This window comes from Dactylosporangium siamense (genome assembly GCF_016862795.1).
Taxonomy (GTDB): Bacteria; Actinomycetota; Actinomycetes; order Mycobacteriales; family Micromonosporaceae; genus Dactylosporangium; species Dactylosporangium siamense.
On record NZ_BONQ01000054.1, the window covers coordinates 1 to 55335 of the forward strand.

At 71.4% G+C, this 55335-nt stretch carries 53 protein-coding genes and 1 pseudogene (1 of these 54 only partly in view); 19 read left to right on the forward strand and 35 right to left on the reverse strand.

From position 1 onward, the window contains the following. Positions 1 to 4111, reverse strand: a pseudogene (locus Dsi01nite_RS18105) (hypothetical protein); the annotation flags it as partial. 580 nt (positions 4112 to 4691) lie between these two features. Between Dsi01nite_RS18105 and Dsi01nite_RS58340 the strand changes: the two are divergent. Further along, on the forward strand, positions 4692 to 4817 hold the full coding sequence (locus Dsi01nite_RS58340) for a hypothetical protein (protein ID WP_275423391.1): 126 nt from the start codon (positions 4692 to 4694) through the stop codon (positions 4815 to 4817). Positions 4818 to 5071: 254 nt separating this feature from the next. Here Dsi01nite_RS58340 and Dsi01nite_RS18110 read toward each other — a convergent pair whose 3' ends face one another. Genes Dsi01nite_RS18110 through Dsi01nite_RS18120 form a run of 3 tightly spaced genes read right to left on the reverse strand, consistent with a single transcriptional unit; the run spans position 5072 to position 9988 of the window. Next, positions 5072 to 6967, reverse strand: coding sequence for an amylo-alpha-1,6-glucosidase (locus Dsi01nite_RS18110; RefSeq protein ID WP_239135972.1), 1896 nt, complete (start codon positions 6965 to 6967; stop codon positions 5072 to 5074). Then, entirely contained in the window at positions 6964 to 9585 is a 2622-nt protein-coding gene (locus Dsi01nite_RS18115; RefSeq protein ID WP_203847352.1) for an MGH1-like glycoside hydrolase domain-containing protein, read from the reverse strand. Before Dsi01nite_RS18115 ends, Dsi01nite_RS18110 begins: the two co-directional genes overlap by 4 nt. A gap of 55 nt (positions 9586 to 9640) precedes the next feature. Beyond that, complete coding sequence (locus Dsi01nite_RS18120; protein WP_203847353.1) at positions 9641 to 9988, reverse strand: VOC family protein; 348 nt, start codon at positions 9986 to 9988, stop codon at positions 9641 to 9643. Between the two features lie 116 nt (positions 9989 to 10104). On the opposite strand from Dsi01nite_RS18120, the gene Dsi01nite_RS18125 reads away from it, so the two are divergent. Both Dsi01nite_RS18125 and Dsi01nite_RS18130 read left to right on the forward strand, forming a co-directional pair. Continuing rightward, a complete protein-coding gene (locus Dsi01nite_RS18125) occupies positions 10105 to 10581 on the forward strand; it encodes a GNAT family N-acetyltransferase (RefSeq protein ID WP_239135973.1) in 477 nt (158 codons plus the stop codon). Between the two features lie 30 nt (positions 10582 to 10611). Continuing rightward, the gene (locus Dsi01nite_RS18130; RefSeq protein WP_203847354.1) at positions 10612 to 11892 is read left to right on the forward strand and encodes an EAL and HDOD domain-containing protein; all 1281 of its coding nucleotides are present in this window, start codon (positions 10612 to 10614) and stop codon (positions 11890 to 11892) included. 6 nt (positions 11893 to 11898) lie between these two features. Here the strand turns inward: Dsi01nite_RS18130 and Dsi01nite_RS18135 are convergent, their stop codons facing one another. Further along, a complete protein-coding gene (locus Dsi01nite_RS18135; RefSeq protein WP_203847355.1) occupies positions 11899 to 13281 on the reverse strand; it encodes an alpha,alpha-trehalose-phosphate synthase (UDP-forming) in 1383 nt (460 codons plus the stop codon). A 64-nt stretch (positions 13282 to 13345) separates the two neighbouring features. Next, positions 13346 to 13981: a class I SAM-dependent DNA methyltransferase gene (locus tag Dsi01nite_RS18140; RefSeq protein ID WP_203847356.1), complete on the reverse strand. Its 636-nt coding sequence runs from the start codon at positions 13979 to 13981 to the stop codon at positions 13346 to 13348. Positions 13982 to 14044: 63 nt separating this feature from the next. Here Dsi01nite_RS18140 and Dsi01nite_RS18145 point away from each other — a divergent pair, with 63 nt between their 5' ends. Then, complete coding sequence (locus tag Dsi01nite_RS18145) at positions 14045 to 14563, forward strand: GNAT family N-acetyltransferase (RefSeq protein WP_203847357.1); 519 nt, start codon at positions 14045 to 14047, stop codon at positions 14561 to 14563. A gap of 61 nt (positions 14564 to 14624) precedes the next feature. Here Dsi01nite_RS18145 and Dsi01nite_RS18150 read toward each other — a convergent pair whose 3' ends face one another. Continuing rightward, positions 14625 to 15350 (reverse strand): DUF4184 family protein, encoded by a 726-nt coding sequence (locus tag Dsi01nite_RS18150; protein WP_203847358.1) that lies wholly within the window; start codon positions 15348 to 15350, stop codon positions 14625 to 14627. Positions 15351 to 15485: 135 nt separating this feature from the next. On the opposite strand from Dsi01nite_RS18150, the gene Dsi01nite_RS18155 reads away from it, so the two are divergent. Further along, on the forward strand, positions 15486 to 16232 hold the full coding sequence (locus Dsi01nite_RS18155) for an SDR family oxidoreductase (protein WP_203847359.1): 747 nt from the start codon (positions 15486 to 15488) through the stop codon (positions 16230 to 16232). Between the two features lie 37 nt (positions 16233 to 16269). Beyond that, a complete protein-coding gene (locus Dsi01nite_RS18160; protein ID WP_203847360.1) occupies positions 16270 to 17007 on the forward strand; it encodes a GNAT family N-acetyltransferase in 738 nt (245 codons plus the stop codon). On the opposite strand, the gene Dsi01nite_RS18165 is transcribed toward Dsi01nite_RS18160, so the two are convergent. Together Dsi01nite_RS18165 and Dsi01nite_RS18170 are read right to left on the reverse strand one after the other, a co-directional pair. Beyond that, a complete protein-coding gene (locus Dsi01nite_RS18165; protein WP_203847361.1) occupies positions 16982 to 17689 on the reverse strand; it encodes a hypothetical protein in 708 nt (235 codons plus the stop codon). The two genes, Dsi01nite_RS18160 and Dsi01nite_RS18165, sit on opposite strands and share 26 nt — an antisense overlap. A gap of 4 nt (positions 17690 to 17693) precedes the next feature. Further along, positions 17694 to 18374 carry a hypothetical protein gene (locus Dsi01nite_RS18170; RefSeq protein ID WP_203847362.1) on the reverse strand — a complete coding sequence of 227 codons (681 nt, stop codon included), beginning with the start codon at positions 18372 to 18374 and terminating at the stop codon, positions 17694 to 17696. A gap of 27 nt (positions 18375 to 18401) precedes the next feature. On the opposite strand from Dsi01nite_RS18170, the gene Dsi01nite_RS18175 reads away from it, so the two are divergent. The 3 genes from Dsi01nite_RS18175 to Dsi01nite_RS18185 all read left to right on the forward strand — a co-directional run bounded on the left by Dsi01nite_RS18175 (position 18402) and on the right by Dsi01nite_RS18185 (position 21639). Next, entirely contained in the window at positions 18402 to 18830 is a 429-nt protein-coding gene (locus tag Dsi01nite_RS18175) for a hypothetical protein (RefSeq protein WP_203847363.1), read from the forward strand. Between the two features lie 47 nt (positions 18831 to 18877). Next, entirely contained in the window at positions 18878 to 21151 is a 2274-nt protein-coding gene (locus Dsi01nite_RS18180) for an ATP-binding cassette domain-containing protein (RefSeq protein WP_203847364.1), read from the forward strand. A 95-nt stretch (positions 21152 to 21246) separates the two neighbouring features. Further along, positions 21247 to 21639, forward strand: coding sequence for a hypothetical protein (locus Dsi01nite_RS18185; protein ID WP_203847365.1), 393 nt, complete (start codon positions 21247 to 21249; stop codon positions 21637 to 21639). A gap of 99 nt (positions 21640 to 21738) precedes the next feature. Here Dsi01nite_RS18185 and Dsi01nite_RS18190 read toward each other — a convergent pair whose 3' ends face one another. Further along, on the reverse strand, positions 21739 to 21966 hold the full coding sequence (locus Dsi01nite_RS18190; protein ID WP_203847366.1) for a hypothetical protein: 228 nt from the start codon (positions 21964 to 21966) through the stop codon (positions 21739 to 21741). A gap of 70 nt (positions 21967 to 22036) precedes the next feature. On the opposite strand from Dsi01nite_RS18190, the gene Dsi01nite_RS18195 reads away from it, so the two are divergent. Next, positions 22037 to 22564, forward strand: a complete 528-nt coding sequence (locus Dsi01nite_RS18195; protein WP_203847367.1) for a hypothetical protein — start codon at positions 22037 to 22039, stop codon at positions 22562 to 22564. Between the two features lies 1 nt (position 22565). Here the strand turns inward: Dsi01nite_RS18195 and Dsi01nite_RS18200 are convergent, their stop codons facing one another. From Dsi01nite_RS18200 to Dsi01nite_RS18220, 5 genes are read right to left on the reverse strand one after another with little or no spacing between them, the layout of a single operon-like run. Continuing rightward, positions 22566 to 23813 carry an ankyrin repeat domain-containing protein gene (locus Dsi01nite_RS18200; protein ID WP_203847368.1) on the reverse strand — a complete coding sequence of 416 codons (1248 nt, stop codon included), beginning with the start codon at positions 23811 to 23813 and terminating at the stop codon, positions 22566 to 22568. A gap of 3 nt (positions 23814 to 23816) precedes the next feature. Further along, a complete protein-coding gene (locus tag Dsi01nite_RS18205) occupies positions 23817 to 24014 on the reverse strand; it encodes a hypothetical protein (RefSeq protein WP_203847369.1) in 198 nt (65 codons plus the stop codon). Next, the gene (locus tag Dsi01nite_RS18210; RefSeq protein ID WP_203847370.1) at positions 24004 to 24456 is read right to left on the reverse strand and encodes a hypothetical protein; all 453 of its coding nucleotides are present in this window, start codon (positions 24454 to 24456) and stop codon (positions 24004 to 24006) included. Before Dsi01nite_RS18210 ends, Dsi01nite_RS18205 begins: the two co-directional genes overlap by 11 nt. Next, on the reverse strand, positions 24453 to 24962 hold the full coding sequence (locus Dsi01nite_RS18215) for a P-loop nucleotide/nucleoside kinase family protein (protein ID WP_203847371.1): 510 nt from the start codon (positions 24960 to 24962) through the stop codon (positions 24453 to 24455). Before Dsi01nite_RS18215 ends, Dsi01nite_RS18210 begins: the two co-directional genes overlap by 4 nt. 18 nt (positions 24963 to 24980) lie before the next feature. Then, positions 24981 to 25928, reverse strand: coding sequence for a hypothetical protein (locus Dsi01nite_RS18220; protein WP_203847372.1), 948 nt, complete (start codon positions 25926 to 25928; stop codon positions 24981 to 24983). 44 nt (positions 25929 to 25972) lie between these two features. On the opposite strand from Dsi01nite_RS18220, the gene Dsi01nite_RS18225 reads away from it, so the two are divergent. Both Dsi01nite_RS18225 and Dsi01nite_RS18230 read left to right on the forward strand, forming a co-directional pair. Further along, a complete protein-coding gene (locus Dsi01nite_RS18225) occupies positions 25973 to 27295 on the forward strand; it encodes a hypothetical protein (protein ID WP_203847373.1) in 1323 nt (440 codons plus the stop codon). Next, positions 27295 to 28254 (forward strand): nitronate monooxygenase, encoded by a 960-nt coding sequence (locus Dsi01nite_RS18230; protein ID WP_203847374.1) that lies wholly within the window; start codon positions 27295 to 27297, stop codon positions 28252 to 28254. The genes Dsi01nite_RS18225 and Dsi01nite_RS18230 overlap by 1 nt, the downstream gene beginning before the upstream one ends. Before the next feature lie 17 nt (positions 28255 to 28271). On the opposite strand, the gene pyrF is transcribed toward Dsi01nite_RS18230, so the two are convergent. Further along, positions 28272 to 29024: an orotidine-5'-phosphate decarboxylase gene (pyrF, locus tag Dsi01nite_RS18235; RefSeq protein ID WP_203847375.1), complete on the reverse strand. Its 753-nt coding sequence runs from the start codon at positions 29022 to 29024 to the stop codon at positions 28272 to 28274. 27 nt (positions 29025 to 29051) lie between these two features. Between pyrF and Dsi01nite_RS18240 the strand changes: the two genes are divergently transcribed. Further along, positions 29052 to 29645 (forward strand): HIT family protein, encoded by a 594-nt coding sequence (locus tag Dsi01nite_RS18240; RefSeq protein ID WP_239135974.1) that lies wholly within the window; start codon positions 29052 to 29054, stop codon positions 29643 to 29645. Between the two features lie 12 nt (positions 29646 to 29657). Here Dsi01nite_RS18240 and Dsi01nite_RS18245 read toward each other — a convergent pair whose 3' ends face one another. Together Dsi01nite_RS18245 and Dsi01nite_RS18250 are read right to left on the reverse strand one after the other, a co-directional pair. Next, on the reverse strand, positions 29658 to 30080 hold the full coding sequence (locus Dsi01nite_RS18245; RefSeq protein WP_203847376.1) for an ASCH domain-containing protein: 423 nt from the start codon (positions 30078 to 30080) through the stop codon (positions 29658 to 29660). Next, positions 30077 to 31078, reverse strand: a complete 1002-nt coding sequence (locus Dsi01nite_RS18250; RefSeq protein WP_203847377.1) for an ArsR/SmtB family transcription factor — start codon at positions 31076 to 31078, stop codon at positions 30077 to 30079. The genes Dsi01nite_RS18245 and Dsi01nite_RS18250 overlap by 4 nt, the downstream gene beginning before the upstream one ends. A gap of 72 nt (positions 31079 to 31150) precedes the next feature. Between Dsi01nite_RS18250 and Dsi01nite_RS18255 the strand changes: the two genes are divergently transcribed. Together Dsi01nite_RS18255 and Dsi01nite_RS18260 are read left to right on the forward strand one after the other, a co-directional pair. Then, positions 31151 to 32140 carry an aldo/keto reductase gene (locus Dsi01nite_RS18255; protein ID WP_203847378.1) on the forward strand — a complete coding sequence of 330 codons (990 nt, stop codon included), beginning with the start codon at positions 31151 to 31153 and terminating at the stop codon, positions 32138 to 32140. Between the two features lie 16 nt (positions 32141 to 32156). After that, positions 32157 to 32795 carry a hypothetical protein gene (locus Dsi01nite_RS18260; RefSeq protein ID WP_203847379.1) on the forward strand — a complete coding sequence of 213 codons (639 nt, stop codon included), beginning with the start codon at positions 32157 to 32159 and terminating at the stop codon, positions 32793 to 32795. Positions 32796 to 32801: 6 nt separating this feature from the next. On the opposite strand, the gene Dsi01nite_RS18265 is transcribed toward Dsi01nite_RS18260, so the two are convergent. After that, a complete protein-coding gene (locus tag Dsi01nite_RS18265) occupies positions 32802 to 34034 on the reverse strand; it encodes a PP2C family protein-serine/threonine phosphatase (RefSeq protein ID WP_239135975.1) in 1233 nt (410 codons plus the stop codon). 66 nt (positions 34035 to 34100) lie between these two features. Beyond that, the gene (locus tag Dsi01nite_RS18270) at positions 34101 to 34406 is read right to left on the reverse strand and encodes an STAS domain-containing protein (protein ID WP_203847380.1); all 306 of its coding nucleotides are present in this window, start codon (positions 34404 to 34406) and stop codon (positions 34101 to 34103) included. Positions 34407 to 34540: 134 nt separating this feature from the next. Here Dsi01nite_RS18270 and Dsi01nite_RS18275 point away from each other — a divergent pair, with 134 nt between their 5' ends. Then, a complete protein-coding gene (locus Dsi01nite_RS18275) occupies positions 34541 to 34954 on the forward strand; it encodes an ATP-binding protein (RefSeq protein ID WP_203847381.1) in 414 nt (137 codons plus the stop codon). Between the two features lie 177 nt (positions 34955 to 35131). Here the strand turns inward: Dsi01nite_RS18275 and Dsi01nite_RS18280 are convergent, their stop codons facing one another. From Dsi01nite_RS18280 to Dsi01nite_RS18305, 6 genes are all read right to left on the reverse strand, one after another. Beyond that, complete coding sequence (locus Dsi01nite_RS18280; RefSeq protein WP_203847382.1) at positions 35132 to 36946, reverse strand: sensor domain-containing diguanylate cyclase; 1815 nt, start codon at positions 36944 to 36946, stop codon at positions 35132 to 35134. A 68-nt stretch (positions 36947 to 37014) separates the two neighbouring features. After that, positions 37015 to 37272, reverse strand: coding sequence for a hypothetical protein (locus tag Dsi01nite_RS18285; protein WP_203847383.1), 258 nt, complete (start codon positions 37270 to 37272; stop codon positions 37015 to 37017). Between the two features lie 169 nt (positions 37273 to 37441). Beyond that, complete coding sequence (locus Dsi01nite_RS18290; protein ID WP_203847384.1) at positions 37442 to 39019, reverse strand: glycoside hydrolase family 43 protein; 1578 nt, start codon at positions 39017 to 39019, stop codon at positions 37442 to 37444. Positions 39020 to 39050: 31 nt separating this feature from the next. Beyond that, positions 39051 to 39941 (reverse strand): carbohydrate ABC transporter permease, encoded by an 891-nt coding sequence (locus Dsi01nite_RS18295; protein ID WP_203847385.1) that lies wholly within the window; start codon positions 39939 to 39941, stop codon positions 39051 to 39053. After that, the gene (locus Dsi01nite_RS18300; protein WP_203847386.1) at positions 39941 to 40831 is read right to left on the reverse strand and encodes a carbohydrate ABC transporter permease; all 891 of its coding nucleotides are present in this window, start codon (positions 40829 to 40831) and stop codon (positions 39941 to 39943) included. Before Dsi01nite_RS18300 ends, Dsi01nite_RS18295 begins: the two co-directional genes overlap by 1 nt. Beyond that, positions 40828 to 42141: an extracellular solute-binding protein gene (locus Dsi01nite_RS18305; RefSeq protein WP_239135976.1), complete on the reverse strand. Its 1314-nt coding sequence runs from the start codon at positions 42139 to 42141 to the stop codon at positions 40828 to 40830. Before Dsi01nite_RS18305 ends, Dsi01nite_RS18300 begins: the two co-directional genes overlap by 4 nt. Positions 42142 to 42296: 155 nt before the next feature. Here Dsi01nite_RS18305 and Dsi01nite_RS18310 point away from each other — a divergent pair, with 155 nt between their 5' ends. Further along, entirely contained in the window at positions 42297 to 43322 is a 1026-nt protein-coding gene (locus Dsi01nite_RS18310; RefSeq protein ID WP_203847387.1) for a LacI family DNA-binding transcriptional regulator, read from the forward strand. A gap of 28 nt (positions 43323 to 43350) precedes the next feature. On the opposite strand, the gene Dsi01nite_RS18315 is transcribed toward Dsi01nite_RS18310, so the two are convergent. The 3 genes from Dsi01nite_RS18315 to Dsi01nite_RS18325 all read right to left on the reverse strand — a co-directional run bounded on the left by Dsi01nite_RS18315 (position 43351) and on the right by Dsi01nite_RS18325 (position 48391). Continuing rightward, positions 43351 to 44808 carry a ricin-type beta-trefoil lectin domain protein gene (locus Dsi01nite_RS18315; protein WP_203847388.1) on the reverse strand — a complete coding sequence of 486 codons (1458 nt, stop codon included), beginning with the start codon at positions 44806 to 44808 and terminating at the stop codon, positions 43351 to 43353. 188 nt (positions 44809 to 44996) lie between these two features. Then, on the reverse strand, positions 44997 to 46727 hold the full coding sequence (locus Dsi01nite_RS18320) for a carbohydrate-binding protein (RefSeq protein WP_203847389.1): 1731 nt from the start codon (positions 46725 to 46727) through the stop codon (positions 44997 to 44999). A gap of 44 nt (positions 46728 to 46771) precedes the next feature. After that, positions 46772 to 48391 (reverse strand): ricin-type beta-trefoil lectin domain protein, encoded by a 1620-nt coding sequence (locus tag Dsi01nite_RS18325; RefSeq protein WP_203847390.1) that lies wholly within the window; start codon positions 48389 to 48391, stop codon positions 46772 to 46774. A gap of 195 nt (positions 48392 to 48586) precedes the next feature. On the opposite strand from Dsi01nite_RS18325, the gene Dsi01nite_RS18330 reads away from it, so the two are divergent. Continuing rightward, a complete protein-coding gene (locus Dsi01nite_RS18330) occupies positions 48587 to 49753 on the forward strand; it encodes a GH12 family glycosyl hydrolase domain-containing protein (RefSeq protein ID WP_425554367.1) in 1167 nt (388 codons plus the stop codon). Positions 49754 to 49922: 169 nt separating this feature from the next. On the opposite strand, the gene Dsi01nite_RS18335 is transcribed toward Dsi01nite_RS18330, so the two are convergent. The 3 genes from Dsi01nite_RS18335 to Dsi01nite_RS18345 all read right to left on the reverse strand — a co-directional run bounded on the left by Dsi01nite_RS18335 (position 49923) and on the right by Dsi01nite_RS18345 (position 52805). Then, positions 49923 to 50774, reverse strand: a complete 852-nt coding sequence (locus Dsi01nite_RS18335; protein WP_505661190.1) for a DUF72 domain-containing protein — start codon at positions 50772 to 50774, stop codon at positions 49923 to 49925. 2 nt (positions 50775 to 50776) lie between these two features. Beyond that, positions 50777 to 51250 (reverse strand): nucleotidyltransferase domain-containing protein, encoded by a 474-nt coding sequence (locus Dsi01nite_RS18340; protein WP_203847392.1) that lies wholly within the window; start codon positions 51248 to 51250, stop codon positions 50777 to 50779. Positions 51251 to 51977: 727 nt separating this feature from the next. Further along, the gene (locus Dsi01nite_RS18345) at positions 51978 to 52805 is read right to left on the reverse strand and encodes a LysR family transcriptional regulator substrate-binding protein (RefSeq protein WP_239135977.1); all 828 of its coding nucleotides are present in this window, start codon (positions 52803 to 52805) and stop codon (positions 51978 to 51980) included. A 94-nt stretch (positions 52806 to 52899) separates the two neighbouring features. On the opposite strand from Dsi01nite_RS18345, the gene Dsi01nite_RS18350 reads away from it, so the two are divergent. Then, positions 52900 to 53406 (forward strand): DUF5997 family protein, encoded by a 507-nt coding sequence (locus Dsi01nite_RS18350; RefSeq protein WP_239135978.1) that lies wholly within the window; start codon positions 52900 to 52902, stop codon positions 53404 to 53406. Positions 53407 to 53458: 52 nt separating this feature from the next. On the opposite strand, the gene Dsi01nite_RS18355 is transcribed toward Dsi01nite_RS18350, so the two are convergent. The 3 genes in view from Dsi01nite_RS18355 to Dsi01nite_RS18365 are tightly spaced (at most 17 nt apart) and all read right to left on the reverse strand, a layout consistent with a single transcriptional unit that may run on beyond the window. After that, positions 53459 to 53971 (reverse strand): DinB family protein, encoded by a 513-nt coding sequence (locus tag Dsi01nite_RS18355; protein WP_239135979.1) that lies wholly within the window; start codon positions 53969 to 53971, stop codon positions 53459 to 53461. 17 nt (positions 53972 to 53988) lie between these two features. After that, the gene (locus tag Dsi01nite_RS18360; protein ID WP_239135980.1) at positions 53989 to 54909 is read right to left on the reverse strand and encodes a YobF C-terminal domain-containing protein; all 921 of its coding nucleotides are present in this window, start codon (positions 54907 to 54909) and stop codon (positions 53989 to 53991) included. 16 nt (positions 54910 to 54925) lie between these two features. Further along, positions 54926 to 55335, reverse strand: partial view of a MerR family transcriptional regulator gene (locus Dsi01nite_RS18365; RefSeq protein ID WP_308442061.1) — the 3' portion only. Its footprint extends 391 nt past the window's final position; only the last 410 of its 801 coding nucleotides appear in the window; its start codon lies off the right edge, out of view; it ends in the stop codon at positions 54926 to 54928.

Here is a 55335-nt window from a genome sequence, read left to right on the forward strand (position 1 = left end):
CCTGCTTGAACCCGGTGGTGCCGACCCCGTCGTACAGGCCGGTCTTACGGCCGAGCTCGTCGTACTTGAGGGTCGTACTCACCCCCGGCCTGGCGTCGGTGACCGTCGCCGGCCGGCCGGCCAGGTCGTAACTGATGCTTGTGGTGCCCTTGTCCGGGTCAGAGGTCGAGACGAGTTGGCCGAGCAGATTGTACTGGCTCGTCCAAGAGTTGCCGGACTGGTCCTGGACCTGCCTGAGGCGGTCGAAAAGGTCGTAGGTGTACGTAGTGGCGTGGTAGCTGCCGGTCGGGGTACCGCCGAGGTACTGGCGCAGTTCGGTGGTCTTGCCCCGGCCGTTGACGTAGGTGGTGGTGGCGGCGCCGCCGTCGGGTGGTGTGACGGTGGTGTAGTTGCCGTCGTAGGCGGTGGTGATCTGCCACTTCAGGGTGTTGACCGAATACAACGCGTCGACGGTCTGCCGACCGAGGCTGTCGTAGGTATAGCGGTGCTGGTTCTTGACACCAGAATCGGTGTCGGCGAAGTTGGCGAGCGCGGCGGTCGCCGCGTTCAGGTTCCAGAACGTGGTGGTTTTGGCGGTGAGGCCGCGTCCGTCGTACTGGGTGTCGGTGACGATCCGTCCGGTGTTGGCCTGCGGGGCCGGGCTCTGGTGCTGCCGGAGCCGCAGGTTGCCGTCGTACAGGTCGTAGCTGGTGATCCCGTTCCCGTTCGGGCCCAGCACCGTCGTGGCAACGGAGTTGATCGACCCCGGACCCGTGGACAGCGTGTAGGTGTATTGAGAGTCCGGGAGGCCGGTGGCAGGGCGGTTCAGCCACACTTGGGTGAGCCGGCCCAGCGGGTCGTAGACCGCGGTGGTGGTCTTGTCGTTGGCGTCCTTCAGCGTCACCGGTACGCCGCGGGCACCGTCCGACGTGATAGTCGCACTATGCCCGAGCGGGTTGGTGGTAACGGTCGTGATGACCGGAGCGTCCGCGGCGGGAGTGTACTGGATGGTGGTCTTGTGGGCGTTGTCGTTCATCGGGTCACGGGTCCACACGACCCGGCCGTAGCTGTCGTAGCCGGTGTTCGCGGTGTTCTGCCAACTCAGGACCGGGTTCGCCGGCACGCTGTAATCGACGCTACTCAGCGCGTCGGTCCTGGTGACGAGGCCCTGGCCGACCGGACCGGTGCCGGTGGTGTTGCCGTCGTAGTACGTGAACGTCCCGCCCTGGTAGTGGCCGAGCCCATAGAGGTTGCAGTACGTCTGCAGGGTCTGCCGCTGGTAGTTGACGTGGTAGCGGCCACTGCTCGGGTCGACGCTGCGGTCGGCGTAGGTGATCTCGGTGCAGCGGTCGTCGGTCGGGTCGGCCTCGTCACCGTAGTCGCGGATCAGGGTGGGCAGGGTGTAGCTGTCGGTCGTGGTGGTGGTCTTGGTCCATCGCCACCCCTCGACTCCCGCCGTGGTGGTGTGGGTGCGGGTGCGGGTCTCGGTCTCGGCAAAGTTGTTCGCGACCAGGGTCCCCATCCCGTACGCGAGGGGACGCGTCGCGACCGCGCCGTAGCCGTAGCTGTGCAACGTCGAGGAGTACGCCAGCCCACCCGGCCGGAACGACGTGTCCTCCCGCAGTTTCCCCCGCAGCATGTAGAAGTCGGTGGTTGTGCCCTGCGAGTCTTCGATGGTGGCTGTCCGGGCCCCGCCAGTAGCGTCGGCGCGGTCACCGTGCAGGCCCCGGTAGTACAACGACGAGGACACCGTCTGCGTGCCGCCGACCGGCCCGGTCGTCGTGGTGACATCGGTGTAGCCACGCCAGTCCGACCACGACCGCCGCGACAGCGGCGACATCTCGGACGGATCATGACCCCACAGCACCTTCGTCGAGGAGTGCGCGAGGCTGTAGGTATAACTGGTCAACACCGGCGGCGCGGTCGAATCAGCCATGTCGGTCTGCTGCACCGCGGTCACCACGTACTTGTGGAACCAGCCGAACCCTGCCGTACCGCCCTCCGGCGCCCAGTACTGCGGGAAACACCGGTAGATGTTGGCGTTCGCGCTGCCCTCGGGGATGTTCGTCGGGCTGCAGTCCGTTCCCGCGTAGTACACCGTCAACAGACCGCCGGTGCCGTTCTCGATGCTGCCGAGCCGGAACCGGCGCAACTTGAGCACACCAGCAGCCAGGTTGTAGTCGACCCGGTTGTCCAACGCGCCACCACCGAACGCCATCGGCGGCTCCGACAACGACACGCCACCCTTGAACCCGGTGTGCTGCAACCCCTCCAGCCACAACGCCGCCGGACTGGTATCGCCAGGGTTCAGGAAATCGTGGTCAAGAGTCCACTGGTCGACGTTTTGATAGGTGGGCGGGACGGTGGTCGCATCCGTCAACACCCTCGTGGTCACCGACGCCAACGCCCACTGCATGAAGTGCGCCGGGCTGGTCTGGTTCGGGCACGAGGCCTGCACGCAGTACTGATCCCACGGCACGTCGATCCCGCAGGACCCCACGTCGTTGCACCGGCCGGCCGGGTTCACCGCGAAGTCGACCACCATCGGCGCCGGCTTGCCCGCCGCGCCCTCCGAACCCTGCCGGGTGCCGTACTCGATCCGCGTCGGGAACACGTTGATGTCGTAGTCCGCGACACCGTTACCGTTGTTGTGCCCGTACTTCGCGGTCGTCTTCTGATAGAAGATCGTCTCACTGTTCCCGCGCGGGTCCACCACATAGTCCAGGTTCCACCGGAACGCCTGCGCACACGACGACGCCGCATACCCACCCTGCGCCGGCGTCTTGTAGCACGGCTCTCCACTGTGGTTGCCGTACACCGGCACGATCCCCGTGGAATTCGTCTGCGCCGCTGTCGCACTGTAGGCGCCGCCGTGACCGAAGAAGTACTGCGTCCCGTCCGGCGACATCACTTGCCAGAACTCACCGTCATTGTCAAAGTTGACCGCACCGGTGTACTTCTTGAAACTCCAACCCTTGTGAATCGCCGACTTGTACTCACCGGTCGTGCTGTCCCGCACCAACTGCCCTGACACGCCGTCTAGCACGATCGAGACCGGCTCGTTGTCGCCGTTCGCCGACGTCCAACACAAGTCACCGGTCGCGTTGCCATCATCGGAACAACCACGGTAGGACCGCTCGATATAGCCGAGCTCGAGGTCCCAGCCGTCGCCGACCCACGACGCCTGCGCATTCGTCGCCACCGTCTTACCGTCAAGGCCGCCCGAGCTGTACTGCAGCGCCAGCTTCGGCGTGGGACCACCCAACGACGGCGGGACCTTCAACGGCACGCTGTAGGTGAAGTCGCCCGACGAGCCGCCGTGCGACCATGACCCGGCCGGCGACAGCGTGGTCTTGGACCAGTCACCGGCCTGCGACGTCGTACCTGCCGTCAACGCCAATACCGCACCGGCAGACCCCGACCTGGCAGACTTCGACCCACCCGCCACCGCTGCCGGGTCACCCGGCACCTGCACCGCGTCGAACGACACCCGCTTCGACACCGGGTTGTTCACCGACTTCAACGGCGTCTGCACCTGACACTGCGGCAAACCCGGTGTGCTCGCCGCGCACGCCGGCAACGACACCAACCGCAACCGACCGCCGAAATCACCGCCATACCCCGTCGCGAAAGCCGCGTAATCCAGGTCTAGGCCCACCGCCGCAGACCCCGCAGCGCCATCCGCCCGGGCCACCGTTAACACCACACCCTTGACGTTCAACGCCGCGGCCGCGTCCTGACCAAGCACCGAAACCCGCACCTGCGACACCGCCCCGGCAGCCGCCTGCGCGGACTGCTCCCCCGCCGTGCGCGGCTCCGACACCGGACCACCCGGCCGCACCACCACCGGCAAACCACCCGGCGCCACCACCGCACCCTGCTGCTTCGCCTGAGCCTGCGCCTGCGCCGTTCCGGCCACCGCCACCACCGCAGACGCAGCCACCGGCCACACCGGTGCAGGCACCTTCCCCAACGCCGCCGAATCAGACTCCACCGCCGGCCGCGCGCGGCCCGGCACACCAGACACCGCCACCGAACGCTCTTGAGGATTCACCGCCCCAGACGGGTTGACAGGCGCGGCATGCGCCGGCAACGCCACCACCACGGGGGCCAACAACGCACCCGTCGACATGGCGGTCAACCACCGCCACACCCGGCCACGCCCCGACCCGTGCATCGAGAATGCGTCCCGACGACCCACCATGCGTGCCTCCCCCACAAACGATCATGCAGGCAGGACGATAGTGATGATCAACGATTGTGGGAAGGAGCGGGAAGATCCATTACACGCCGCTACCGGGCTAGCGGCGACAGCTCCGTGTACGAGCCACTGATACAGGCAGTTTCAGTGATCCATGTCATTACATCGAGTTACACAGCGTCACCACGGAAATCTGGACCGTTTCAAATGGGGTGAGTCGGGCAAACGTGTCATCGTTCATAGGTGGTCGCTTGCCAGTGAATCCGCCGCATCGAGGGCGCAAACAGCGAGGGCGGAGCCAATCGGGTCAACCGAGGCTGTTCCTGCGTGTCCCGGGGAGAAGCTATGAGCGAGGTTCATGTCCGGCCCGGCGGCGGTCGGCGCTACCCGATGATCGACGGCGATCCCGCCGCGAAGGCGGGAGTACGGGACGTCGGCGGGACTTTGAGGTCTTCGAGGTGATCGCCCCACCGCCTCGCCAGCGCCACCGCACGTCTCGCCGTGGACCGGCATGCTCTACCTGATCGAGGGCCGCGTCACCGCGCTGGTGGACGGTACGCCGTGCGACGTCGAGCCCAAGGCTCTCGGCGAGTCCGCCGATTCCTGGCGATCACCACCGGCAATGGCGCAAGGCTGAGACAATCACGGCACCCGGTCGGGTACGGCCCGACGGTCGAACACTCCGCCAACTCGGCGGCAGCCGGATCCGTAGTGGGCGAACTGGATGAAGCCAATGGGCCTTGACTGCGGAACCAGATGCCGGGAACCAGAGCAGATCCGCTACCCAGAGCCGGGTAGAGGTCCTTGTTCGCGGTCCGGCCAGACTCCAACGCAGGCCGATGGAATCAGGGCTGCGGCTGGGGCTCAACCACCGAGCCCCGGGGCGGCAGGTCAGAGCACGGCGGCTCGGGCGCGGAGCAGTTCGGCCACCGACCAGGCCTGGAACGGGCAGCCGGTGGCGGTGTGCGGGGCGTCGCCGTCCGTGGTCTCCGACACCGAGCCCAGGCCCCACTCACCGAGGTGCAGCTCCAGGCCGTCCAGCACGCCGGTGACGTCGGCGCCCACGCGTTGGGCGGCGTCGACGAACGGGCCGATCAGCCAGGGCCAGACGGTGCCCTGGTGGTAGGCGCGGTCGCGGTCGGCGGGGCCGCCCTGGTGGCGGCCGCGGTACGCCGGTGCGTCCGGGGCCAGCGAGCGCGGGCCGAGGGACGTGAGCAGCGCGGTGCGGCACAGCTCGACGGTCCGCGGGTCGGCCGCCGGGACGTGCGGCAGTGCGACGGCCAAAAGCTGGTTCGGGCGCACGGACGGGTCGTCGCCGGTGGGGCCGTCGACGACGTCGTAGAGGCCGGAACCGTCCGGGCGGGGGAAGCGGCGTTCGAAGGACGCGGCGGCGCGAGCGGCGGCGGACGCCCAGTCGTTCGGGCGGCGGATGCGGTCGAAGAGGGCGGCGGTGGTGGCCAGGCCCGAGATCCACAGGGCGTTGATCTCGACGGCCTTGCCCTGGCGTTCGGTGACGGGGTCGCCGCCGATGCGGGCGTCCATCCAGGTGAGGGCGAAGCCGGGCTTGCCCTGGGTGAGGAGGCCGTCGGCGGGGTCGGCGGCGATGCCGTAGCGGGTGCCCCGCTGGTGGTGGGTGAGCACCGCGTTCATGCTGTCGGCGAGCTCGGCGACGGTGTCCAGGTCGCCGGAGGCCGCGCAGTACCGGTCGATCGCGTGCAGGAACCACAGCGCCGCGTCGGCGGTGTTGTACTCCAGCGTGCCGGTGTCGGCGGTGTTGGCGAGCATCCCCTCCGACACGGTGGCGCCGGCGCGCAGCAGGACCCGGCGGGCCTCGTCGAGGCGGCCGGTGGTCAGGAACAGGCCCTCGAAGGACGTCATCAGGTCGCGGGACCACTCCCCGAACCAGGGGTAGCCGGCCGCGGCCGACGGGCCGGTCGGGGTGTCGATGACGAACTGGTCCGCGGCGATCACGAGCTGCCGGCCGACGGCATCGGTCGCTCCGGCGCCCCGGACGAGCGCGCGGGCGCGGGACCGGGCGGCGGCGACAAGGGCGTCCGCGGGAGGCAGCACGCCGCCGTAGGGGGCCGCGGCGGCGGTGACCCCGACGGACGCGCCGGGCGCCAGGGAAGCGGTGAACCAGCCGGCGGCCCACAGGTCCTCGTCCGGGTTCAGGCCGCGGGCCGCCTCGGCGCGGGCATGCACCCCCCGGAACCACTCACCGCCGGGCTGCCAGTTCGGCCCGGTGACCCGGTACGCGCCGTCGAACTCGAAGCCGTCCGCGACCGGGATCATCCGGGGTTCGATGTCGCCGTGGCGTTCGCCGTGGGCGTCGCGCCAGGTGCACAGCGGGGTCAGTTCGAGCGTGATCGGGCCCGGGGCGCGCAGGACGCGGAAGACGACGCCGACCGCGGGGCGGCCGTGTGCCATCGCGATCTCCCGTTCGAGCACCACGTCGCCGAGGTCCCAGCGCCAGCACGGCACGCCGTCCTCGAGGCGGAACTCGGCGAGGTGGACGTGCCCGGCGGGGTCGACGGCGCCGCCGGCCCATTCGTCGGTGGCGAGGCGGAACACCCGGTCGCCGGCCCGCACGACCGGGTCGAGGGCGGCCAGGCCGAGCATCCGGGAGCTGGCGCCGGGCGCCGCGGCGACGAGCAGGCCGTGGTAGCGGCGGGTGCGCAGGCCCGCGACCGTGCCCATCGCGTAGCCGCCGAGCCCGTCCGTCACCAGCCACTCGCGGGTGGACGCGGCATCGAGGTCGCCGCACACCTGGCGGCCGAAGGTGATCACCGCTGGACTCCCGTGGAAGGACGGGCGATGAGCTCGGCCAGCAGCCCGGTCCAGCCGGTCTGGTGCATCGCGCCGAGCCCCGCGCCGTTGTCGGCGTGGAAGTACTCGTAGAAGAGCAGGTTGTCGCGCCAGTTCGGGTCGTGCTGCAGCCGGTCCACCCAGCCGAACGCCGGTCTGCGGCCGTCGGCGCCACGGCGGTACAGCGAGAGCATCCGCTGACGCAGATCCTCGGCGATCTCGCCGGCGGTGCACTGGCGCCCGGAGCCGGTCGGATACTCGATCTTCACGGCGTCGCCGAGGTTGGTGTGGTAGTCCTCCAGGGTGCGCAGCACCAGGTAGTTCAGCGGCATCCACAGCGGGCCGCGCCAGTTGGAGTTGCCGCCGAACATGCCGGTGGTGGACTCCGCCGGCTCGTAGCTGACGCGCGCGGTCCAGCCGGGCAGCTCCACGCTGAACGGGTGCGTGGCGTGCCACCGGGACAGGGCCCGCAGGCCGTACGGGGACAGGAAGCTCTCCTCGTCGAACAGGTGCGGCAGGATGCGGCGGGCCCGCCCGTGCGCGGCCACGCCGACGGCCATGAGGCCGGTGTCGCCGTCGTCGCTGAGCACCTGGTGCGCCGGCATCTCGGCGAAGCTCTTGGACAGCCGCCGGACCCGGTCGAAGTCCTCCCGATGCAGCGCCTTCGTGGCGAACAGCGGGATGACGCCGACCATCGAGCGCACCCGCAGCGGCGTGCTGGAGCCGTCGGGGGCGCGCAGCATGTCGTAGTAGAAGCCGTCCTGCTCGTCCCACAGGTCGTTGGCGCGCATCGCCTCGGAGATGAGGGCGAAGTGCTCCAGGAACTTGACCACGAGGTCGTCCAGCGCCGGGTTGTGCCGGGCGAGCTCCCGGGCCATCTCCAGCAGGTTCAGGCAGTAGAACGCCATCCATGCGGTCGCGTCGGACTGCTCCAGCCGGTACCCCGGCGGCAGGTGCGACCGGTCGATCGGGCCGATGTTGTCCAACCCCAGGAAGCCGCCCTGGAACAGGTTCCTGCCGTCGGCGTCCTCACGGTTGACCCACCAGGTGAAGTTCAGCACCAGCTTCGAGAAGACCCGGGTCAGGAACTGCAGGTCGCGCCGGCCGTCGATCTGATACACCTGCAGCGCGGCCCACGCCTGCACCGGCGGGTTGAGGTCCTCGAACGCCCACTCGTAGGCGGGGATCGCGCCGTTGGGATGCTGGAACCATTCGCGGCACAGCAGGACCAGCTGGTACTTCGCGAAGGCCGGGTCGAGGTGGGCGAGCGCGACGGCGTGGAAGGCGGAGTCCCACGCGGCGAACCACGGGTACTCCCACGGGTCCGGCATGGACATGATGTCGGAGGCGTCCAGGTGCCGCCAGCCGGCGTTGCGGCCGTGCTGCCGGCCGGGCGGGGGCGGCGGCTGCGCCGGGTCGCCCTTGAGCCACTGGGCGACGTCGTAGTTGTAGAACTGCTTGCCCCAGATCATGCCGGCGAAGCCCTGCCGCATGATCATGGCGTCCTCGGCGGAGGTCCCCGGCGGCGTCAGGTCCGCGTAGAAGGCGTCGGCCTCGGCCCGCCGCTGCCGCAGCACCTTCTCGAACTTCGGTCCGAAGGCGGACGGGTCGGCCTTCGGCGCCAGCCGCAGCGACAGCGAGACCGTCTCGCCCGGCTGGGCCGTCACCTCGTACCAGAACGCGGCCTTGGTGCCCTCCCGCTCCGGGTTGACGGTGGGGGCGCCGTGCACCACGTGGTCGTTGATGCCGTCCTTCGGGAACGGCGTCACGGACGGGCTGCCGAACAGCCGCTCGGCGTTGGTCTCGTTCTCGCAGTACAGCTGCCGCGGCGTCGCGCCGTCGGGCCCCGGCGCGGCCTGCAGCACCATCGGGCCGAGGCCCTCGTGCTCGACGCCGATCGTGGCACCGCCGGTGGCGGCGAGACGCGGCCTGGGCCGGTCCTCCGAGTCCCACGACCAGGTGTTGCGGAACCACACGGTCGGCAGCACGTGCAGCGTCGCCGCCTCCGGCCCGGTGTTGGTGAGCCGCACCCGGATCCGCAGGTCGTCCGGGTCCGCCTTCGCGTAGTCGGTCTCGACGATCCAGTACCGGTCCTCGTCGAACGCGCCGGTGTCCAGCAGCTCGAACTCCGGCTCCTCCCGGGACCGGCGCCGGTTCTCGCTCACCAGCTGCTCGTAGGGGAACGCCCGCTGCGGGTAGTGGTACCGCCAGCGCATCCAGGCGTGGCTGGGCACCGCGTCGAGGTACCACCAGTACTCCTTGGCGTCCTCGCCGTGGTTGCCCTCGTTGCCGGTGAGCCCGAAGATGCGTTCCTTGAGGATCGGGTCCTCGCCGTTCCACAGGCCGAGGCCGAAGCAGAGCCGCTGCTCGGCGTCGCAGATGCCGCCGAGGCCGTCCTCGCTCCACCGGTACGCCCGGGAGCGCGCATGCTCGTGCGGGAACGCCTCCCACGCCGTGCCGTCGCCGCTGTAGTCCTCGCGCACGGTGCCCCAGGCCCGCTCGCTGAGGTACGGCCCCCACCGGTACCAGGGACTCGCGTCAAGAAGGCCGTCCTCCGGTCGCCCGAAGGACGCGACCCGCTCCCGCTCCGCATTGCTCATGCCGCCAGCGCACCATCCCGCGGTGTGTCCGGGCGTCACCCCGGCGGCATGACGCTTACTTCTTCCAGAAGAACACGAGGTGGTAGCCGTCCGGGTCGGCCAGTTCGAACTCCACCATGCCGGCCTTCTTCGTCGGCTCGGTCGCCGGTTTCAGGCCCAGCGCCTGCACGCCCGCGTAGAACTCCTGGATGTCCTCGACCTTGATGTACAGGTAGGTGCCGGCGCCCCTGACCGGCGGCTCCTCGCCCTCGTGCGGCCGGAACGTGATCCAGAACCAGTTCACGTAGGCGGTGAGCTGGTTGGCGTCGCGCTTCATCCGAAAGCCCAGCTGCTCGTAGAAGGCCGCCGTCTCGTCCAGGTCCTTGACGTAGCAGACCACTCCCGAGATGCTGCTCATCTTCATCGTCGTGCTCCTCCGTGCCGTCGGAAAATGCGTTCTCACCGGGTCTGACGGAGCCGACGTACAAGATGTGACCGAGGTGCGACATCGAATTTTCGACGATCACCACCGAGCGGCTCGTGCTGACCCCGCTGCGCCCGTCCGACGCCGACGCGATGGCCGACGTGCTCGGCGACGAGGCGCTGCACGGGTTCACCGGTGGCCATCCGCTCGGTGCTCTCGAGCTGCGCCGCCGGTACGAGCGGCTGGTGGCCGGCCCGGACGACCCGGACGAGTCGTGGCTGAACTGGATCGTGCGCCGGGCGGACGACGGGGCACCGATCGGCACGGTCCAGGCGACCGTGACCGGCCGGGCCGCCGAGATCGCCTGGGTCATCGGCGTGCCCTGGCAGGGGCACGGCTACGCCGGTGAGGCGGCGGCGGCGCTGGTGCGGTGGCTGCTCGATCGGGGTCTCGCGGTGGTCACCGCAAACATCCATCCGGACCATCACGCTTCGGCGGGGGTCGCGGCGCGGGCCGGCCTGTCCGTCACGGACGAGGAGGTCGACGGTGAGCGGGTGTGGCGCTCAAAGCCGCATTCCTCCGTTTTCCGGTAATCGGGGGGATTTTCGGGCGATCATGACGAGGTGAGCCAGGAAACGGGTGGGCCTGACGGCGATCACGTGGTCCACGTCGGCCGGCAGCCGATCTACGACCGTGACGGGGCGGTGGTCGCGCACGAGCTGCTGTTCCGGGCCGGAGCGACCGCCTCGACCGCGTCCCGCCGCGACGCGCACGCCACCGCCCGGGTGCTGGTCGCCGCGTTCACGGAGTTCGGGCTGGACGAGGTCGCCGGCGGCCGGGTCTGCTTCATCAACCTGACCCGGGACTTCCTCACCGGCCAGCTGCCGCTGCCCTTCGACTGCAGCCAGGCGGTCCTCGAGGTCCTGGAGACCACCGACGTCGACGAGGACGTCCTGGCCGGCGTGACCGCGCTCGCCGAGCAGGGGTACACGATCGCCCTGGACGACTTCGTGTTCGGCACCAGCCACGAGCGGCTGCTCGACATCGCCACCTACGTGAAGATCGACATGCTGGACGCCGACGAGGCAACCGTCCGCGCCACCGTCCTCAACTGCCGGCTGCACGCCCACCTGCAGCTGATCGCGGAGCGCCTGGAGACCCCCGAGGCGCTCGACTTCGCGATGTCGCTGGGGTTCGAGTTCTTCCAGGGGCACGTGCTGGGCCGCCCGCACGTCAGCTCGACCGTCGCCCTCGCCCCGTCCCGGCTCACCCGGCTGCGCATCATGGCCGCGCTCAGCGTCGATGACGTCGACATCGACGGGCTCGTCGACCTCGTCGGCCAGGACGCGGCCCTGAGCCTGCGGCTGCTGCGCGCCACGAACGCGGCATCCTTCGGCCTCAACCGCACCGTGTCGTCGATCCGCGACGCGGTCGTGGCGCTCGGCCTGACCCGGCTGCGCCAGTGGGTGACGCTGATGCTGGTCGCGGACATCACCGAGGCCGACCCGGAGCAACTCAGCCAGCTGCTGATCCGGGCCCGGTGCTGCCAGCTGCTCGCCGAGGCCGCGGCGCTGCCGGGCGAGCCCGCCTACATCGGCGGGCTGCTGTCGGCCGTCGCCGACCTGTTCGGCGAGCCGACCGACCGGGTCCTCAACGGCGTGCCGCTGGACCAGACCCTCACCGACGCGCTCCTCGCCGGCACCGGCCCGCTCGGCGAGGTCCTCGCCACCGTGCGCGCGTATACGGCGCCGGGCGCGGCACCGGCCGCGGCGAGCGTCACGGAGGATCCGGCGGCCCTCGCGTCGCTGTACCTGACCGCCGTGCGCTGGGCGAACAGCACCCTGAGCGACCTGTCCGCCGAGCTGCGCCACCCCGAACCGGACCCGGCACCCCAGCGGCACTGAGCCGGGTCAGGCCAGGGCGGCGAGGAACTCGCGGGCCCAGTGGTCGACGTCGTGGGCCTGGACGCGGGCGCGCATCCGGCGCATCCGCACGGCGCGGTCGTCCGGTGGGGCGTCCAGCGCGGCGACGATCGCGCGCTTGAGGTCCTCGACGTCGTGCGGGTTCACCACGAAGGCGTCGTCGAGCTCGGCGGCGGCGCCGGTGAACTCGCTGAGCACGAGCGCGCCCTGCTCGTCCCGGCGGGCGGCGACGAACTCCTTGGCCACGAGGTTCATGCCGTCCCGCAGCGGGGTGACGAGCATGACGTCGGTCGCCAGGTACAGCGCGACCAGCTCGGCCGGTGAGCGCGACTGGAACAGGTAGTGCACCGGGACCCGCCCCACGGCGCCGAACTCGCCGTTGATCCGGCCGACCTCGCGCTCGACGCGCTCCCGCAGCTGCTGGTACTGCGCGACGCGCATCCGGCTGGGGGTGGCGACCTGCACGAGCACGACCTCGTCGTTGGAGACCACGCCCTCGGCGAGCAGCTCGCCGAACGCCTCGACGCGCTGCTCGATGCCCTTGGTGTAGTCGAGGCGGTCGACGCCGAGCAGCAGCCGCCGGTCGCCGCCGAGCTCGGCGCGCAGCCGGTCCGCTTCCCGCTGGACGTCGGGGTCGGCGGCGAGGCGGTCCGTCTCGGCCACGTCGATGGAGATCGGGAAGGCCTGGGCGACCACGGTGCGTCCCTCGTAGGCGACCCGGTCGTCGTCCGGTTCGAGGCCGAGCAGCCCGGCGGCGAGCTGCAGGAAGTTCTGTGCCGCGTGGGGGCGCTGGAACCCGACCAGGTCGGCGCCGAGCAGCCCGCGCAGCAGTTCGGCCCGCCGGGGCAGCTGCATGAACAGCTCCACCGGAGGGAACGGGATGTGCAGGAAGAACCCGATGCGCAGGTCCGGCCGCAGCGCCCGCAGCATCGCCGGGACGAGCAGCAGCTGGTAGTCGTGCACCCACACGGTGGCACCGTGGGCCGCGACCTCGGCGGTGGCCTCGGCGAAGCGGCGGTTCACCGAGTCGTACGCCTGCCGCCACGGTCGCCGGTGCACGGGCGGCTCGACGAGATCATGGAACAGCGGCCAGATGGTCGAGTTGGACTGGCCCTCGTAGTAGCGGTCGACGTCCTCGGCGCTCAACGGCACGGGGCGCAGCTCGATCCCGTCGACCTCCTGCGGGCCGGTGTCGTCGTCGGGCGCGCCGGTCCAGCCGACCCAGGCGCCGCCGGAGCTGCGCACGATCGGTTCGAGGGCGCTGACCAGCCCGCCCGGGCTGCGGGTCCAGTGCTGCTCGCCGTCGTCGCCGACCGTGCGGTCCACGGGGAGCCGGTTGGCCACCACGACGAACTCGTAGCCGTCGGCCATCAGGGAATCTCCACACCCCTGGGGTACCTCACCCGGCGCGCGGGAAACCGTATCCGGGGAGGAATCACGCCGCGCGGAGGGCGAACAGCACCGCGCCGGGGGCCGCCTGGTCGGGGTCCAGCAGCAGTTGCGCCTCGATGGTGAACCCGGCGTCGCGCAGCCAGGACGCGACCTGCTCGGGACGGCGGCGGTGGACGTGGACCCGCATCGGGTGCCCGCCGTACCCCTCCGTCTTCAGGCGCGACCCGTGGCCGGCATGGAACCCGACCAGCAGTGGGGCGCGGGGCCGCAGCACCCGCCGGAAGCCGTCGAAGACGGCCGGGATCACGGCGTCGGGGATGTGCACCAGCGACCAGAAGGCGAGCAGCCCGGCGACCGACGCGTCGGGCAGGTCGAGGTCGGTCATCGAGCCCACCTCGAACCGGATGCCCGGGTGGTCCCGCCGGGCGATGTCGACCATCGCCGGCGACAGGTCGATGCCGAACGCGTCGACGCCCAGCTCGTGCAGGTAGGCGGTGACGTGCCCGGGGCCGCAGCCGACGTCGGCGACCCGGCCGACGCCGACCTGGCCGGCGAACAGTTTCAGGGCGGCACGCAGGTAGGGCTCGCCGGTCAGCGCGTCGCGCAGCTGGCCGGCGTAGCTCTCCGCCACCGTGTCGTAGGACGTTCGGGTGTCCGCCAGCCAGTCATCCTCGCTCATGGAACTGCACCGTATCGCAGGCCTTATTGCACATTAGTTGCAATTACAGAATACTGGCATCCCATGGGGCACGAAGATCCAGTCGAGGTCGTCGATGCGGCCGGGTTCCTCGCGGCGGGCGACGAGTTGGCCCGCCTCTACGCGGCGGTGTTCGGCGGGCCGCCGTGGAACGAGCCGCCGGAGCGCGCCGAGGCGTTCCGGGCCACCCTGCCCGGCGAGGCCGCGCGGCCGGGGTTCCGCGCCGCGTTCAGCCGGGACGGCGGCGGCGCCCTGGCCGGATTCGCCTACGGGTTCACGACCGCCGAGCCCTTCCCGAGCGGGCGCAGCTACGACGAGGTCCGGGTCGCGCTCGGCGCGGGCACCGGGGAGTTGTCGGGCACGTTCGAGGTGATGGAGCTGGCGGTCCACCCGGCCGCGCGCGGCGGCGGGCACGGCCGGCGGCTCCTCGCCGCCGTCGTCGGCGACCGGCCCGCGTGGCTGCTCACCGCCGAGCACGCCGAGGGCACGGTCGCGTTCTACGACCGGCTGGGCTGGCGGCGACTGGGCAGCGCGAACGGCATCCTCGTCTACACCGCCCCCTGATCCGCGCGGCCCGGCCCCTCCGACTGCGCAGGCCGGCCGCCTCAGTCCACCGGACGCGGGCTCAGTCCACCGGACGCGGGGCGAGGGAGCCGAACGCCGTCCGTCTGGCGAACCAGGATCTGGCCGCATACGCGAACGACGCGGCGAGCAGACCGGCGGCGACCGCGCACATCAACCGGGTCAGGCTGGTGTGGACCAGACCCGCCGCCGGCAGGAACGGGACCGTCGCGGCGGCCGCGAGGGTGACGGCGACGGCGACCGTCCAGAACAGTCCCAACCGGCGGCGCACCGGCGGCGGTTCACCGTGCCATTGGCGCACCAGTCGCCCCCGGCCGATGACCACGACGACCGCGAGCAGACCGGCCGCGCCGAGGACGTGCATCACGTACTCCGACACGGGCACGACCGCCTCGAGCCGGTCCAGCGCGAGGTGGCTGGCCGCGCCGATCAGCGCCGATGACACGACGACCCGCCACCCGGGCCGGAACCGGCCGATCGCGCCGTAGTCGGCCAGCGCCAGGGGCCGCCAGGTCGGCAGGTGCGCCGCCACCACCGGTGTGACGCGGCGGATCAGCCAGGTCGCGGCGAGGGTGACCGGCAGGCACCACAGGACCAGGCCGAGGACCTGGTGCGACAGCGGCCAGACCGGCAGCCCGGAGCCGTCGAGGGCATACGCGAGGTCCGGCGCCGTCGACCCGATCACGAGCGCGATCTCGTCGAACCAGCGCGGCCGCCACAGCTTCAACGGCAGCACGGCGGCGGGATGGGTCGGAAACGTCAGGGGCACCACCGCGACGGTAACGGCAAACCGTGCGGGCCGGGTGCCCCCGCCGTGGAGATCGTGTGACGGCCCTCATGTCACAGCCGGCCGCCCCGCCACGTCTGGTGTCTGGTCGTACGAACCGAACAACAGGGAGCGGACATGAAGATCGCGTTGGTCACCGGGGCGAACAAGGGCATCGGCCGGGCGGCCGCGGAGCAGCTCGCGGCGCTGGGCATGACGGTGCTGATCGGCGCCAGGGATCCGCACCGCGGCGAGCAGGCCGCCGCCGCGCTCCGGGAGCGGGGCGCGGACGTGCACGCGCTCGTCCTGGACGTCACCGACCGGGCCGGCGTGCAGGCGGCCGCGGCGCGGATCGAGGAGCGTCACGGCCACCTCGACGTGCTCGTCAACAACGCCGGCATCACCGGCTCCGGGCAGGTCTCACCCCAGGACGCCACGGACCAGATCCCGAGCTCCGTCGACCTGGACCTGGTCCGGGCGGTGTTCGAGACCAACGTCCTCGGCGTGATCGCGGTGACGAACGCCATGCTGCCGCTGCTGCGGCGGTCACCGGCGCCACGGATCGTCAACGTCAGCAGCCACGCCGCGTCGCTGACCCTCACCGGCAACCCGGACGGCCCGTTCTCGGCGCTGCTGCCGTCGGCGGCGTACACCCCTTCGAAGGCCGCACTGAGCGCGCTGACCGTGCAGTACGCCAACGAACTGCGCAAGGACGGCATCCTCGTCAACGCCGCGGCGCCCGGCTTCGTCGACACGGACAGCAACAACCACACGGGATTCCTCACCCCCGCGCAGGGCGCCGCGGTCGTGGTGTGCCTGGCGACGCTCGGCGAGGACGGCCCGACCGGCGGCTTCTTCAGCGCGGACGGACCGGTACCGTGGTGACGCCGAGCCCGGCCGACGAGAGGGACGCCGCACCGCCATGACGATCGCACTGGCCGAGGCGCCGCTGCGCCAGGCCCGCAACTCCGCCGCCTTCTGGACCGCCACCGGCGTCGCCCGCGGCCACGAGGTGATCCGCCACCCGGGTTTCCTCGCCGTCGCCGGCGACGAGCGCGCGGGCCTGCGGATCCTGATCCAGGACGACGGGCTCGACGCCGGCGCGGTCGCCGACCTCACCGACCTGGCCGGCCGCGCCAAGGGGCCGGTGGACGTCGAGGACCCGTTCAGCTCGACCGACCTGAGCCACCTGGGGATGCGCACCTGGCAGATGCCGGTCATGCTGCGCGGGCCCGGCCCGGTGGACGCACCGGCGATGACCGTGGCGAAGGTGCGCGACGAGGAGGACCTGCACGCCGCCGAGCAGGCCGTGATCGCCGGGTTCGAGCTGACCCGGTTCGAGCCCTTCCGCGGCGGCGAGCTGTTCCCGCCGGCGCTGATCGAGCAGCCGGGGGTGGACGTGTTCGTGGCGCGGCTCGACGGTGCGGTCGCCGGGGCCTGCGTGACCGTCGTGGCGGACGGGTTCGGCAGCCATTACTGGGTCGGCACCCCGGCGGCGTTCCGCTCCCGTGGGGTCGGGCGGGCGATCATGCTCGGCTCCCTCGCCCCGCTGGTGGACCTGCCGGTCACGCTCACCGCCTCGCGGCTGGGCCGGCCGCTGTACGAGTCCCTCGGCTTCACCGCCGCGGCGCCGGCTACCTGGTGGTCGTCGTCCCGCTGAGCCCGTACCACCACGACTCGCACTCGTCGCCCATGGCTTCGACCTCCTCGTCGGACGGTCGGCGGCCGGGCGGCACCGGCACCGAGAGCGCGTCGGTCCGCAGGGCGATCTCCCGCAGTTCTTGGACAGCGGGGATCGCCCTGAGCTCCTCGACGCCCACCCCGAGGCCAACGAGGATGCCGCTGCCGAGTGTGTACCACAGTGCGATCAGCTCACGGTCGCCGGCACGCTCGGCCGCGGCGGCGACGGCCAGCACCGCGTCGATGAGGGCGACCGGGCGTGGCGCGACGGCGTCCGAACCGGTGAGCCGCCCGGCGTCGACCATGCGCCGCCACAGGTCGGTGCCGGCGTCGCAGTACAGCAGCGGCGGGTCGACGTAGCCGTCCTCCAGCTCGGTGTCGTACCCGTCGAAGTCCTCGGCGTCCTCGTCGAACGTGCGCAGCGCCGTGTACTGCGTCAGCGCGTCGAAATACGCCCGCCGCCGTGGGTAGTCGGGGTGCTGGTCGAGCGGGAACCGGTAGACGAACCGGCGCCGCACCAGCAGCTCGATCCCACGGAAGTGCGTCATCGAACCGTCGTGCTGCCGCTGGAACGCGAACAACGCCGGCAGCAGGTCCCGCAGCCGGTCGTCGTCGTGCGCGTCCAGCAGGCACACCGATTCCCACACCAGATCGTCGAACACGCCCTCAGCCTTGCGTGATCAGCAGCGGCCGGCCTTCGCGGGCCCACTGCACGGCGAGCCGGTTGTCGACCCGGTGATCGTCGCCGTAGAGCCCGGCGACGAAGGTGGCCGGCACCTCGGCGCGGCTCAGCGTGATGGCCGTCCAGCCCCAGCCGGTCTCTTCGACGTCGTCGCCGGTGTGTCCGGCGCCTTCCGGCAGCGTCGCGTAGCGGCGGCACAGCACGTGGCCGGTGTTGTTGACGTTGAGGTCGCCCTCGTCGGAGATGATGATCGGGCAGTTGGTGCGGCCGGCCACGGACAGGGTGCCGTCGGTGGTGGCGAAGTCGATGAGCCGGGTGACCGTGGCATTCTGATACACGAACAGCATCGTCGCGTCCAGGGTGACCACGTCGGCCCGCAGCGCACCGGTCACCATGAGGGCGAAGCTCGCCTCGGCGTCCTCGTCGAGGGCGAGGGTGCCGTCGACGGTGAGGTCGCCGTCGATCACGAACGCGATGAGCCCGTCGTCCAGGTCTGCGTCCGCGGCGCGGAACAGCTGCCCGCCGGTCCAGTCGCCGCCGATGTGGAGGTCGCCCGTGAAGACGTAGGCGGTGTCGAAGCCCGCGTCGAACCGCTCGAACCTGGTCAGCCGCAGCGCCGCGTCGGCATCCTCGAAGGGCACCCTCGCCCATGATCCTGTGCTCACGCCGGGTCACGCTATACGATCGCCGGCATGCCGTATCAGGTCGCGGAGATCGTCGCGAAGCCCACGCTCGTGGTGCGCGTCGGGGACGCCGAGACCGGCGAGCCACGGCGGATGACCGTCTACACCGGCGAGGCCGTCCTGGCCACGCAGGCGACCGGGTTCCGCGCCATCACCGGCCTGCTGCCCCGCGAGCCGTGCGGCCTGTTCGTCCCCGACGTCCGGCCGGTCGAGCCGCACGAGCAACCCGTCGTCGCGCAGGCAGAAGCGTATCTGTGCGGCGTCGTCATCGAGGGCCAGATCCAAAAGCAGATGGGCTACGGCGTCGGTGACGCGGCGGCCGCGTTCGTCGCCGACCCGCGCGGCGGGCCCCTGCGGTGGCTGCAGTTGACCTTCACGGTCACCACCCTTGTCGCCGTCCGGATGGGGTACCGCGTCACGGTGCTGTCGCCCGTCTGAGCTCTTGATCTGCCGAAAGTGTCAGACCCCTCGTTTAGAGTGGCCGGGTGCATGTCGCAGACAGTCATGACCTGGTCAAGGTCCACGGGGCCCGTGAGAACAATCTGAAGGACGTCAGCGTAGACATCCCGAAGCGCCGCCTGACGGTGTTCACGGGGGTGTCTGGATCCGGCAAGAGCTCGCTCGTGTTCGGCACGATCGCGGCGGAGTCGCAGCGGCTCATCAACGAGACCTACAGCGCGTTCGTGCAGGGGTTCATGCCCAGCCAGTCGCGGCCCGACGTCGACCTGCTCGAGGGGTTGACCACGGCGATCATCGTCGACCAGGAGCGGATGGGGGCCAACTCCCGCTCCACCGTCGGCACGGCGACCGACGCCAACGCGATGCTGCGCATCGTGTTCAGCCGGCTGGGCGTGCCGAGCGCGGGGCCGGCGTTCCATTACAGCTTCAACGTGCCCGCGGGCGCGTGCCCGAATTGCGAGGGCATGGGCACCACCAACGACATCGACCTCGACGAGCTGTTCGACCGGGACAAGTCCCTGTCCGAGGGCGCGATCACCATCCCCGGCTACAGCGTCGACGGCTGGCTGGTGCGGATCTTCGCCGCGTCCGGGTTCGTCGACGCGGACAAGCCCATCCGCGACTACTCCGAGCAGGAGCTGCACGACTTCCTCTACAAGGAGCCGGTCAAGGTCAAGGTCGAGAGCATCAACATGACCTATGAGGGGCTCGTCCCCCGGGTCCAGAAGGCGTTCCTGCAGAAGGACAAGGAGGCGCTGCAGCCGCACATCCGCGCGTTCGTCGACCGGGCCGTCACGTTCACGGCCTGCTCCGAGTGCGGCGGCACCCGGCTCAACAAGGCGGCGCTGGACTCCCGCATCGAGGGCGTCAACATCGCCGACGCGTGCGCGATGCAGATCAGCGACCTCGCCGACTGGGTCCGCGGCATCAAGGACAAGGCCGTAGCGCCGCTGCTGAAGACCCTGCAGCAGACCCTGGACTCGTTCGTGGAGATCGGCCTGGGGTATCTGTCGCTGGACCGGCCGTCCGGCACCCTGTCCGGCGGTGAGGCGCAGCGCACCAAGATGATCCGGCATCTCGGGTCGAGCCTCACCGACGTGTCGTACATCTTCGACGAGCCGACCGTCGGGCTGCACCCGCACGACATCCAGCGGATGAACGGGCTGCTCGTGCGCCTGCGCGACAAGGGCAACACGGTCCTGGTCGTCGAGCACAAGCCGGAGACGATCGCGATCGCCGACCACGTCGTGGACCTCGGCCCCGGCGCGGGCGGCGCCGGCGGCACGGTGTGCTTCGAGGGCACCGTCGAAGGGCTGCGCGCGAGCGGGACACTCACCGGGCGCCACCTGGACTACCGGGCATCGTTGAAGTCCGATCCCCGCAAGGCGAAGGGCACGCTGCCGATCCGCAACGCGACGCGGCACAACCTGCAGGACGTCAGCGTCGACGTGCCGCTCGGTGTGCTGGTCGTCGTCACCGGGGTCGCCGGCTCGGGCAAGAGCTCGCTGATCCACGGCTCGGTGCCGAAGGGCGCCGGTGTCGTCTCCGTCGACCAGACGGCGATCCGCGGCTCGCGCCGCAGCAACCCGGCGACCTACACCGGCCTGCTCGACCCGATCCGCACCGCCTTCGCGAAGGCCAACGGCGTGAAGCCGGCCCTGTTCAGCGCCAACTCCGCCGGCGCCTGCCCCAACTGCAACGGCAACGGCGTCATCTACACCGACCTGGCGATGATGGCCGGCGTCGCGACCGTGTGCGAGGAGTGCGAGGGCAAACGGTTCCAGGCGGCCGTGCTCGACTACAAGCTCGGCGGCAAGGACATCAGCCAGGTGCTCGCGATGTCCGTCACCGAGGCCGAGACGTTCTTCGCCGCCGGCCACGCCAAGTCCCCGGGCGCGCACGCCATCCTGCACCGCATGGCCGACGTCGGCCTCGGCTACCTGACCCTCGGCCAGCCGCTCACCACCCTGTCCGGCGGCGAGCGGCAGCGGCTCAAGCTGGCCATCCACATGGCGGAGAAGGGCGGCGTCTACGTCCTGGACGAGCCCACCACGGGCCTGCACCTCGCCGACGTCGAGCAGCTGCTGAAGCTCCTCGACCGGCTCGTCGACTCGGGCAAGTCCGTCATCGTCATCGAGCACCACCTGGCCGTGATGGCCCGCGCCGACTGGATCATCGACCTCGGCCCCGGCGCCGGCCACGACGGCGGCAAGCTGGTCTTCGAGGGCACCCCGGCCGACCTGGTCGCCGTCCGTTCCACCCTCACCGGCGAACACCTCGCGAAGTACGTCGGCGCGTAACCACCCACCCGTCGTGGCGGGCGGCGGACCTGCCCACCGCCCGCCACGGCGTCCCACGCAGCCCGAGTGACCGACGTCGGAAGCCGGTGGTCTTGATGCTCATCGTGCAGGGCACCGCGCCCTACCCGTGGGGTCTCCTGGTCGTGTCCGACGCCGGTTCCACGTTCCAGGAGCTGCCCGAGCAGCTTCCCCCTGGGTGGCAGTTCGTCGCCGCTCGCGACGCGGTGGTGTTCAGCGTCGAGCACAGGCAGATCGCCGACGTGACGGTCCGGGTCTGGCGTGACCAGCTCGGTCACGACGGCGGTCGGGCGCCGATCAGCTCGGTGCAGCTCACGGTGGCGTCGGGCCGGTTGGTCGTCGGTGACGTTGAGCGAAGCCCAGAGATCACGATGTACGTCGAACAGGAACCCGGCATCTGCCTCATCGATGCCTACTTCGACGTTCCGCTCGCGCCGGAGACGGTCGATCTGGTGATACGCCCGGCCTGAGCCGGTGTCGGCGCACCGGATGATGCCCTCGACGGCGGCTGATCAGGTGAGGTCGGACGTTGGGGAGCAGCGCCGCACCGACGCTCCGGACCGCAACGGCTATCGGCGGCGGTTGCGGGGATGGTCCTTCGCCGTGCGTTCGTTGCCGTGCTTGTAGTTGCCGGTCAGGCGGGCCATCAGCTCCTGCGGATCGTCGTTCTCGACGTCGACCAGGAACCGGGCCGCCGCCGCGCCGCGCAGCACGCCCGCGGGGCGGCCGTGGTGCAGCAGCTCGATGTCGCCGCTCTTGCGGACACGGTACGTGAAACCCTCAGGCGATCCAGTCATCACCGCATCGTCCCCGCGACGGGCGGCCCACACGAGCGAGTTTCGGCGGCGGCGATTGCTACCGTGGGCCGTGCCCATCCCGTGGCGGTCCAGCCCCGACGCGTTCGCCCAGATCCTGCGCCGTCGTGGCGTCGACCCCGCGGCCGTGACCGATGTCGAGGCGGCCTGGTGCGCGTTCGGCGAGTTCCTGGACGTCGAGGTCGACGGCGTCGACCCGGACCAGGACGGCGACGGCTTCATCATCCAGTGGGGCCGGCACTCGTGGAATGGCGGGCGGCTGTCCCTGAGCCTGACCCGGCAGCTCATCGTCCACCATGACCCCGACCCCGAAGACGACGAGGACGGCTACGAGGACGACTACGGCCACGACGAGTTCTGGCAGGTCGACCTGACCATGTGCTTCGACGACGAGCCGGACCTGGCCGGCCTCGACGACCTGGAGGCCCGGGACACCGGCTTCACCTTCGACCCGATCGGCCCGGCGAGGACGGCCGCGCTGGCCGGGGCCCGGGCGGACCTGGAACGGCACCCGCAGCTGCGCGCCGTCTGGCGGGCCACTCCGGTCAGCAGCGAGCTGTCGTTCGACAGCGCCTGCTGACTCAGCGGGCGGCGGACGGGTCGAACCGGCCGGCAAGGTCCTTCAGGATCTCCGAGCGGCGCTGCTCCCGCGCGGCGCCCGACGCGTCGGACCGGGCGGCACAGTGCCGGCCGGCGAGGGCGGCCTGGGCGGCGAGCTGCCGTAGCCGCAGCCCGAGCCGGCGCAGTCCGTCGTCCGAACGCGCCGCCTCCGCCGGCACCGCCGCCGCCAGTGCCTGCAGGACCGCGATGTCGTCGTTGTCCAGGGCACGATCCAGGGCGGTCGCGTCGACCGCCGCTCCCCGGTCGAGCAGGTGCCGGGCAAGGTCCGCGTCGACTCCGTGAGCGCCGACCCGGAGGCTGTTGCCCACCGGTACACCACGATCGACGAGCCACCGGACGACTGTGGAAGACCGCTGCCGCAGCGCGACGTCGACCGGGGTCAGCCCGCCGCCGACCTCCTCGGCCGGGTCGCACCCCGACGCCACCAACCGCTCCAGCAGGGCGAGGTCGTCGGCCACGGCCGCCCGCTCCAGCGCCAGCCGGCGCAGCCTGCGCTGCCCGACGAGGGTGCCGCGCTCCAGCGCGCCGCGCCAGTCGAGCACGGCGGAGCGCACCAGCCGGCGCAGCTTCTCCGCCGTCTCCCGGACCCGCGGGTCGCCGGAGTCGTGCAGGTTGTCGACGGCGTAGCGCAGCTCGGCGTCGGCGGTGTTGCCGGCCTCCCACGGGTCGCGCTCCAGCGCCAGCCGACCGAACAGCGCACGGAGGTCCCGGGCGAGCGGCCCGGCCCGGTCGCCGTCCACCAGCTCCCATCCCGCCGGCAACCCTTCCTGCCAGGCCACGACCGCGCCGTGGTCCGGGCCTTCGGCGGTGCGCACGTACACCCGGTCGTAACACTCGAATCCGCCGATCGGCAGGTGGACGAGCCGCCCGGACCAGTCCGGCCGGTGCTCCGCGGCCAACGCGCACTCGTGGTCGATCCAGCCCCACAGGTCGTCGAAGGCGCCGCTGTCCGGGTAGAACAGCTCCGCGAAGGACAGTGCCACGTCGTGCCCGCCGAGGTCCGCGCGCAGGTCGTAGTGCAGCCGACCGCCGAACGTGGTCCGCCACAACGCCACGAGCGCGCCGGGCAGCGGTCCGGCGCACCGCGATGCCACCGCGGCGAGCACCTCGTCGGTGACGGGCGGCTGCGCCCGCAGCACCAGCCGGTCCTCGAACACCGCGATCCCGGCCTCGGCGAGGATCCGCAGGTCGGTCTCATGCATCTGCATCGGTCAGGGCCTCGGGTCGAATGCGGGCACGTACGGCAGGGGGACGGATCCCCACCGCTCGGTGAGGGTGTCGTGCCGGCGGCCCGACAACTCCGCCAGGGCCGGCGTCCCGGAGGAGCGGCGGGCCCGGTCGCCGCCGCCCAGCGGGCCCAGCCGGGCGCCGGGGAGCAGCGCCCGCGCCGCGTCGAGGTCACTCCCCACCGATGGTCCTGGGCAGCGTGAACGGCGGGGCGGTGCGGTCGAAGGCGCCGAGTTCGCCGTCGGGTTCGCCGATGTACGCGTAGCCGTCCTGGACGTAGAAGTGCATCCACGGTTCCCCGGACGGATGCACGTCGGCGACGCCGATCCAGCCCTGTGTCAGCGACCACGGGGCCATCCAACTTGGCACTGAGCGCATCAGGTCGTACATCGCGTCGTCGACCAGGTACATCCGCACGTACAGCTCGGAGTCGTCCAGGGACCGGGCCCAGCCGTCGGGCATGGTGTCGTCCGGGACCGGCAGCAGGCACTGCCAGGCCTCCAGCTCCGGCGGCTCGGGCGGCAGGTCGGTCAGGCCGAGGTGGAAGCGCAGCTCGGCCAGGACCGACGAGGGTGTGTCCGGGCGCAGCCGCAGCCGCAGCGTCCACTCGTAGTGCAGGCTCATCGCCGGGCGTACTCCAGGGCACGCCGGACGTTGTCGGCGACCGGGTCGACCGAGTCCAGGACCAGGCGTTCGTCGTCCCAGCCCTCGAAGCCTTCCCGGCGGGCCTCGACCGACTCCCACGTCGGCTCGGCGGCGCCGGCGAGGTCGACGTCGCGGCGCTCCTCGAGCCGCCGCCGGTGCAGGGCCGGGTCGGAGCAGACGACCTCGACGAACCGCAGCGGCACCTCGTGCCGGGCGGCCAGGTCCCGCCACTGCTGGCGGGCCACCTCGGCGTCGTTGACGGCGTCGACGACGACCGTCTGGCCGAGCCTGAGCATCGCGCCGGCGAGCGCGCCGACGACGACGAACGCGGCCAGCCCGGTCGGCTGGTCCCGGTCGATCCCGGCGGCCCACAGCGCCACCTCGACGGGGTCGACGGGCAGCACCGGCGCCGGCAGCTCCCGGGCCAGCTGCCCGGCGATCGTGCTCTTCCCGGTCCCCTGCAGGCCACACATCGCGATCAGCACCCCGTCAGGTTGCCACAGTCAGTCGAGCGGATCCCAGTGTCCGGCGTACCGCAGCAGCGACGCGGCGAGGTCCGGGTGCGCCGCCGCCCAGACGGTGTCGAACAGGAACCACTGCTGGTGCCCGAACGGCTCGTTGCAGTGCATCGCCAGCTGGGCGAGGTGCTCGTCGACCCGGAGCAGCGAAGCGTCGGGGTTCCGCCCGTCGGTGCACTCGCCGACCTCGATCAACGAAGTGGCCTCCTGGTGCACGGCGGCGTGCGCGGCCGGCATGCCGGCCGGCCATGGGCCGTCGCCGAGGTTGAAGCCCGGCCACTGGTTGCACCGCCGCAGGGCCGGCTCGACGGTGGTGTCGTCCGGGGCGACGAGCGCCCGCAGCACGAGCAGCTCCGGCGGCCAGTCGCCGGCCGGCGCGGCCGCGCGCAGGTGACCTGGCAGCCCCGGGAGGTCGACGCCGGGGAACTCGAGGGGCTCCAGCCGGGCGAGGGTCTCGCCGTCGTAGTGGGTCAGGAACACCGCGTAGGTCGTCACCGCGCCACCGGCGGGCGGTGCGTCGCCGGGCAACGGCCACGACCCGTGCAGCAGGTAGGCGAGCCGGTCGGCGCGGGCCGTTGCCAGGTCGTCGTGGAGGAAGAAGTAGGCCAGTTCGACCTCGTCGTCGTTGGTACGCGCACGCAGGCTCTGTCCGTCGAGCCGGATGTAGTCGGTGTCGCCCTCGACGTAGAGGTGTTCGTGCAGCAGTGTGCGTAGCTCATCGACGGTTCCCGGCCGGGGCAGCTGCTCCTCCTGGGCCGCTTCGAAGATCGAGGCCAGCCCGTACACCGGACCGCCGAGCTCCGCCTCGATCCAGTCCCATGGCGCGTCGTTGTCCCAGCCGCGCCGGAACCAGTCCAGCACGCCGCGATCCGGCAGCCGGCGGATGCGCAGGCTGAACGGCCCCTCGTAGTGCGTGCGGTAGACGAAATACACGTCCGCGACTGTACGGCGGTTCGCGGGTCCAGTACGTTCCGCGCGTGAAGATCATGGAGGATGACGAGCCCCGGCCCGTCGAGTTCGTCGGCGCTGGTGGGCACGGCGTGCCGTTGCCGTTCACGAACTCCTCCCGCAGGCCGCCCGAGCCGCCGGAACACCCGGCGCCCCGGCGACCGAGACGGTGGGGCCGGTGGCTGCTGGCGGCCGGTGTCCCGGTGGTGCTGGCGGCGGCGCTGTCCCTGACTTCCGGGACCGACGCGAAATCCCGGACGGCCGTCGCGGCGTCGCCCACCGCCGAGCCGTCGCGGTCGAGGACGCCCGCGGAGGTCAAACAGGACCTCATCGACGCCGGGCTCGCTGCGCAGAGCCAGGCGCTGCTCGGCGGCGACCTGGCCGCCTACCTCAGTTTCGTGGACGCCCCGCTGCACCCCGAGTTCACCCAACGCTTCCACTCGCTGCGGGCGCTGCGCGTGGCGCGGTGGACGGCGAAGGTCTTGATCATGCCACTGGACCCCGACGACAAGTGGACCGTCAAGGTGACGGTGAGGTACTGCCTCGGCGACGCGGACTGCGTACCCGCCGAGATGGTGCTGCCGAGCACGTGGACGGTCCGGGACGGCAGAGCGGTCGCCACCACGTTCCAGCGCACGGTGTTGCCGTGGGACCTGACGGCCCTGGAAGCCGTCGCGGGCCGGCGGGTGATCGTGGCCGCGCCGGCTGCGCTCGCCGGGCAGTTGCGGCAGACCCTTGAGGCCGCGGACCGGGCCGCCGACCTCGCCGACCGGTACGCCCGGTGGGATCCGCCGCCCAAGCGGTACGTCGTCTACATCGCCGGGCCGGAGCAGTGGCGCACCTGGTGGAACGGCCGGACCGACTACACCGACGGCTACGCGTACGGCCCCTACGGTGTCGCGGTCAAGGCCGATCAGGACGGCCTGACGAACCTGCTCACGCACGAGTTCACGCACGTGGTGAGCATCAGCGACCAGTACGGTGGCGCGCGCGACTGGTGGCTCACGGAAGGTCTCGCGGAGTACGTCGCCGATCGGGACGGCTCCTGGACGCGGGACCGGCTGCCGTTCGTGCGCCGCTACCTGCGGGCCGGCCGGTGGGACGGGGCCGTCACGCTCGCCGGCGTGCCGAACGGCGCGTCCAAGGACGACAGCGTCGCCCGATACGGCCTGGCCCTGCTCACCGTGACCTGCCTGGCCAACCGGTTCGGCGAGGACAAGATGCTGGCGTTCTTCACCTCCGTCGTCCGCGAGGCCCAGGAGCCGGAGCAGGCGGCACCCACGGTGTTCGGCACCGACTGGGCGCCGGTCGCCGGGGCCTGCGCCGCCGAGATCCGTGGCAAGGTCAAGTGATGACGTTGACGACGCGGCTCACGACGCTCGCGGGGGTACGGCATCCGATCATGCTCGCCCCGATGGGAGGATCGGCCGGCGGGGCCCTCGCCGCGGCCGTCTCGCGGGCCGGCGGCCTCGGCATGCTCGGCGCCGCCGACGGCAACCGGGCATGGCTGGACCGGGAGGTGCCGATCGTCGCCGCCGGCACCGACCGGCCGTGGGGCATCGGCTTCCTGACCTGGATGCTCGACGTCGCCGCCGTGCAGCGGGCGCTGGAACACCGGCCGCGGGCGGTCATGCTGTCCTTCGGCGACCCGGCCCCGTTCACGGACCTCGTCCGGCAGGCGGGCGCGCTCCTCATCATCCAGGTCACCGACCTCGAGGAGGCCCGCCACGCGGTGGACCTCGGCGCCGACGTCATCGTGGCGCAGGGCACCGAGGCCGGTGGGCACGGCGCCCGGCGGGGACGCTCGACGCTGCCGTTCGTCCCGGTCGTGGTGGACCTCGCGGCGCCGGTGCCGGTCCTCGCCGCCGGTGGGATCGCCGACGGGCGTGGCGTCGCGGCCGCGCTTGCCCTGGGCGCGGCCGGCGCCGTGATCGGCACCCGGTTCCAGGCCACCAGTGAGGCCCTGGTGGACCCCGCGATCGCGAAGGCGATCGTCGACGGGCGCGGCGAGGACACCGAGCGCAGCCGGCTCCTCGACATCGCCCGCGGGTCCAGCTGGCCGGAGCGGTACACGGCGCGGACGCTCGGGCATCCGTACCTGGACCGGTGGCGCGGCCGGGAGACCGAGCTCGACGCCGGCGCCAGGCAGGAGTATCAGGACGACGTGGCCCGCGGCGCGATCCCACCGCTGCCGGTGTGGGCCGGCGAGGCCGTGGACCTCATCGACGACCTGCCGTCCGCCGAAGACCTCGTGCCCGCCCTGGCGGCACAGGCCGAGCAGGCGCTGCACCGGGCCGGACGAACGACCTGACGCCTGGCCGCCAACCGTCACCGGCCGGGGGTATCTGGTCCCTGGTCCGCTGGGCGTGTTCCGTCGCTGCTGACCCGCAGCTCCTCGGCGATCGCGGCCAGGACGGCCCGCGGGTCGGCGGCGCGGGTCAGGGCGCGGCCGATGACGACGTGTGAGGCCCCGGCGCGGAACGCGTCCACCGGGTGGGCCGGCCGGGCGTGATCGGTGCCGGCCGGGTCCGGCGCCGGCAGGGTCACGCCCGGTGTGACGATGAGCTGGTCGGTGCCGAGCAGGCGGCGCAGGGGTGCGGCGTCGTGGGGTGCGGCGACGACGCCGTGGCAGCCCGCGGACCGGGCGAGCTGGGCCAGCCGGGTGACCTGCTCCTCGGTCGAGGCGACCACCCCCACCTCGGCGAGGTCGGCCGCGGTGAGGCTGGTGACGACGGTCAGCGCGACCACGCGCAGCCGCGGGAAGTCGGCGGCGGCGCCCACCGCGGCCGCGAGGATCCGGGAGCCGGCGGTGGCGTGGACGGTCACCATCGTCGCGCCGCGCCGGCCGGCGGCCCGGACCGCCGCCGCGACCGAGGTCGGGATCTCGAACAGCTTCAGGTCGAGGAAGACGTCCTTGCCGGCCTCGGCGAGCGTGGTCGCCAGCGCCGGGCCGGCGGCGGTCAGCAGCTGCAGCCCGATCTTGTACGACTGGCACGCGTCCCCGAGCCGCTCCACGACCGCCGACGCCTCCTCGGCGGTGTCGAAGTCCAGCGCGACGATGACCCGACGGGTGAGATCCATGGACGTCATCCTGGCATGATCACAGGCATGACCGACCGGTTCCTCACCCACCTGCCCATCGGCGGGCCGTCCGTGCCGTTCGACGGCGACGGCATCCCCGGCTGGGAGACGTTCCCGTTCGACGGCGACCTGGCGGTGAAGTCGCTCGACCCGCCGGTGCTGCCGGAGCCGCCGCGCAACGGCGAGGGCGACCCGGCGTCGTGCGCCGTCTGCCGGGACGAGGTGAGCCGGGTGGTGTGGGCCGACGAGCACTGGACGCTGCGGCACTCCGGCGGGCCCACCGCCATCCCCGTGGTGGTGCTGCTGTGCCCGATCGCCCACCACGACCTGGCCGACCTGCCGCCCGAGCGGGCCGCGGAGATCGGGCCGATGATGCAGCGGGTCGAGCGGGCCATCATGTCCGTCGGCGGGATCGGCCGGGTGCACACGCAGAAGATCGGCGACGGCGCGGAGCACCTGCACCTGTGGTTCATGGGCCGGCCCGCCGGGCTGACCCAGCTGCGCGGCAGCTGCCTGACGCTGTGGGACGACGTGCTGCCCAAGCAGGACGAGACCCAGTGGCGCGCGGTCCTCGGCGAGGTCGCCGCCGCCCTGGCCGTCGACGGCGGCACCGCCTACTAAAGGCAGCGTCTACTAAGGCAGCGTCTCCACGAGCCGGAACCGTTGCAGCACCGCGAGGGTGGTGTCGTCGACGGTGAACTCCGGGTCGCCGAGCCAGCCGCGGTAGTCCGGACTGTTCCAGAACTCCTCGTGCCCGGCCCGCCAGGCGGCGACCGTGTCGTGGCCCTCGCCCTCGTCGCGGGCGTGCTGGACGTCGACGTCGCCGAGCGGGAGCACGTCGACCCGGGTCATTTCAATGACCGCGACCGGGCGCCCCGCGGAGTCGATCACCGCCGCCCGGTAGCCGGCGGCCGGCATCGGCTCGCCGTCGAGCTCGTAGTCCTGGGCCAGGGCGGTGGTGGTGGTCTTCGTCCCGTCCAGCACCGCGGCGACGAGCGCGTCCCGGAGCGGGCCGGGAAAGGCGAACTGAAACTCGGGCAGGTCGGTGGCGGTCATTCGGCCAGCGTAGTGCCCGCGGCGGCGTCCAGGAGGGCCTCGGCGGCGCTCGTGCGCGCGTAGAGCACCCGGCGCCCGGCGCGGTGCGTGCTGACCAGGCCCGCGTCGCGCAGGGCGGTGAGATGCTGCGACACGCCGGAAGCGGACAGGCCGGTCCGCTGGGCGATTTCGGTGGTCGAGGCGGGTGTACCGAGTTCCGCCAGCAGCTGGGCCCGCGCCCGGCCGAGCACCGCGGCCAGAGCGGTGAACCCCGAGACGGGCCGGGCGTCCCACAGGGTGCCGGCTCCCCTGGCCGGGTACGCCAGCTGCGGCGGGTCCGGCGGCGCCGACCTGGTGAACAGGTCCGGCCCGGTGAACACCGACGGGATCAGCAGCAGCCCCGGGCCCGCGGCGTGGCGGGGCAGCGAACCCGGCCGGCGGGCCAGCCGCAGCGCGGTGTCGTCCCACGCGACCGAGGCGTGCAGGTCGTTGAGGACGTGACCGGCGCCGTGCTCCGCGACGAGACGGGCCCGGTGGAACACGTCGGCGTCCAGCACCGCGCGGATGCGCGCCCAGTACGGTGCGAGCGCCAGCTCCCAGTACACCTCGATCTCGGCGGTGAGCAGCGGCAGTTCGGCAACCGGGTCGACGTGCAGGCGCCGCGCCCGGGGGCTGAGGCCGCCCTCCTGCCGGGCGAGGCGTTCGAGGTCGCGGTGGACCTGCGCGGTCGGCGTGGCCCGGATCGCGGCGAGCTCGTCGGCGAGGGTGGGGTTCGCGCCGGCGGGTGCCGGGTTGAGGAAGTCGGGCACGTATCCGGCCGCCGGGATCAGCTCGGCAAGCCGGCCCTCGGCGAGACCGGCCGCGTCGACCCTGGGCCGGACGTCGTCGATCCACGCCTGGTGCACGGGGTGCGCCCGTCCGCGTGCCAGCAGCCGGTAGCTGGGCCCGGCCTCCCACATCGGCGAGACGGCGAACCGGACGCGGGCCAGATCCGCCACCGAGAACGCCAGCTCTTCCATCACCCGACCCTAACGATTCGTTCCTGGCTGAATCATTGTGCCCAGCGGTACCCGTGCCGCCAAGCTGCCGGCATGACTTCGCAGACGATCGACGCGGCGGCCGCGGGCACCTGGACTCTCGGCGATCTGGTGGTCAACCGGATCGGGTTCGGTGCGATGCGCCTGCCGCAGCACGGCGAGGCGTTCGCGCCCGGCGCCGTCCCACGGGACCGCGACGAGGCCGTCCGCGTGCTGCGGCGCGCCGTCGAGCTCGGGGTGAACCACATCGACACCGCCGCGTTCTACTTCTCCGCGCTGCGCTCCGCCAACGAGCTGATCGGCCGGGCGCTCGCCCCGTTCCGCACCGACCTGGTCATCGCCACGAAGGTCGGCCCGGCGCGGGACCGGTCGGGCGCGTGGGAGCCGCACGCGACCCCGGGGCAGTTGCGCGGGCAGGTCGAGCAGAACCTGCGGGAGCTCGGCCGGGACCAGCTCGACCTGGTGAACCTGCGCGTCGTGGGCACCGACCCGGTCGCGGAGCGGTTCGGCGCCCTCGCGGACCTGCGGCAGGCGGGGCTGATCCGGCACCTGGGGCTGTCCAACGTCCACCCGCACCACCTCGACGAGGCGCTCGCCATCGCGCCGGTGGTGTGCGTGCAGAACATGTACGGCGTCGGGGTGCGCCCGGAGCAGGCCGGTTTCGTGCGGCGGTGCGGGTCGCTGGGCGTCGCGTTCGTGCCGTTCTACTCCATCGCCGGCACCGCCCGCGCCGCAGGTATGGCCCGCGCCGCGGACACCACCCGCGCGGACGGGGCGGCCCGCGCCGCAGGCAGCGCCCGCGCTGACGCGACCGCGGGCACCGCGGGGTTGGGTGGTGCCGGCGGGGACGACGCGGTGCGCGCGGTCGCCGCGACGCACGGGGCGAGCCCGGCGCAGATCCGCATCGCATGGACCCTGCACCAGGGCCCGCACGTCCTGGCGATCCCCGGCACCGGCGACCCGGAGCACCTCGCCGCCAACGTCGCCGCGGGCGCACTGCGGTTGACGGCACAGGACCTGGCTCGCCTGGACGCGGCCGGCTGACGGTAGCCTCGCACCCGTGGGTGGTCGTTCGTACATGCTCGCGACCCGGATGCCGATGTCGCGGACCGGTTTCGAGGCGTGGCTCGACGCGCCGCTGCCGGGACTGGACATCATCGAGAACCCGGCCGCGATGTGGACCGGCTGGGTGGACGACGCCGGCGACCCGGACTGGGACCTGGCCGACCTCGCCGGCTATCCGGCCGCGGTGACCGCGATCCGCGAGGCCCGCGGCTCGACCCCGCGGCGGCTCCTGGCGGCCCGCGCCGCCGGCGGCAGCACCGTTGCCCGCCACCACGACGGTGCGCTGGAGCTCTACCTGTACGACTACCACGCCGACACCTACGGCACCCAGACCAGCCTGCTCATGCTCGCCGGCGCCGGTCGCCACGCCGAAGCCGGCGCGGCCACGCCGGTCCTGCACTGGGGCGGCGACGTCTACCCGGACCTGCCGCTCGGCGGCGACCAGCCGCTCGCCGTGCTGCTGGTGGACCGGGCCGGTGCCCGGTTCGTCGACCGCTACCCGGTCGACGCGCTGATCGAGCGGCTGCGCCCGGTCGAGGCCGTGTTCCTGGCCGCCGGTGAGGCGGCCGGCGGCGAAGGCGACTGGGCCGCCGAAGGGCTGGTGGACCCCTTGATCCGCGACGGCGCCGGCTAAAAGGATTTACCCGCGGCGAACGGCCAGGACGGCGACGTCGTCGGTCGGTGCCGTGCCGTCCAGCAGCCCCATCGCCGCGTCACAGGTGGCGTCCGCCGTGCCGGGGTGCAGGGCGCCGACCATCCGCTGCAGGCCCTTCATGATGCTCTGGTCGCGGCGTTCGACGAGACCGTCGGTGTACAGGAACAGGCCTTCGCCCGGCCCGATGGGCAGCTGGGTGACCCGGCGTTCGGCGCCCCGGTAGGCGCCCAGCGGCAGGTCCGGCGCGAGCACGAGCAGCCGGCCCGGCCCGTCCGGCTGGGTCATCACCGGTGGCAGGTGACCGGCGCTGGACAGCGTCACCGTGCTGAGGGTGGGGTCGAGCACCGCGTAGAGGGCGGTGGCCATGGCGTCGGGTTCGAAACGCTGGACCTTGCGGTCGAGGCGGGTCAGGACGTCGGCCGGGTCGTCGGTCTCCATGGCGTACGCCCGCAGCGCGCTGCGGATGCGGCCCATCACCACGGCGGCGTGCAGCCCGCTGCCGGCGACGTCACCGATGACGATGCCGACGTGACCGGACGGCAGGTCGAAGACGTCATACCAGTCGCCGCCGACGCCGACCTGGGCGCCGGGCACGTATCGCACCGCCACGTCCAGGCCCGGGATCGAGGGCGGCCGGGCCGGCAGGAGGCTGCGTTGCAGGGCCACCGCGGCGGCCCGGTCCAGGTGCGACCGGCGTGCCTCGGTGGCGAGACTGGCCCGGTCGGCGACCAGCTGCAGCAGCTCGATGTCGTCGGCGGTGAACCGCCGCGGCGCCACGGTGCCGATGTGCAGCACGCCGGTGACCCTGCCGCTGCTGAGCATCGGCACGCCGAGGACCGAGACGATCCGCGCCGGCAGCAGCGCCGCCTCGACGCCGGCGGCGTGGTCGAAGTGCTCGACGGCGACCGGTTGACCGCGCACGGCGACACCGCCGGCGAAGCCGAGGCCGATGGGCACCCGCACGTCGTGCCGCAGGGCCTGGTCGAGGCCGGCCGCCGCGGTGGCCACCAGGTCGGTGCTGTCCTGGTCGAGCAGCAGCGCCACGGCGCTGTCGGCGCTCAGGATGTCCAGGGTCCGCTCCAGCAGCTCGTGGAGCAGGTCCTCGAGCCCGAGCTGGGACAGGGCGGCGTCGGTCACCGCCTGCAGCCGGCGTAACCGCTCCGCACTGTCGGCCGTGGCCTTCCCGCCGCGCTTCGGCACCGTGTCCCTGCCCCTCACCCGTCGAGCTGCCTGCCCAGTGTCGCACCCATACCGTGCCCGTCGGATCGGCCACGATCCCTGTGGTCAGCCGGACAGGTGATCCAGCACCCCGGTCAGGTCGAGCACGTCCCGCACGATCCCGGTCGGATTGGTGATCCGGAACTGCCGCCCCCGCTCGTCCGCCAGGCGTCGGCTCTTGAGCAGCGCGTTGATGCCGGCGGAGTCGATGAACGTGACCGCCGCCAGGTCGACCACCACGCTCGGCGGGCCGTCGTCGACGGCCGCGGCGACCGCCTCGTCCAGCGCGGCGGCCGTTGACAGGTCGACGGCACCGGTGACGGTCACGGTGATCGTGCCGGCGTCGCGGGTGGTGGACAGCGACAGCGTCATGGGCCCTCCTTGCGCGAAACGACAAGCGCCTGCTGACCCTATATGGTGGCTGGACGAGGGCGTGGTGACGGCGCCAGCGGATTCTGATCGTCTGCGACGCCGCCGCAGGCAACGCGCGACGTCGTGGATGTGACATGCGGGATGGCGCTGACCCGCCGGCGGTGCTGGTGACGCTGCCGCCGGTGACGGTGGCCGGTGTCGCCGACGTCCGGCGCCGGGTGAGCGAGGCCGCGCACGAGGTCGGCCTGTCCCCCGAACGGGTGGCGGCGTTCACGGTCGCCGTGAACGAAATCGTCATCAACGCCGTGGAGCACGGCGGCGGCACCGCCGCGGTGACCCTCATCCTGCGGACGCACCGGGTCGTCGTCGAGGTGGTCGACCACGGCACGGCACCGTGGCGGTTCAGCGTGCCGGCCACCCCTCCCCCGCCGGGCCAGCTCCACGGCCGGGGTCTGTGGCTCGCCGCGAAGCTCTCCGACGAGCTGACCGTCGACGCCGGCGGCATCGACCGGCTCGTGCGCCTCACCGCAACCACGGCCGGCCACTGACCCGACCGCGACAGCCAGGCCGGGCCCCAACGGCGACGCCGGGCCCCAACAGCGAGGCCAGGTCCCAACGGCGAGGCCAGGCCGCAACAGCGACGTCAGGTCAGGCCGCAGCGGCGAGGCCAGGCCAGGCCGGCCGCGACGCCAGACCCGCGACAGCGAAGCCGGGCCGGGGCGAGGTCAGGCCGCCGCTTTGCGGTGCTGTTTGGTGCGGTACATCGCCGCGTCCGCGTCGCGCAGCAGCCGGTCCGGGTCGCCGGCCGGGCCGGTGGCGACCCCGACGCTGGCACCGACGCGCAGCGGCCGCCCGTCGAGATCGATCGGCGCCGAGAGCGCGGCCACGATCTGCCCGGTGAGCGTGTCCACGCGGGCCGGGTGCGGGTCGGCGACCAGCACCGCGAACTCGTCTCCGCCGAGCCGGGCGGCGAGGTCGCCGGGGCGCAGCAGCGCGGTCAGCCGGCCGGCGACGGTCGTGAGGACGTGGTCGCCGACGTGGTGGCCGTGCCCGTCGTTGATCGCCTTGAAGCCGTCGAGGTCGATGACCAGCACGCTGATCCGGCGGCCGGCGTGGCGTCGCAGGCGCTCGCCGAGCAGGGCACGGTTCGCGAGGCCGGTCAGGGCGTCGTGGGTGGCCTGGTGGCGCAGCTCGTCCTGCAGGGCGTGGGCCTCGGTGATGTCGCGGGCGTTGTACACCACGCCGCGCACGCTCGGGTTGCCGCGCAGGTCGGCGCCGATCACGTCGAGCCACCGGTAGGTGCCGTCGGTGTGCCGGAGCCGGACCTGTGCCGAGGCCCGGCCGGTGGGGTCGGTGGTGAGCGCGTCGAACGGGCCGGCGTCCTCGGGGTGCACGCGTTCGCGGAGCACCGTGCCGAGCGCCTGCTCCGGGTCGATGCCCAGGATGCGCCCGGCGGCCGGGCTGGCGTAGATGACGGCGTCCCGGTCGTCGACGACGAGCGTGACGTCGGAGGCGTGTTGGACCAGGGAGCTGAACCACTCCTTCTGGTCGCGGAGCTCCAGCATGCTGCGGTCCAGGTCGGTCAGCAGCCGGTCGTTGTCGTGGAAGGCGGCGAGCTGCCGGGTGAGCACGAGCACCGTGATGATCACGACGCCGGCGGTCACGCCCCAGATCCGGGCGTCCGGGCGCACGCCGGCGAGCGCGGCGACGAGCAGGATCTGGGTGGCGATGACCGCCAGGTAGGGCATCCGGCTGAACCGGCCCCGCGGTCCTCCCGGCCGGTCGCCGGGGCGGTGGCGGGTCTGCAGTTCCTGCAGCCGGAGGCTGAACGCGACCAGGATGCACGGGATGAGCTGGGCGACGTACATCAGGCCGGGGTCGGTGTCGCCGGTGAGGCCGGCGGCGACGGAGGCACCGACCGCGGTGCCGGCGGTGCCGATGCTGCCGGTGACCCCGGCCGTCAGGGTGAACGGCGCGGTGTCGCTGAGGATGAGTTTCAGCACGCCGAGGACGATGACCAGCATGACTGCCGACAGGGCGGCCGTGGCGAGGCGGTCGGCCATGCTCGCGGCGCCGAGGTTCGCACCGATCGAGAAGTACCAGAGGAACACCGCGACACCGACCAGGACGGTCGCGGCGTCCAGCCACAGCCGCAGCCGCTGCCGGCCGGCGGCGCCGAGCGGGTGGCGGAGCATGGTGACGACCATGGTCGACATGCCGAGGACGACCAGGCCGGTCTGCACGATGCTGGCCCCGGTGAGCTCCGGGTGGCGCAGCACCAGCACGGACTGGTAGCCGTCGCCGAGGGCGCAGCACAGGGTGGTGAACGCCATCGAGCGCCAGAACCGGCGGGCCGGCCATTCCACGCACAGCGCCGCCAGCCGGCGGGAGAACCACACCAGCGAGACGTCCAGGCCCGTCTGGATCAGCCAGGACGACCTGCTGCCGCCCGGTCCGAGCAGGAACCAGAGCACGACGGCGACGGTCAGCCCGCCGATGCCGAGCAGCACCGGGTCACGCAGGAGCGAGCGATGAGCCACGACGGACCATCGGCCGTGGCCCGCCGCGCATGAGTGCGCGGCGCCGGCGCACCCCACCTACCACCGGATCAGGGAACGGCGCACCCCGGCGGGACCCACACCAGGCGGGCGGGGTACAGCGCCTCGGCCGTCTCCAGGGCCGCCTCGGCGGAGCCGAACACCGCCACCTCGAGACTCCCGTCGGCGAGGAACCAGCTGGTCACGGCCCGGTCGGCGAGCTGATGCCCCCAGGCGACGACGCACGGGTGGCCGTCGTCCTCGGGATCGGCGACGATGCCGAACAACGAGGGCGCACCCTCCAGCAAACGCAGGTCTGTCTCGGTCACGCGAGCGCCCCCTCCCACGCAGATGCACGTGCATTTGCATCCTAAGACGCGAAAGTCCTGCTCAGGAGGGTGCAGGGCACTGGGAAGGAAAGTGAAGTATCCGCACGCCGTCGCACTGAGTAGTCGACGGCGGCTGCGGGTGGATCCGCAGCCGCCAATCGACGCAACCTCAGCGCTGCGGCTTGTAGGTGGCAGCGGAAAAGTCCGCGGGCCGGCCGGCGCCGGTCATGTCCTGCACCCACAGGCCGAAGAACGCACCGGTGAAGCCCCACGCCCGTGGCAGGCCGCCGTCGGACTCCTGGGCGTACTCGTCCGAGAGGATGCTCGCGTCGAACGGGCCCCACTCGACGTCGCCGTACGAGGCGCGCAGCGCCCCGCCGTCGAGGTCCAGCCGCAACCGGACCGGCCCGCTGACCGGCACCGCCGGGCCGTGCACGCTGACCCGGCCACGGTCGCTGGACAGCACGTCGACGAACGAGCCGATGGTCTCGTCGAAGCCGACGCGCAGGAAGTACCAGTTGCGGCTGTTGTAGTACGCGGTGATCCCGGCCTGCTGCTGGAAGTGCACCGGTGCGAACTCGACCGTCGCCTCGAACGTGGCCCGCCCGTGCTGCACGCGGCGCGCGACGAGGCTCTCCCCCGAATTGGCGCCGGGCGAGCGGCCGCCCTGGACGCGCAGGTGCCCGGGGCGCGCGATCGAGGAGACCCACGTGCTCGTGGCCGGGCGGCGCAGCGTGCTCCAGTGGGGGCCGAGCGTCGGGCTGGTGAAGTCGTCGGTCTCGGGCTCGTCCGGCCACGGGTGCGCCGGCAGGTCCGGGCCCTCGACGACGTCGTGCGGCACGCCGCCGTCGATGCGCGGCCAGCCGTCCGCGGTCCAGGTGACCCGCTGGATGGCGGTCTCCCGGCCGAGGACGCACCGCCCGCGCGGGCTGAGCGGCCGCCCGGTGAGGTGCGCGAAGAACCACTCGCCGTCGGGGGTCTCCACCAGGCTGCCGTGGCCGGCCTTCTGCAGCGCCAGGTCGGGCCGGTGCACGGCGGTGATGAGCGCCCCCGCCGGGTCCGACCCGTAGGGGCCGAGCACGTCCCGGGACCGGGCGACCGTCGCCTGGTGGAACCACTCGGTGCCACCCTCGGCGGTGACCAGGTAGTACCAGCCGTCCCGCTGGTACACGTGCGGGCCCTCGGTCATCCCGGCCGGGGTCCCGGCGTAGATGTCCACCGCGTCGCCGACGAGTTTGCGGGTGTCGCGGTCGTACTGCTGGGCGATGATGCCGTTCGCCCAGGCGTGACCGGGGCGCCAGTCGGTGCGGTTGGACAGCAGCCAGCTCTTGCCGGTGACCTCGTCGTGGAACATCGACGGGTCGAAGCCCTGCGCGTGCAGCGGGACCGGCGCCGACCACGGCCCTTCGATCGCCGGCGCGGTCACCAGATAGTTGGGCGTGTCCCAGAACGCGGAGTAGGACTTCACGTCGGTGAAGACGAGATGGAACAGTCCGTCCACATAGGACAGGCACGGGGCCCAGACACCGCCGGAGTCGGGGTTGCCCGTCATGTCGAGCAGCCGGACGCTGTCCAGCGCGCCACCGATCGGCCGCCAGTGCACGAGATCCTTGGAGTGGTGCAGGCGCACGCCCGGATACCACTCGAAGGTCGAGGTGGCGAGATAGTAGTCGGTGCCGACCCGCAGGATCGACGGGTCTGGATGAAATCCGGGCAGGACCGGGTTTCGGATGGAGCCGGCTGTCATTGGTCGTCCCTCGTGATCGAAGTGCGCAGTGCTACTTGCCGAAGCCCGCGGCGAGGCCGCTGAGCAGGTGCCGGCGGCCGAACAGGTACAGCGCCAGGACCGGCAGGGCGGACAGCACGACCGCGGCCATCAGGCCCGGCACGTTCGTCCCGTACTGGCTCTGGAAGTTCCACAGACCCAGCGGCAGCACCCGCTGGTCCTGGCTCTGCGTCAGCACCAGCGGGAACAGGAACCCGTTCCAGGCGCCGAGGCCGACGAAGATGCCGACGCTGACCAGTCCCGGCCGCGACAGCGGCAGCACCAGCCGGCCGAAGACCCGCGCCGGGGTGGCGCCGTCGACGGTCATCGCCTCGTACAGCTCGCCCGGGATGTCCCGCAACGTGCTGGTGAGCACGACGATCGCGATCGGCAGGGAGAACGCGGCGGTCGGCAGGATGATCGCCAGCAGGGTGTCGTACAGCTGCAGCCTGGTGATGATCAGGTAGATCGGCACGATGACCGCCTGTGCCGGGACGGCCAGGCCGAGCAGGAACACGTTGAACATCGAGCGCACCGAGCGGCTCGGGTTGCGCACGATCGCGTACGCGGCCGGCAACGCGACCGCGAGCACCAGCGCCACCGTGCCGAAGGCGACGACGAGGCTGTTGGTGAGGAACCTGGTGAACCCGAGGTCGAACAGTGAGGTGAAGTTGTCCAGCGTCGGGCTGGTCGGCAGGTCCAACGGCCCCTGCTCGATGTACTGGTCCTGGCTGCGGAACCCGGTGATGACCACGAAGTAGACGGGCACCGCCACGATCAGCAGCCACACCGTGGCCGCGATCCCGGCCGGGAAGTTCGGCCGGCCGCGCCGGCGGGGACCGGCGGAGGGCGGCGGCACCGACCGGCTGCGGTGCGCCGGCCGGCGGGCGAGGTCGAGACTCATCAGGCACCTTCCCGGTCGCTGGTCATCCGGTGGTAGCCGGTGAGCCTGACGACGACAACCGACAGGGCGGTGCCGAGCGTGACCAGGACGACGGCCAGGACGCTGGCGTAGCCCATGTCGAAGCCGACGAAGCCCTTGATGTACATGTGCAGGGGCAGCACCCGCGTCGCGGTGCCCGGGCCGCCGTTGGTCATCAGCAGGATCATCTCGAAGTACGTAAGCGACCCGACGAGGATGAGGACCGAGGAGGCGATGATCGTGTTGCGCAGCTGCGGCAGCGTGATGGAGAAGAACTGCCGCACCCCCGTCGCGCCGTCGAGTTGCGCCGCCTCGTAGAGCGAGACCGGGATCTGCCGGGTCGCCGATTGGTACAGCAGGGTGTGGAACGGCACGAACTGCCAGGCGATGACGAACGCGATGACGTAGAGCGCCTTCTCGGGCGAGCCCAGGAAGTTGCCGTCGGGCACGCCGAGGTACTTGCCGTAGTCCGCCGCGAGGCCGAAGTTCGGGTCGAGCAGCGACACGAACGTCACCGAGATCGCGGCGGTGGACAGCAGCAGCGGCAGGAAGAACAGCGTGGAGAGCACCGCGCGGCTGCGCTGCGTGCCGGCCGCCCACACGCCGATGAGGAGGGCGAGCGGCGTCTGGCCGACCCAGGACACCACGGTCAGCAGCAGGGTCTTGCCGATGCCGTTGAACAGTTCGCTGTCATCGGCGAGGGCGGCCCAGTTGCTCAGCCCGGTCCAGACCGGGTCGCCGAGGCCGTTCCACTTCGTGAAGCTGAGGTAGACGACCGCGAAGACCGGCAGGATGCCGAACGCGGCGAAGAACAGGACCGCCGGCGCGGCCCAGATGATTCCGGGCCGCGCCGCCGCTTTGGATGTTGTCATTTCGCCTTGGCCATGTTGGCGACGAAGGCGTCCGGCGTGATCTGTCCGAGGAAGAGCTTCTGCAGGTTGGTGAGCAGCTCGGTGCTCACGGACGGGCTGAGCGCCTGGTCCCAGGACTGGGTGAAGCTGGGGGCGTTGGCGACCAGGTCGTAGGTGAAGCCGGTGAAGTCCGCGTTGGGCTTGGACTTCAGCGTCGTCTCGACGCCCTTGATGGCGGGGACCTGACCGGCGTCGATGAGGCCGTTGACGTACTGCTCGGACGCGAGCGACTTGACCAGGAAGTCGACCGAGGCGTCCTTGCTCTTCGAGGCGGCGTTCACCGAGTAGTAGTTGCTCGGGTTGCCGACCACGGACTTCGGGTCGCCGGCGCCACCCTCGTAGGCGGGGAAGGCGGAGAAGCCGAGCTTGCCGTTCTTGATGAAGTCCGGGTTGGCTTCCTTCTGCACCGAGAAGTCCCAGGTACCCATGAGGTGCATGGCGGCCTTGCCGGTCGCGAAGAGCTTCGAGGCGCCCTGGTTGTCGTAGTTGACGCTGGCGAAGTTGGTGCCGAACGCGCCGCGCTTCACCAGGTTCTGGATCTCACCGAGGGCCTTGACGACGGCCGGGTCCTGCCAGGCGCCCGCCTTGCCGGCGGCGATGTTGGCGAACTTGTCGGCACCGCCGATGCGGTCCAGCAGGTACTCCAGCCACATGAGCTCGGTCCAGCCCTGCGAGCCGGCCAGGGCGATCGGGGTGATGCCCTTGCCCTTGAACACGTCGACGAGGTTCAGCAGGTCGGCGTAGGTCTTCGGCGGCTGCACACCGGCGGCGGCGAAGACGTCCTTGTTGATGAACAGCACGACCGGGAGCACGCCGAGCATCGGCAGGCCGTACTGCTTGCCGTCGACCTTGCCCACGTCCAGCACGCTGGGCAGGAACTTGGCCTTCAGCTCCGGGTTCTTGGCGAGGGCGTCGTCGAGCGGGGCGACCTGGTTGGCCTTCACGAACTCGGCGAGGTTGCCGCCGCCCCAGTTGAAGAAGACGTCCGGCGCGGCGGGCGAACCCATCGCGACCTGGAGCTTCTGCTTGTAGGCATCGTTGACGTACGTGACCAGCTCGATCTTGGTGTTGTTGGCCTTGTTGTACGCGTCGATGCTCGAGGTGGCGATCGGGTTGACCGCGGCGTCCTGCAGGGCCCAGACGGAGACCTTGCTGGGCTCGCCGGGCTTCGAGGTGCCGGGGCCGGAGCTGCCGCAGGCGGTGAGCGCCACGGCGGTGGTGGCGGCGAGCATCCCGGTGATGACTCGGCGAAGCTGCACTGAACGGCGCATGCGCCGTACCGTCCTTCCATCGAAACAATCCGTACATCCCCGAAATTTCTGTCATATTTCGGGAAATGTTTCGGAATGGGGGTGTGGGGTGTACGGTGCCGATCACAAGCCACGCCCCAACGGTTCGACAATCGTTTTCGAAACACAGGTGACCCATGACCATCAAGACCGGCCCCACGATGGCGGAGATCGCGCAGGAGGCGGGCGTCGCGATCTCGACCGTGTCCAAGGTGCTCAACGGCCATACCGACGTCGCCGCGAAGACCCGCGAGACGATCGAAAAACTGATGTCCGAGCGCGGCTACCAGCGGCCGCGGGCGGCGAAGAACGGCCGCCGGCGCCGCAACGACCTCGTCGATCTCGTCATCAACGAGCTCGACAGCGTCTGGGGGTTGTCGATCCTCACCGGCGTCGAGGAGGTCGTCGAGGAGGCGGGACTTGCCCTGGTCGTGTCCGCCGTGCACAATCGGCAGTCGCTGACCCGCCGCTGGGTCGAGTCGCTGCTGGCCCGCGGCTCCGAGGGCGCGATCCTGGTGCTGTCGGAGCTCGCCGAACGCCAGCACGACGACCTCACCCGGCGAAACCTTCCGTTCGTCATCGTCGACGCCGTCAACCAGCCGCCGCCGGGCACCCCGGCGATCGGCGCCACGAACTTCGCCGGTGGCTACAGCGCCGCCGAGCACCTCGCCGCCCTCGGCCACCGCCGGATCGCCGCGATCGGCGGCCACGAGCAGTTCCAGTGCACCCGGGCCCGCATCGCCGGCTACCGGGCCGCCCTGGAATCCGCCGGCCTGCCCGTGGACCGGCGGCTGATCCGCTACGGAAACTTCCACCACGACGGCGGCCTGATCGCCGCGCAGAGCCTCCTGGAGCTGCCGGACCCACCGACGGCCATCTTCGCCGGCAGCGACCAGCAGGCGACCGGCGTCTACGAGGCGGTCCGCCGCGCCGGGCTCACCATCCCCGGCGACATCAGCGTGGTCGGCTTCGACGACCTCAACTTCGCGCAGTGGACCGCTCCCCCGCTCACCACGGTCCGCCAGCCGTTGCACGAGATGGGCGTCGTCGCGGCCCGCACCCTGCTGCGCATCGTCAACGGCGAGCGCCTCGAATCCACCCGCATCGAGCTGGCCACCGACCTGGTGGTCCGGGAGAGCACCGCACCGCCGCGGGCCCACTGAGGACCCGCGGCGGCGCTGCTAAAACGGGTTAGCGCACGGACCAGAGCTGGTTCGGCAGGCCGAGGCAGTCCCAGATGATGATCGGGGTGCCGTTGGCGGTGCCGCGGCCCGACGCGTCCAGGCAGCGCCCCGACGGCGGGTTGAAGATCGAGCCGTCGGCGCGGATCACCCAGTGCTGCGCGGTGTTGCCGTAGCAGGTCCACAGCTGGACCTTCGAGCCGTTCGCGGTCGCCGCCTGGTCGATGTCCAGGCACTTGCCGGACTGCGGATTCACCAGCGCGTTGCCGTCCTGCCGCCACTGCTGCGCGCCATTGTTGAGGCAGTCCCACAGCTGCACCACGGCACCGTCGGTGGTCCGGCCGCCGGAGACGTCCAGGCACCGGTTCGAGCCGACGCCCACGATCGTGCGCGCCGGCGCCTGCCCGCCCCGGATGAGGAACAGGTTGTCCGCGACGTTGAAGTTGTTGGCCAGGTACGAGCCGGCCGGCGGGTTGGTCGAGTAGTAGTCGTTGTGGCCGCAGTCCAGGCGGTTCTCGTGGTTGCGGTCGGTGCAGATGTACCGCATCGGCGGGTGGTTCGGCTCGTCGGAGTAGCACATGACGTCGTACTCGTCGGTGCAGTGCGCGCCGCCGGACGCGTTGGGCGCGTTGTTGTTGACCGCGCCGAGGTTGTGCCCGAGCTCGTGCGCGGCGACGGCGGCGTTCCAGCAGCCGTTGTCGGACCGGCCGTACTCGGGGCCGAAGTTGGACCGGTTGTCGTCGCTCTTGCGGGTGTCACCGGCGAACCCGCCGATGCCGCAGTACACGTTGGCCTCGGTGAGCATCATGTACTTGCGGTCGGTGCGGTTGTAGCCGAGGGCCCGGATCGCGTTGACGCTGGCACCCAGGTCACCGAGCGCGTTGTCGGCGACGCGCACGTTGCGCACCACCGGCCGGCACTGCCCGTTGACGGTTTCGGTGACGAACCGGACGTGCCGCTCGCCCCCGGTCTCCCGGGCGCTCTCGTTGTAGATGACGTCGACGCCCTCGCCGATCTGGCGGAACGTCTCCAGGAACTGCCCGTAGCGGTCGGTGTTGCCGTGCACGTACAGGATCTCGACCCGGCGGCCGGAGACCCCGTCGCCCTCGCACACGGACAGGGCCGCCGCGACGGCCGCGGGTGCGGCGGTGACCTGCTTGCCCACGGCGAGCCCGGACGGCGGCGCGTCGGGGCCGTGGGTGCACATGACCGGGTTGACGCCGGTGACGCGAAGCCCACCGACGCAGGGCCCGGTCTTGTCGGCGACCAGGCCGCGGTGGACCAGGCCGCGGGCGGCGTCGTCGGACGGTTGTGCGACCGGGCGGGCGTCGGCGCCGAACACCGACACCTGCCCGTCCGGTGCGAGTGGCACGTGCGCGCCGGCGGCGCCGCCCTGGCCGGTCAAGGCCATGAGCAGCGCGACGCCGGCGATGAGGAGTGGCCGCCGTTGGCGGACGGTTGCCTTCATCGAGCCTCCTTGAGAATGGGCCCTCAAGGTAGGTACGAACGCCGTATGACACCGAAGGGTTTCGATGTTTTTCGGTTGTTTTCATGCCTGTTTTCACGCAGGGCAGCACCCGGTGGCGGTGCGCACCCCTGCTCACCGCCACCGGGATCCTGGCGTGGCAGCCGACGCCGACGGCCACCACGGGTCTTCTACTGGAACTTGAACCAGTCGACGTCCATCACGTCGGCGCTGTCACCCGCGCGGATCACCGCCGTGATGGAGGTGGTGCCGGCCGGCAGGTTGCTGACGTTGAACGCGATCTCGCGGTAGGTGCGCCAGTCCCCCGTGCCGAGGATGCCCGGCGCGGCGATGACCGGGCCGGTCGCCGACCCCGCGTGGAACTCCAGCGTGAACGCCTGGCTGGTCGGCCGGGCCGAGGAATACCGGAACACCACCTGGTTGGGCGTCCGCCCGCCGAAGTTGACCCCGTCGAAGCGGATCCAGTCGCCGTTGTTGGTGTAACCGACCTCCTGGCCGCCGCTGGCGGTGGACGTGGTCACCTTCTGGGTGCCGCTCTGGCTGTTCCACGACTCGGCCTCGATGGTCGAGAACGCGTTGCGGTTGCCCGGGTTGCCGGTCGGGCCGCTGGACGTGGGCGGGTTGCTGGTCGGCGGCTGGGTGGTCGGATTGGTGCCACCGCCCCAGTTGGCGCCGCGGCCGGACAGGGTGCCGTTGACGAACAGCGAGTTCTGCAGCTCCCGCTTGAAGCCGGCCTTGATGTTGGCGTTGTCCTGGATGCGGCTGTTGCCCCAGTAGCCGTCGGAGCAGCCGGGCTGACCCGACGACGCACCCGGCGGGCAGGCGAACTGCGCGATCGCCTCCCAGTTGCTGTTGATGTACGCGGCGGCCCGCAGCACGTCGGCGTTGCTGTTCACGTAGTTGAAGTACTCGTTGTACCAGGAGCCGAGCTTCGTCCAGTCACCGCCGAGCGACACCCGGTTGTTGACGTTGGTGCAGCTCGCGTCCAGCTGCGCGGTGCGGTACCCCTGCGGCGTCGACTCGGCGATCAGCGCCGGCTTGTTGTGCCCGCGGGCGAAGTTCAGCACCCGGTCGTAGAGCACCTTCGGGCTGCTGGTCGGGTTGTCGCAGGCCCACTGGTACTGCCGGTAGTTGGCGTCCCAGTAGAAGGTGCTCAGCGCGACCCAGTCCACGACGTCGTCGCCGGGGTACCAGTCGGCGAAGTGGTTGGCGTTGCTGAAGTCGAACTTGTACTGGGCGTCGCCGTCCTTGGCGTAGCTCGCGCTCTGCCACACCGTCGCCACGTTGGTCGCGCCGAGGGCGTCGATGCGCTGCTTCACCACGCGGAACGCGGCCTTGTAGAAGTCGTAGTTGTAGCAGTTCCACGGGCCGTCGAACTCGTAGCCGACCCGCAGGTAGACCGCCCGGCCGGTGTTGCGCAGGTAGACGATGAGGTTGTCGAGGTTCTGCCGGTACTGCGCACCGAGCGCGCCGGCGATGTCGGCGTCCTGCCGGCCGATGATGGCGCGCAGCGGCTGGTTCTGGCAGCCGGGGTTGTCCGCCAGGTACAGGCCGACGGCGAGGGCGGCGCCGGGGTACTCGGCCAGGGTCTGGTCGAAGTTGAAGACGTTGCCGTTGAGGTTGCAGGTGGCGGTCAGGCCGTTGCACGCGTTCGGGGAGATGTTGGTGTACAGCGTGACGCCGCCCGGGCGGGGGAAGGACGCGTCGGCGTCGAGCACCTGTTGCTTGTACGCGGTCAGGTCAGGGGTGGTCTGACCGGCGAGGAACAGCACCTTGCCGTTCGGCGGGAGGTTACGACCGGCGACCGCGCTGGCGGCCTGGGTGGTCACGGCGGTGATCAGGGGCACGGCGACGACGGTCGCCGCGAGGATACCCAGACCGATCTTGAATCTTCGGGACATTGGCGGATTTCCCTTTCGCACTGTTCTCGGGGGGTGTCGTGCGGTTACGCGAGGCGGAAGATCTGGTTGGACTGACCGGTGCCACACGTCCACAGCTGCAGGCGGGTGCCGTTGCCGGTGCCCCAGGCGGTCGCGTCGAGGCACTTGCCGGAGGCGGGGTTGAGGAAGGTCCCGTCGGCGCGCGGCACCCACTGCTGGGCGCTGTTGTTCAGGCAGGTCCACAGCTGCACGAGGGTGCCGTTGGCGGTGCCGGCACCCGCGGCGTCCAGGCACTTGCCGGACTGCGGGTTGATCCAGGTGTCGCCCTGCCGCCGCCACTGCTGGGCGCCGTTGCCGAGGCAGTCCCACAGTTGCACGGCGGCGCCGTCGGTGGTCCGGCCGCCGCTGATGTCGACGCACCGGTTCGAGCCCTGGCCGATGATCTGGTTCCCAGGACCAGGGCCGGTCCCGCCACCCGTGCAGGTGGTGACGAACCCGCGGTCGGTCAGGCCCTGGCAGAAGGAGGCCTTCGCCGCGCCGTACCGCGACAACCGCCCGTCGACGAACCAGGTGGAGTTGACCGGGAAGTCGAAACTGCCGTCCTGGATGCCGTCCCAGCCGTAGCGGAAGTCCAGGTCGATGTAGACGGCGGCCTTGATGACGTCGCGCAGGTCGTAGCTGCCGGGCAGGTTCGGGATCGGGCCGCTGTAGTTCATCAGGCCGAACAGCCGCTGGACCCACATGTTGCCGCGGGTCTCCTCCATACCGGCGGTGTCGCCGCCGTTGTCGGTGAAGTTCATCATCCCGGACTCCGACACGATCATCGGCTTGCCGTGGTCCTTGCTGAACTTCATCATCTTGAGCACGTTGCCGTCGTAGTCCCAGTTCTTCCACACGGCCGCCGGATTTCCGGATGAATCAGTGCCGATGTACGCGTTGCGGCACTGCAGGGCGCCCGTGTCGTAGTTCTGCGGCGGTGTCCCGTTGTACAGGTAGCCGTTGTCGTAGATCGGCAGGCACAGTTCGTGCGCGAAGACGGACACGCCGACCCAGTCGGTGACCGCGTCGCCGGGGTACATCTGCTCGTACTCGCCGCGGACCGGGTGGAACACGTACGTGACGTTGTCCTGCCGCTTCTGACCCTCGATGAGCGAGCGGATCCGGGCGAAGGCGTTCTTGTACGAGGCGCACGACGCGTCGGTGCAGTGGTAGAACGACGACACCTCGTAGTCGAGGCGCAGGAAGAACTTCGCGTTCGGGTACTGGTTGATGAACGCGATGAGCTGGTTGAACTGTGCGGCGTAACCACCCGCGGCGAGCTCCGCGGTGACCGCCCGGGAGCGGGCCGCCTTCGTGTTCTCGTCGCCGCCGGTGAAGCCGGGCGGGTTGTCCTTCCAGGACACGCCGACCTGGATCATCTTGCCCTGCTGGGCGAGGAACGTGGCGTAGTCGCGGTGCCCGGTGTTGACCCAGGTGCCGGACTTCACCTCGTAGTAGACGGAACCGCCGCTGGGCGCGGCGGCGAAAGACGTGTAGTCGTCCCAGGATGTTTTCGTGGACTGGCCGGCGAACATCAGCCGCCCGCCGGCGGGCGCGAACGTCGAGGCGCTCGCCGGCGCCGGGGCCAGTGGCACCAGCAGCGGCACCAGCAGCAGCGCCAGGACGGTGAGGGATCGTCGCAACATGCCGACACCGTATGGACCCGAACCGATAACCCGAAGCCGTTTCGAAACGTGTCGTTCACACCACTGACATATGCCCCGGGAGGCCCGGGACATTGATGCCGATATTTCGAAAGAAGTGGAACGGCGGGTCGCGGCTGGCCTACGGTGCGTGTCGTCCAGAGCCAGGGTTCCGCCAGACCCGCAAGGAGCTTCATGTTGCCACGCGTCCGCGCAATACTCGCCGCCGCGGCCTGTGTCGCCGCTGCCACCGTCGCGCTCGTGCCCACCACCAGTGCGCACGCCGACACGGTGATCTGCGAGAAGTTCGGTTCGACCGCCGTTCAGGGCGGCAAGTACTACGTCCAGAACAACAACTGGGGTGACGACACCACCCAGTGCATCAACGTGACCGCGAACGGTTTCCAGCTGACCCGTTCGGATCACAACAAGCCGACCAACGGCGCGCCCGGCTCGTACCCGTCGATCTTCGCCGGATGCCACTACACCCTGTGCACGTCCGGCAGCGGCATGCCGATGCGGGTGTCCGACGCGACATTCCAGAACGTGAACACCAGCGTTTCGATGACGTACGCCGGCGGGCAGTGGGACGCCGCCTACGACGTCTGGTTCGACCCGACGCCGCGCACCGACGGGCAGAACACCGGCGCGGAGCTGATGGTGTGGCTCAACCACGCCGGCGCTCCCCAGCCGGTCGGCGGGCGAGTCGCCACGGTGAACCTCGCCGGCGGCACCTGGGACGTCTGGTTCGGCAACATCGGCTGGAACGTCGTGTCCTACGTGCGCACCGCCGGCACCGGCTCGATCAGCTTCGCGGTCCGTGACTTCTACAACGACATGCTCGCCCGCGGATACGCCCAGAACTCCTGGTACATGACCAGCGTCCAGGCCGGCTTCGAGCCGTGGCAGGGTGGCGCCGGAATGGCCGTCACCAACTTCAGCTACAGCACCACCGGTGGCGGTGGCGGCGGGCAGACGATCGTCGGGCAGGGCTCCGGCCGCTGCGTCGACGTCAACGCCCAGGGCACCGCCGACGGCACCAAGGTGCAGCTATGGGACTGCAACGGCAGCGGCGCGCAGAAATGGAACCGCAGCGGCAACACGTTCGTCAACCCGCAGTCGGGCAAGTGCCTCGACGTCCGCGGCGCCAGCACCGCCAACGGCGCCCAGGTGTGGCTGTGGACCTGCCTGAACAACTCCGCCCAGCAGTGGGTGGTCAACGGCAACGGCACGATCGTGAACCCGGCCTCGGGCAAGTGCCTGGACGCCACCGGCCGCGGCACCGCCAACGGCACCGGCCTGCAGATCTGGGACTGCTACGGCGGCCCCGGCACCCAGTCCAACCAGGTCTGGTCCCTGCGCTGAGTCAACTGGGCGCCCCGCCGGCCACGCGGCCGGCGGGGCGCCTCAGTGTCGGCGGGCGCCTCAGTGTCGGCGGGCGCCTCAGTGTCGGCGGGCGCGTCAGTGTCGGCGGGCGCGTCAGTGTCGGCGGGCGCGTCAGTGTCGGCGGGCGCGTCAGTGTCGGCGGGGCGCCTCAGAACAGGGTGAGCGGCTCGACCGGCTCCGGGTCGGGCAGCGGCTCCAGCTGCGGCAGCCGCGCGCGGACGGCGTCATGGAAACGGCGGGCGAGTGCGGGCGCGTCCGCGTTGTCCGGGGTGTGCACGAACACCGTCGGCGAGCGGCCTTCCCGCAGCCACGCGGTGACGACGTCGAGCCAGCCCTGCCACCCTTCGACGGTGCTGTCGTCGTCGTCGCGGCCGAGGTACCGCACGATCGGCCGCTCCGTCAACGCCACCGTCCGCAACGGCATCCGCGGCTTCTTGCTCCAGGCGTCACGCTCGGCGTCGCTGGTGGGCGGGCTACGGAAGAACGCGGTGGTGTCGAACGGAATCCACTCGGCCGCGGTGTTCTCCAACGCCGCCTCGAGGCCGGCGGTCGAGCGGGCGTCGGTGAAGAAGCCGGGGTGGCGCACCTCGACCGCATACCGGTGCTCCGCCGGCATCCGGCGCAGGAAACCGCTCAGCACCGGCACGTCGTCGGGGCCGAACGACCCGGGCAACTGGATCCACAAGGCGTGGGCGCGGGTCCCCAGCGGCTCGACCGCGTCGAGAAACGCGCGGACGTCGGCCGCGACGTCGGTGAGGCGGCGCTCGTGGGTGATCCGCTTCGGCAGCTTGACCACGAGCCGGAAGCCGGGATCGGTCTGCTGCGCCCACGTCGCCACCGTCTCCCTGGTCGGGGTGGCGTAGAAGGTCGTGTTGCCCTCCACCGCGTTGCACCAGCCGGCATACGCCCGCAGCCGCTCGCCCGCCGGCAGGGCGTTCGCCACGAAGCGACCCTGCCAGGCCTTGAGCGTCCACATCGCGCATCCCACGTGCAGCCGCATGGTCACGTCAGCTCCTGCAGGAGGCGCAGGTCCAGGACGTCGACGTCGCGCGGTTCGTAGCCCTGGTGGAAGGCGAGCTGCAGGCGCGCCGAGATGCACGGCACCGGGCGCCCGGCGATCAGGCCAGTGGTGAGGTCGACACCCGGGTAGTCGAACCAGTCGCCGTCGAGGCCGGCCTGCCGGCCATCGCCATCCGTGAACACCACTGGGTGCAGGTCGACGCGCCCCAGGCCGGATGCCACGACCTCGACGCGGACCGGCCGCCAGTCGGTCTCCACGACGTAGCCACGCTCCGCGAGGACCCGCAGCGCGTCGGCCTCCCTGGCCGCGTCGATGGCGAGGTCGAGGTCGCGATGCGGGCGCGTCTGCCGCCCGACCAGCGCGTCGACACCCCACCCACCGGAGATCCAGCACGGACAGCCAACCCCCGCAAGCGCGTCCAGCACCGCATGCACTTCCGCCGCTCCGGTTTCCACCCGTGAATTGTGCCGTGCCCGCCATCGTTCCTCGCCCGTCGGGTTATCCCTCGCCGCCGAGGCGGTCCGTAGCGGGCCGCGCACCGTCGGTCTGTTGCGGTTCGCGTCGCTCTGATCGTCCAGACCTTCAGATATTCAGCAACAGGCGCGGGGACTTGATGGCACCGCCCGGCCTTCGGCCGTGCGACAGGGTTGCGTGGTCCCGGCCGGTGCCGTCTTGCGGTGATGCCAAGCCAGGTCCGCCCTCGCCTGATCCAGGTCCGCCGAGGTCGTCATTCGGTGCGCCAACACCGCCTTCCGCCAAAGAACGAGAACCATCGATTGCCGGACTGGTCGGTACCGGTGCTCCCGAACAGAAATCTTGAACTACCTGGTGGATTGGTGACCGCGGGCGACCACCAATCCACCAGGTAACGAGGATGCACCGGGTTGTTTGTGACCAGCGACGGTGTGGCACCACCGAATGATGACCTCGACGGGCCTGGATCATGCGAGGGCAGACCCTGGCTTGGCATCACCGCAAGACGGCACGGACGGTGACCGCGCTACTCCACCGCGCGGCCCGCCAGGGCCGTGCGAAACCACCGAGCCCCGAGGACCGACACCAGGATCCACTCCAAGCGGATTACCCTCGCCAAGGACCGCAACCGGCAGCTGTCACAGACGCTCGGGGGAGAACGGCCACCACGCAGCCGCACCCCGCAGGCCCCGGATCACGCTGGAGACGTCAGCGGCCACGCCGCTTGGCGGGGCCTCCGCGCGTCGAGGCACCCCGGCCCGCGCCGGGCTTGCCCGCCTGCTTGCCCTGCTGCCCACCGCCTTGCCGGCTCTGCTGGCCGCCACCCTGCCGGCCCTGCTGGCCGCCGCCCTGCTGGCCGCCTGGCTGTCTGGCCTGCTGGCGAGCCGCCGCCTGGCGCGTGGGCTGGGTGGCGGGAGCGCCGGCGGGTGAATCGGTGGGCTGGTCCTGGGCGCGCCCCCGGGTGCTGTTGGCGGTCCGGCCGCGGACGATGCCGATCATCTCCTCGACCAGGTCGGTGTGCCGGTCGCGGACCCACGCCAGCGCGACCGACGACGTGGGCGCGTCGGTCACCACCCGATACGTCAGGTCCTTGCGGTGATGCGCCCGGGCCAGCGACTGCGGCACGACCAGCACGCCGACCTCCGCCGCGACCCATTCGACCGCCGTGGCCGTGCTCTCCGGCCGCTCCGCCAGCACCGGGCACGGCGGGGAAGACCAGGTCAGCACGTCGTCGAGCGGGCTGAGCAGCGTCTCGTCGGCCAGGTCGGCAACCGTCAGCTGGTCGGCGGCGGCGAGCAGGTGCTCGCGGGGCACCACGACGACGGTGGCTTCGGTATACAACGGGATCGCATGGAACTCGAGCGGATCGACCGGCAACCGGACCAGCCCCGCGTCCGCACCCGCGGTCAGCAGCCCGGGCGCGTCGGCGGCTTCGGTGGGCTCCACCCGCAGCTCGACGTCCGGCAGCCGCTCGGACCACATCCGCGTCCACTTGTCCACGGTGACACCGGGGACGACGAGCAGGCGGAACGTCACAGCACCTCCCAAGCGTCGTCGACCCTGACCCGGCCAGGGTACCCGCCACCCCCGACACAAAAGCGCCACCGCACGGGCAGCTACCCTGAGCCCCGTGAGCAAGCCGAAGAAGTCCCAGGTGATGAAGCCCTCCACGGCGGCGCTGAAGCTTGACGTGTACCTGCCCGCGACCCCGCAGGAGTTCCAGGACGGGATGGTGTCCCGCGAGGAGCTCGACGAGATGCAGCACAATCCGCCGCAGTGGCTCGCCGACCTGCGCCGCGACGGGCCGCACCCGCGCAATGTGGTCGCCGCCCGGCTGCGGGTGTCCAACAGCGGGCTGGCGCGCGGGGGCATCACGGACCCGCTCACGACCGAGCAGATCGCCGCCCTGGCCGCCGACCCGCCGGCGTGGCTCACCCGGGAGCGCGAGACGCACGCCGAGAACAAGCGCGAGGAGCGGCGCCTGCAGGCCCTGCGCGAGGAGGAGGCCGCCCTGGGTGAGCGGCCCAAGGCAGCGCCGGTGAAAGCCAAGACGCCGGCGCGCGCCAAGGCGAAACCGGCCAAGGCCGCCCGCAGCAAGGCGAAGCCGGCCACCGCCCAACGCCGCCGCGGCGCCTAAACCCAAAGCCGCAAAACCCAAAGCCCAAAGCCCAAAGCCCAAAGCCCAAAGCCTAACGGCCGGCTGCGAGCACCTGTTCGCGCAGAATGTCCGCGTGGCCGCAGTGCTGGGCCATCTCCCGCAGCACATGCAGATACACCCAGCGCAGCGGCAACGGCCCGCGCCGGTTCCCGGGCAGCACGTCGTCCAGGCCGAGCGGCGCCGTCGCCAGCCGCGACGCCTCGCACGCCGCCCGGTAGGCCCGGCGAACGGTCTCGATCGTGTCGCCGTCGTCGAGGATGAAGCTCTCATCGGGCGTCGCCGGGATGCCGATCTCGGCCCGGGACCGGCCGGTCACGGCCTCGTCGAACCAGACCTTCTCCACAAACGTCACGTGCTTGACCAACCCGAGCAGCGTCGTGAGGGACGGCACCAGCGACCGCCGGGCCTGCTCTTCGGTGAGCCCGTCCAGGCACTCGTCCAGCGCGGCACGATGCTCCTCCAGGAACGCGTCGAACTGCGCGCGCAGCGGCCCGTCGTACACGTCGTCGGCGGACATCAGGCTGTCGGGCTGATAAGGAAACACGACAAGATCATAAGCGGCTAGGACAGGGCGGCCCGCAGCTGGTCGTAGGTCGGGGCGAGGGCGCGCAGCGCGGCCGCGGCCGCCGGCAGGTCGCCGTTGACCATCGGGCGCTGCAGCGAGCCGACCAGCCGGGCCTGCCTCGCGGCGACGTCCGCCGCGGCGGGGTAGCCGGCCAGGAGCAGGCAGTCGGCGGTGTCACTGAGCCGGCGCGCGCCGACCCGGACCGCGAAGTAGATCAGGTGTTCGCGCAGCCCGTCGCCGGCGCCGGCCTCGACGAGCTCGGCGAGCCGCTCGGCCGCGGCAGCGTTGCCGAGGCTGCGGGGCGGCAGGCCGGCGTCCGAACGCATCCCCAACCAGTCGACCGCGGCCGGGATGGCGGCGCGGATCGCATCGGTCTCGGTCACGTCGGCGACCTGCGAGAAGCCGGTGCGCATGGTGTACGGGTCGCCGTAGCTCACCGTCTCCGCCCGCCACGCGACCATGAAGTCGCCGACCGGCATGTCGGCGTACGGGTAGCCGTGCGGGTCATGCATGAGGACCCGCTCGTCGTCGACGTCCAGGACGACGACGAAGTGATCGGCACCGATCGGGCCGGTCATCTCGGGCTGATGGTAGAGGTACCCCATCTCCAGCGGGCCCACCCACACCGGCCCCTGGGACGCGGCGGACCTGAGCCGGGCGAGCGCGTCGCCGGCGTCGCCGCCGTGGTGCACGGCCGAGGTCCAGCCGATCGCCGCGAGGGCCCGGTCACAGCCGATGCCGGGGTTCCAGCCGTACGCGTCGAAGAACGGCTGCGTGCCGCCGACGAGCTGCATGCCGAACGGCCCGCCGGTGGTGACCTCGATGACCGCGGTCGACGGGCCGCGGGAGCCCAGCAGCATCGCGAACGAGTTGGCGTAGCAGTACGGGCCGTTGCCCACGTAGGCCAGATGACGCACGGAAGGGTCCTCGCAATCAGCGTGAGACCGGATACGCGACGTCGAAACGCGCCGCCCCGGTGCCTGGATAGCGTTCGTACGGCCGGCCGGTGCACGTCACCCCGGGCCGGTAGTCGGTCCACGCCTCGACCGCGTCGTACACCCGCAGGATCAGCGGGTAGTCCTCCAGCGGCGCGGGCACCGGCACGTACGCCTCGGTGTGCGCCGGCACCAGCCGGATGTACAGGTCGTCCACCGGCTCGGCGGTGCCCTCGTAGGCGATCGCCACCTCGACCGTCGCCTCGCTCTCCGGGGTGACGAGGTCCCCGAAACCGACCCGCATCGGGCCGTCGGGCGGCAGCCCCGAAGCGCGCAGGTGCGCCCGGATGTCGTGCTGGGCGGCGCGGATCAGCTCCGGCAGGGCAACGGTGTCGACCTGCCGGCTGC

What these genes read in the sequence shown, in the direction of transcription:
- Dsi01nite_RS18140 (WP_203847356.1), bottom strand. Translation starts at nt 13,981, where the DNA reads ATGAGCGAGGATGACTGGCTGGCGGACACCCGAACGTCCTACGACACG.
- Dsi01nite_RS18275 (WP_203847381.1), top strand. Translation starts at nt 34,541, where the DNA reads ATGCGGGATGGCGCTGACCCGCCGGCGGTGCTGGTGACGCTGCCGCCG.
- Dsi01nite_RS18135 (WP_203847355.1), bottom strand. Translation starts at nt 13,281, where the DNA reads ATGGCCGACGGCTACGAGTTCGTCGTGGTGGCCAACCGGCTCCCCGTG.
- Dsi01nite_RS18200 (WP_203847368.1), bottom strand. Translation starts at nt 23,813, where the DNA reads ATGCAGATGCATGAGACCGACCTGCGGATCCTCGCCGAGGCCGGGATC.
- Dsi01nite_RS18305 (WP_239135976.1), bottom strand. Translation starts at nt 42,141, where the DNA reads ATGCGCCGTTCAGTGCAGCTTCGCCGAGTCATCACCGGGATGCTCGCC.
- Dsi01nite_RS18210 (WP_203847370.1), bottom strand. Translation starts at nt 24,456, where the DNA reads ATGAGCCTGCACTACGAGTGGACGCTGCGGCTGCGGCTGCGCCCGGAC.
- Dsi01nite_RS18255 (WP_203847378.1), top strand. Translation starts at nt 31,151, where the DNA reads ATGACTTCGCAGACGATCGACGCGGCGGCCGCGGGCACCTGGACTCTC.
- Dsi01nite_RS18270 (WP_203847380.1), bottom strand. Translation starts at nt 34,406, where the DNA reads ATGACGCTGTCGCTGTCCACCACCCGCGACGCCGGCACGATCACCGTG.
- Dsi01nite_RS18115 (WP_203847352.1), bottom strand. Translation starts at nt 9,585, where the DNA reads ATGAGCAATGCGGAGCGGGAGCGGGTCGCGTCCTTCGGGCGACCGGAG.
- Dsi01nite_RS18315 (WP_203847388.1), bottom strand. Translation starts at nt 44,808, where the DNA reads ATGAAGGCAACCGTCCGCCAACGGCGGCCACTCCTCATCGCCGGCGTC.
- Dsi01nite_RS18230 (WP_203847374.1), top strand. Translation starts at nt 27,295, where the DNA reads ATGACGTTGACGACGCGGCTCACGACGCTCGCGGGGGTACGGCATCCG.
- Dsi01nite_RS18120 (WP_203847353.1), bottom strand. Translation starts at nt 9,988, where the DNA reads ATGAAGATGAGCAGCATCTCGGGAGTGGTCTGCTACGTCAAGGACCTG.
- Dsi01nite_RS18290 (WP_203847384.1), bottom strand. Translation starts at nt 39,019, where the DNA reads ATGACAGCCGGCTCCATCCGAAACCCGGTCCTGCCCGGATTTCATCCA.
- Dsi01nite_RS18245 (WP_203847376.1), bottom strand. Translation starts at nt 30,080, where the DNA reads ATGACCGCCACCGACCTGCCCGAGTTTCAGTTCGCCTTTCCCGGCCCG.
- Dsi01nite_RS18185 (WP_203847365.1), top strand. Translation starts at nt 21,247, where the DNA reads ATGCTCATCGTGCAGGGCACCGCGCCCTACCCGTGGGGTCTCCTGGTC.
- pyrF (WP_203847375.1), bottom strand. Translation starts at nt 29,024, where the DNA reads ATGGATCTCACCCGTCGGGTCATCGTCGCGCTGGACTTCGACACCGCC.
- Dsi01nite_RS18310 (WP_203847387.1), top strand. Translation starts at nt 42,297, where the DNA reads ATGACCATCAAGACCGGCCCCACGATGGCGGAGATCGCGCAGGAGGCG.
- Dsi01nite_RS18155 (WP_203847359.1), top strand. Translation starts at nt 15,486, where the DNA reads ATGAAGATCGCGTTGGTCACCGGGGCGAACAAGGGCATCGGCCGGGCG.
- Dsi01nite_RS18325 (WP_203847390.1), bottom strand. Translation starts at nt 48,391, where the DNA reads ATGTTGCGACGATCCCTCACCGTCCTGGCGCTGCTGCTGGTGCCGCTG.
- Dsi01nite_RS58340 (WP_275423391.1), top strand. Translation starts at nt 4,692, where the DNA reads ATGCTCTACCTGATCGAGGGCCGCGTCACCGCGCTGGTGGACGGTACG.
- Dsi01nite_RS18295 (WP_203847385.1), bottom strand. Translation starts at nt 39,941, where the DNA reads ATGAGTCTCGACCTCGCCCGCCGGCCGGCGCACCGCAGCCGGTCGGTG.
- Dsi01nite_RS18175 (WP_203847363.1), top strand. Translation starts at nt 18,402, where the DNA reads ATGCCGTATCAGGTCGCGGAGATCGTCGCGAAGCCCACGCTCGTGGTG.
- Dsi01nite_RS18250 (WP_203847377.1), bottom strand. Translation starts at nt 31,078, where the DNA reads ATGGAAGAGCTGGCGTTCTCGGTGGCGGATCTGGCCCGCGTCCGGTTC.
- Dsi01nite_RS18145 (WP_203847357.1), top strand. Translation starts at nt 14,045, where the DNA reads ATGGGGCACGAAGATCCAGTCGAGGTCGTCGATGCGGCCGGGTTCCTC.
- Dsi01nite_RS18335 (WP_505661190.1), bottom strand. Translation starts at nt 50,774, where the DNA reads ATGCGGCTGCACGTGGGATGCGCGATGTGGACGCTCAAGGCCTGGCAG.
- Dsi01nite_RS18300 (WP_203847386.1), bottom strand. Translation starts at nt 40,831, where the DNA reads ATGACAACATCCAAAGCGGCGGCGCGGCCCGGAATCATCTGGGCCGCG.
- Dsi01nite_RS18190 (WP_203847366.1), bottom strand. Translation starts at nt 21,966, where the DNA reads ATGACTGGATCGCCTGAGGGTTTCACGTACCGTGTCCGCAAGAGCGGC.
- Dsi01nite_RS18240 (WP_239135974.1), top strand. Translation starts at nt 29,052, where the DNA reads ATGACCGACCGGTTCCTCACCCACCTGCCCATCGGCGGGCCGTCCGTG.
- Dsi01nite_RS18320 (WP_203847389.1), bottom strand. Translation starts at nt 46,727, where the DNA reads ATGTCCCGAAGATTCAAGATCGGTCTGGGTATCCTCGCGGCGACCGTC.
- Dsi01nite_RS18160 (WP_203847360.1), top strand. Translation starts at nt 16,270, where the DNA reads ATGACGATCGCACTGGCCGAGGCGCCGCTGCGCCAGGCCCGCAACTCC.